The sequence below is a fragment of the Gottfriedia acidiceleris genome (genome assembly GCF_036421055.1).
Classification (GTDB): domain Bacteria; phylum Bacillota; class Bacilli; order Bacillales; family Bacillaceae_G; genus Gottfriedia; species Gottfriedia acidiceleris_C.
Map to the genome: position 1 here is coordinate 346029 of NZ_JAZGQS010000001.1, position 57671 is coordinate 403699.

At 36.4% G+C, this 57671-nt stretch carries 54 protein-coding genes, 1 pseudogene and 2 riboswitches (1 of these 57 only partly in view); of the genes and pseudogenes, 49 read left to right on the forward strand and 6 right to left on the reverse strand.

The window, feature by feature from the left end:
* The 12 genes from RAH41_RS01625 to RAH41_RS01685 form a co-directional block, all read left to right on the forward strand.
* Window positions 1–200: the 3' portion of a DUF2642 domain-containing protein gene (locus RAH41_RS01625; RefSeq protein ID WP_331220144.1), read on the forward strand. 466 nt of this gene lie to the left of the window's left edge; only the last 200 of its 666 coding nucleotides appear in the window; its start codon lies beyond the left edge, outside the window; it ends in the stop codon at window positions 198–200.
* A 415-nt stretch (window positions 201–615) separates the two neighbouring features.
* Complete coding sequence (locus tag RAH41_RS01630) at window positions 616–1971, forward strand: arsenic transporter (RefSeq protein ID WP_331220146.1); 1356 nt, start codon at window positions 616–618, stop codon at window positions 1969–1971.
* A gap of 35 nt (window positions 1972–2006) precedes the next feature.
* Window positions 2007–2669, forward strand: a complete 663-nt coding sequence (locus tag RAH41_RS01635; RefSeq protein WP_331220147.1) for a DUF2642 domain-containing protein — start codon at window positions 2007–2009, stop codon at window positions 2667–2669.
* An 877-nt stretch (window positions 2670–3546) separates the two neighbouring features.
* Window positions 3547–4164: a hypothetical protein gene (locus tag RAH41_RS01640; RefSeq protein ID WP_331220148.1), complete on the forward strand. Its 618-nt coding sequence runs from the start codon at window positions 3547–3549 to the stop codon at window positions 4162–4164.
* Between the two features lie 24 nt (window positions 4165–4188).
* Window positions 4189–5043 carry a sensor histidine kinase gene (locus RAH41_RS01645; RefSeq protein ID WP_331220149.1) on the forward strand — a complete coding sequence of 285 codons (855 nt, stop codon included), beginning with the start codon at window positions 4189–4191 and terminating at the stop codon, window positions 5041–5043.
* On the forward strand, window positions 5040–5666 hold the full coding sequence (locus RAH41_RS01650; RefSeq protein ID WP_331220150.1) for a response regulator transcription factor: 627 nt from the start codon (window positions 5040–5042) through the stop codon (window positions 5664–5666). Before RAH41_RS01645 ends, RAH41_RS01650 begins: the two co-directional genes overlap by 4 nt.
* 399 nt (window positions 5667–6065) lie before the next feature.
* Window positions 6066–9878 (forward strand): S8 family peptidase, encoded by a 3813-nt coding sequence (locus RAH41_RS01655; RefSeq protein WP_331220151.1) that lies wholly within the window; start codon window positions 6066–6068, stop codon window positions 9876–9878.
* 519 nt (window positions 9879–10397) lie between these two features.
* The gene (locus RAH41_RS01660) at window positions 10398–14198 is read left to right on the forward strand and encodes a S8 family serine peptidase (protein ID WP_331220152.1); all 3801 of its coding nucleotides are present in this window, start codon (window positions 10398–10400) and stop codon (window positions 14196–14198) included.
* Window positions 14199–14790: 592 nt separating this feature from the next.
* A complete protein-coding gene (locus RAH41_RS01670; protein ID WP_331220153.1) occupies window positions 14791–15576 on the forward strand; it encodes a 6-carboxyhexanoate--CoA ligase in 786 nt (261 codons plus the stop codon).
* The gene (locus RAH41_RS01675) at window positions 15557–15703 is read left to right on the forward strand and encodes a hypothetical protein (protein WP_331220155.1); all 147 of its coding nucleotides are present in this window, start codon (window positions 15557–15559) and stop codon (window positions 15701–15703) included. The genes RAH41_RS01670 and RAH41_RS01675 overlap by 20 nt, the downstream gene beginning before the upstream one ends.
* Entirely contained in the window at window positions 15693–16865 is a 1173-nt protein-coding gene (gene bioF / locus RAH41_RS01680) for an 8-amino-7-oxononanoate synthase (RefSeq protein ID WP_331220157.1), read from the forward strand. Before RAH41_RS01675 ends, bioF begins: the two co-directional genes overlap by 11 nt.
* A gap of 355 nt (window positions 16866–17220) precedes the next feature.
* Window positions 17221–18417 (forward strand): cytochrome P450, encoded by a 1197-nt coding sequence (locus tag RAH41_RS01685; RefSeq protein WP_331220158.1) that lies wholly within the window; start codon window positions 17221–17223, stop codon window positions 18415–18417.
* Between the two features lie 153 nt (window positions 18418–18570).
* Here RAH41_RS01685 and RAH41_RS01690 read toward each other — a convergent pair whose 3' ends face one another.
* Window positions 18571–19116 (reverse strand): VanZ family protein, encoded by a 546-nt coding sequence (locus RAH41_RS01690; RefSeq protein WP_331220159.1) that lies wholly within the window; start codon window positions 19114–19116, stop codon window positions 18571–18573.
* A gap of 1 nt (window position 19117) precedes the next feature.
* Window positions 19118–19525 (reverse strand): hypothetical protein, encoded by a 408-nt coding sequence (locus RAH41_RS01695; RefSeq protein WP_331220160.1) that lies wholly within the window; start codon window positions 19523–19525, stop codon window positions 19118–19120.
* Window positions 19526–20047: 522 nt separating this feature from the next.
* Between RAH41_RS01695 and RAH41_RS01700 the strand changes: the two genes are divergently transcribed.
* The 8 genes from RAH41_RS01700 (at window position 20048) to RAH41_RS01735 (ending at window position 27310) form a co-directional block, all read left to right on the forward strand.
* Window positions 20048–21304, forward strand: coding sequence for an alkaline phosphatase (locus RAH41_RS01700; protein ID WP_331220162.1), 1257 nt, complete (start codon window positions 20048–20050; stop codon window positions 21302–21304).
* 234 nt (window positions 21305–21538) lie between these two features.
* Window positions 21539–22378, forward strand: a complete 840-nt coding sequence (locus tag RAH41_RS01705) for an alkaline phosphatase family protein (RefSeq protein WP_331220163.1) — start codon at window positions 21539–21541, stop codon at window positions 22376–22378.
* Between the two features lie 235 nt (window positions 22379–22613).
* The gene (locus RAH41_RS01710; protein ID WP_331220166.1) at window positions 22614–23306 is read left to right on the forward strand and encodes a DUF975 family protein; all 693 of its coding nucleotides are present in this window, start codon (window positions 22614–22616) and stop codon (window positions 23304–23306) included.
* A gap of 526 nt (window positions 23307–23832) precedes the next feature.
* Window positions 23833–24552 carry a metallophosphoesterase family protein gene (locus tag RAH41_RS01715; RefSeq protein ID WP_331220167.1) on the forward strand — a complete coding sequence of 240 codons (720 nt, stop codon included), beginning with the start codon at window positions 23833–23835 and terminating at the stop codon, window positions 24550–24552.
* A gap of 220 nt (window positions 24553–24772) precedes the next feature.
* Window positions 24773–25300, forward strand: a complete 528-nt coding sequence (locus RAH41_RS01720; protein ID WP_331220168.1) for a dihydrofolate reductase family protein — start codon at window positions 24773–24775, stop codon at window positions 25298–25300.
* 527 nt (window positions 25301–25827) lie between these two features.
* Window positions 25828–26103, forward strand: coding sequence for a DUF4190 domain-containing protein (locus RAH41_RS01725; RefSeq protein WP_331220170.1), 276 nt, complete (start codon window positions 25828–25830; stop codon window positions 26101–26103).
* 120 nt (window positions 26104–26223) lie between these two features.
* Window positions 26224–26595 (forward strand): iron chaperone, encoded by a 372-nt coding sequence (locus RAH41_RS01730; protein WP_331220171.1) that lies wholly within the window; start codon window positions 26224–26226, stop codon window positions 26593–26595.
* 163 nt (window positions 26596–26758) lie between these two features.
* Window positions 26759–27310, forward strand: coding sequence for an AAA family ATPase (locus RAH41_RS01735; RefSeq protein WP_331220172.1), 552 nt, complete (start codon window positions 26759–26761; stop codon window positions 27308–27310).
* Window positions 27311–27345: 35 nt separating this feature from the next.
* On the opposite strand, the gene RAH41_RS01740 is transcribed toward RAH41_RS01735, so the two are convergent.
* Window positions 27346–28113 carry a divergent polysaccharide deacetylase family protein gene (locus RAH41_RS01740; RefSeq protein ID WP_419471547.1) on the reverse strand — a complete coding sequence of 256 codons (768 nt, stop codon included), beginning with the start codon at window positions 28111–28113 and terminating at the stop codon, window positions 27346–27348.
* 332 nt (window positions 28114–28445) lie between these two features.
* On the opposite strand from RAH41_RS01740, the gene RAH41_RS01745 reads away from it, so the two are divergent.
* The 3 genes and pseudogenes from RAH41_RS01745 to RAH41_RS01755 all read left to right on the forward strand — a co-directional run bounded on the left by RAH41_RS01745 (window position 28446) and on the right by RAH41_RS01755 (window position 29748).
* Entirely contained in the window at window positions 28446–28727 is a 282-nt protein-coding gene (locus tag RAH41_RS01745; protein WP_331220173.1) for a PspC domain-containing protein, read from the forward strand.
* An 84-nt stretch (window positions 28728–28811) separates the two neighbouring features.
* On the forward strand, window positions 28812–29336 hold the full coding sequence (locus tag RAH41_RS01750; protein WP_419471548.1) for a nucleotidyltransferase domain-containing protein: 525 nt from the start codon (window positions 28812–28814) through the stop codon (window positions 29334–29336).
* Between the two features lie 46 nt (window positions 29337–29382).
* Window positions 29383–29748, forward strand: a pseudogene (locus RAH41_RS01755) (glyoxalase superfamily protein).
* A 687-nt stretch (window positions 29749–30435) separates the two neighbouring features.
* On the opposite strand, the gene RAH41_RS01760 reads toward RAH41_RS01755, so the two are convergent.
* Window positions 30436–30771 carry a L,D-transpeptidase gene (locus RAH41_RS01760; RefSeq protein WP_331220176.1) on the reverse strand — a complete coding sequence of 112 codons (336 nt, stop codon included), beginning with the start codon at window positions 30769–30771 and terminating at the stop codon, window positions 30436–30438.
* Between the two features lie 188 nt (window positions 30772–30959).
* On the opposite strand from RAH41_RS01760, the gene RAH41_RS01765 reads away from it, so the two are divergent.
* From RAH41_RS01765 to RAH41_RS01775, 3 genes are all read left to right on the forward strand, one after another.
* The gene (locus RAH41_RS01765) at window positions 30960–31598 is read left to right on the forward strand and encodes a glucosaminidase domain-containing protein (RefSeq protein ID WP_331220178.1); all 639 of its coding nucleotides are present in this window, start codon (window positions 30960–30962) and stop codon (window positions 31596–31598) included.
* A 138-nt stretch (window positions 31599–31736) separates the two neighbouring features.
* A complete protein-coding gene (locus tag RAH41_RS01770) occupies window positions 31737–32153 on the forward strand; it encodes a GNAT family N-acetyltransferase (protein WP_331220180.1) in 417 nt (138 codons plus the stop codon).
* 357 nt (window positions 32154–32510) lie between these two features.
* On the forward strand, window positions 32511–32951 hold the full coding sequence (locus tag RAH41_RS01775) for a hypothetical protein (protein ID WP_331220181.1): 441 nt from the start codon (window positions 32511–32513) through the stop codon (window positions 32949–32951).
* 85 nt (window positions 32952–33036) lie between these two features.
* Here RAH41_RS01775 and RAH41_RS01780 read toward each other — a convergent pair whose 3' ends face one another.
* On the reverse strand, window positions 33037–33660 hold the full coding sequence (locus RAH41_RS01780; RefSeq protein WP_331220183.1) for a GyrI-like domain-containing protein: 624 nt from the start codon (window positions 33658–33660) through the stop codon (window positions 33037–33039).
* A gap of 105 nt (window positions 33661–33765) precedes the next feature.
* On the reverse strand, window positions 33766–34413 hold the full coding sequence (lexA, locus tag RAH41_RS01785) for a transcriptional repressor LexA (RefSeq protein WP_098232921.1): 648 nt from the start codon (window positions 34411–34413) through the stop codon (window positions 33766–33768).
* Between the two features lie 471 nt (window positions 34414–34884).
* Here lexA and RAH41_RS01790 point away from each other — a divergent pair, with 471 nt between their 5' ends.
* From RAH41_RS01790 to RAH41_RS01900, 23 genes are all read left to right on the forward strand, one after another.
* Window positions 34885–35544, forward strand: coding sequence for a YneB family resolvase-like protein (locus tag RAH41_RS01790; RefSeq protein WP_331220186.1), 660 nt, complete (start codon window positions 34885–34887; stop codon window positions 35542–35544).
* Between the two features lie 714 nt (window positions 35545–36258).
* A riboswitch (cobalamin riboswitch) is annotated at window positions 36259–36447 on the forward strand.
* 174 nt (window positions 36448–36621) lie between these two features.
* Window positions 36622–36805, forward strand: a riboswitch (cobalamin riboswitch).
* A gap of 123 nt (window positions 36806–36928) precedes the next feature.
* Entirely contained in the window at window positions 36929–37312 is a 384-nt protein-coding gene (locus tag RAH41_RS01795; protein WP_331220424.1) for a (2Fe-2S) ferredoxin domain-containing protein, read from the forward strand.
* Between the two features lie 53 nt (window positions 37313–37365).
* On the forward strand, window positions 37366–38994 hold the full coding sequence (cobJ, locus tag RAH41_RS01800; protein WP_331220187.1) for a precorrin-3B C(17)-methyltransferase: 1629 nt from the start codon (window positions 37366–37368) through the stop codon (window positions 38992–38994).
* 63 nt (window positions 38995–39057) lie between these two features.
* Window positions 39058–39987, forward strand: a complete 930-nt coding sequence (locus RAH41_RS01805) for a sirohydrochlorin chelatase (RefSeq protein ID WP_331220189.1) — start codon at window positions 39058–39060, stop codon at window positions 39985–39987.
* Window positions 39984–40781 (forward strand): precorrin-6A reductase, encoded by a 798-nt coding sequence (cobK, locus tag RAH41_RS01810; protein WP_331220190.1) that lies wholly within the window; start codon window positions 39984–39986, stop codon window positions 40779–40781. Before RAH41_RS01805 ends, cobK begins: the two co-directional genes overlap by 4 nt.
* A 16-nt stretch (window positions 40782–40797) precedes the next feature.
* Complete coding sequence (locus RAH41_RS01815; RefSeq protein WP_331220191.1) at window positions 40798–41445, forward strand: precorrin-8X methylmutase; 648 nt, start codon at window positions 40798–40800, stop codon at window positions 41443–41445.
* A gap of 3 nt (window positions 41446–41448) precedes the next feature.
* Entirely contained in the window at window positions 41449–42552 is a 1104-nt protein-coding gene (locus tag RAH41_RS01820) for a cobalt-precorrin-5B (C(1))-methyltransferase (protein ID WP_331220193.1), read from the forward strand.
* Window positions 42539–43744, forward strand: coding sequence for a precorrin-6y C5,15-methyltransferase (decarboxylating) subunit CbiE (gene cbiE / locus RAH41_RS01825; protein WP_331220194.1), 1206 nt, complete (start codon window positions 42539–42541; stop codon window positions 43742–43744). The genes RAH41_RS01820 and cbiE overlap by 14 nt, the downstream gene beginning before the upstream one ends.
* Before the next feature lie 2 nt (window positions 43745–43746).
* On the forward strand, window positions 43747–44448 hold the full coding sequence (gene cobI / locus RAH41_RS01830; protein ID WP_331220195.1) for a precorrin-2 C(20)-methyltransferase: 702 nt from the start codon (window positions 43747–43749) through the stop codon (window positions 44446–44448).
* Window positions 44445–45218 (forward strand): precorrin-4 C(11)-methyltransferase, encoded by a 774-nt coding sequence (cobM, locus tag RAH41_RS01835; RefSeq protein WP_331220197.1) that lies wholly within the window; start codon window positions 44445–44447, stop codon window positions 45216–45218. The genes cobI and cobM overlap by 4 nt, the downstream gene beginning before the upstream one ends.
* Window positions 45218–46339 (forward strand): cobalt-precorrin 5A hydrolase, encoded by a 1122-nt coding sequence (locus RAH41_RS01840; protein ID WP_331220199.1) that lies wholly within the window; start codon window positions 45218–45220, stop codon window positions 46337–46339. Before cobM ends, RAH41_RS01840 begins: the two co-directional genes overlap by 1 nt.
* A gap of 17 nt (window positions 46340–46356) precedes the next feature.
* Window positions 46357–47727 carry a cobyrinate a,c-diamide synthase gene (locus RAH41_RS01845; protein WP_331220200.1) on the forward strand — a complete coding sequence of 457 codons (1371 nt, stop codon included), beginning with the start codon at window positions 46357–46359 and terminating at the stop codon, window positions 47725–47727.
* The gene (locus RAH41_RS01850) at window positions 47720–49240 is read left to right on the forward strand and encodes a cobyric acid synthase (protein WP_331220202.1); all 1521 of its coding nucleotides are present in this window, start codon (window positions 47720–47722) and stop codon (window positions 49238–49240) included. The genes RAH41_RS01845 and RAH41_RS01850 overlap by 8 nt, the downstream gene beginning before the upstream one ends.
* The gene (gene cobT, locus RAH41_RS01855) at window positions 49233–50273 is read left to right on the forward strand and encodes a nicotinate-nucleotide--dimethylbenzimidazole phosphoribosyltransferase (protein WP_331220203.1); all 1041 of its coding nucleotides are present in this window, start codon (window positions 49233–49235) and stop codon (window positions 50271–50273) included. Before RAH41_RS01850 ends, cobT begins: the two co-directional genes overlap by 8 nt.
* Before the next feature lie 19 nt (window positions 50274–50292).
* A complete protein-coding gene (gene cobA / locus RAH41_RS01860) occupies window positions 50293–51078 on the forward strand; it encodes a uroporphyrinogen-III C-methyltransferase (RefSeq protein WP_331220205.1) in 786 nt (261 codons plus the stop codon).
* A 1-nt stretch (window position 51079) separates the two neighbouring features.
* Window positions 51080–51649, forward strand: a complete 570-nt coding sequence (locus RAH41_RS01865; protein WP_331220206.1) for a nitroreductase — start codon at window positions 51080–51082, stop codon at window positions 51647–51649.
* Window positions 51650–51664: 15 nt separating this feature from the next.
* A complete protein-coding gene (gene cobO, locus RAH41_RS01870) occupies window positions 51665–52222 on the forward strand; it encodes a cob(I)yrinic acid a,c-diamide adenosyltransferase (protein ID WP_331220207.1) in 558 nt (185 codons plus the stop codon).
* Window positions 52222–53331, forward strand: coding sequence for a threonine-phosphate decarboxylase CobD (cobD, locus tag RAH41_RS01875; RefSeq protein ID WP_331220209.1), 1110 nt, complete (start codon window positions 52222–52224; stop codon window positions 53329–53331). Before cobO ends, cobD begins: the two co-directional genes overlap by 1 nt.
* The gene (gene cobU, locus RAH41_RS01880; RefSeq protein ID WP_331220210.1) at window positions 53322–53858 is read left to right on the forward strand and encodes a bifunctional adenosylcobinamide kinase/adenosylcobinamide-phosphate guanylyltransferase; all 537 of its coding nucleotides are present in this window, start codon (window positions 53322–53324) and stop codon (window positions 53856–53858) included. Before cobD ends, cobU begins: the two co-directional genes overlap by 10 nt.
* 180 nt (window positions 53859–54038) lie before the next feature.
* Window positions 54039–55022, forward strand: coding sequence for an adenosylcobinamide-phosphate synthase CbiB (gene cbiB / locus RAH41_RS01885; RefSeq protein WP_331220211.1), 984 nt, complete (start codon window positions 54039–54041; stop codon window positions 55020–55022).
* Window positions 55023–55190: 168 nt separating this feature from the next.
* Window positions 55191–55889: a hypothetical protein gene (locus tag RAH41_RS01890; RefSeq protein WP_331220425.1), complete on the forward strand. Its 699-nt coding sequence runs from the start codon at window positions 55191–55193 to the stop codon at window positions 55887–55889.
* Window positions 55890–56101: 212 nt separating this feature from the next.
* The gene (locus tag RAH41_RS01895; RefSeq protein WP_331220212.1) at window positions 56102–56902 is read left to right on the forward strand and encodes a sodium:proton antiporter; all 801 of its coding nucleotides are present in this window, start codon (window positions 56102–56104) and stop codon (window positions 56900–56902) included.
* 422 nt (window positions 56903–57324) lie between these two features.
* On the forward strand, window positions 57325–57447 hold the full coding sequence (locus RAH41_RS01900; protein WP_331220213.1) for a hypothetical protein: 123 nt from the start codon (window positions 57325–57327) through the stop codon (window positions 57445–57447).
* Window positions 57448–57671: the final 224 nt, after the last annotated feature.

Genomic DNA, 57671 nt, shown 5'->3' on the forward strand with positions numbered 1-57671 from the left:
CAAATATCTCCCCTGTGCGCTCATTTGAATCTCAATTAAAAAAAGAAGAAGGAAAACTAGTTATTTTTGATGGTGGGAATGATCCAATGAAAATTGGTTTACTCAATTCGATTGAAAATAGTGTAATTGAATTATCTGTCGCAAATGGGGAAGTAGTTTATTTAAGATTAAACCATATTAAGTCTGTTCATTTGCCTTAAATGAATTCCCGTTTTTTATGAAAATTAACGACAGATTTTATTAATTAGGGAAGCTCTTATTAAAGAGCTTCCTTTTTTTATCGTTTTTTTATAGTAGAAATTATTTAAATATAATTAATCTGAATGAAAGATCATTTCTAGTTTATATAATTAGAAAAAATATAAAAAAGGCAGATCATTTAAAATGTATGTTGAATACCTACTAAATAAGATATTCATTGTGATTTCTCTAAAGAAACTATTGGACAATTGCCACTATAGTTATTTATCTTTAGGGGACATTTGTATTAGATAGGTAAAACAACCATCTTCCATAAAATAATGAAATCATCTAAAACATCATTGTTATTTTCGAATAATAATATAACAAATGGACAAGTTTCATTGGAAAATATTTTATAAGAAGGTGAGTTTTATGAATTTCGACATTCTAATGAGTGCTTCTGTTTTTCTATTAACGATGGCGGTCATTTTTTGGAGACCAAAAGGTATAAATGAAGCATGGCCTGCTGCAATTGGAGCAGTAATCATTTTAATAACTGGGATCGTAACGAAAAGTAATTTAATCGATATTGTTCACAAAATTGGTGAAGCGTCTATTACAATTATCGCGACGATTGTCATGGCGATTATTTTAGAAAGTTTTGGATTTTTCCATTGGTCTGCTGCAAGACTCGCACGTTTAGCAAAAGGGTCAGGACGCAGATTATATTGGTATATCCAGCTTTTATGTTTTTTAATGACATTACTCTTTAATAATGATGGCAGTATTTTAATTACAACTCCAATTTTAATTCTCCTATTAAAAAATTTACGTTTAAAACCACATCAACAAATTCCATATCTCCTTAGCGGAGCATTAATTGCCACAGCTTCAAGTGCACCAATCGGTGTAAGCAATATCGTAAACTTAATCGCATTAAAAATTGTTCATATGACTCTTTATATGCACACAGCTATGATGTTTGTCCCTGCAAGTACAGGATTACTATTTATGTCATGGCTAATGTATATGGTATTAAGAAATAAATTACCAAAACAATTGCCGGTGTCTACCGATGATATTGAAGAGTCATTTTTTATGAAAAATTTTCATCCTTTAAAAGGGAAAATGTCAGTAGAAACAAAACAAAAAAGAACAAAATTTATGATGATTGTTTTAGGATTTGTTTTCCTAATGCGCTGCTTATTATTCGTCGCTTCATTTCTTGGAATACCGATTCAATATGTAGCAGTTCTAGGTTCACTCGTCTTATTAACTTGGAGATGGTATCACTTACGGACAAGCCCTGTAGATATCTTAAAAAAGACACCTTGGCATATTTTAGTCTTTGCTTTTTCAATGTATGTGATTATTTATGGTCTCCATAATGCTGGTTTAACTGCTGCTTTAGTGAAATTTTGTGAACCAATCGTAAATCAAGGCTTATTTCAAGCAAGTTTTATCATGGGTGGACTAGTATCAATTCTATCTAATCTGTTTAATAATCATCCAGCATTAATGGTTGGAACGATTACTCTAACAGAAATGGGACTTGATCCAATTACATTAAAGACGATTTATCTAGCTAATATTATCGGTAGTGATATTGGATCGTTATTGCTTCCAGTAGGTACTTTAGCATCCCTAATTTGGATGCACATATTAAAACAAAATAAAATTAAGATTAAATGGAAGGATTATCTAAATGTATCTTTAATTGTCATTCCATTAACAACAATCGTAACGCTGTTTCTACTATATTATTGGGTACAACTGGTTTTCGCCTAATAATAATTTCAGTCTAATAGAAAGAGGAGATGCAAGTGAGTGATTTACAATCATTAGTTGGCGAAAAAATTTATGTACAATTATCGGGTGGTAATTATTTTGAAGGAATACTAACAGACTATGGTAGAGACGTCCTTGTATTATACAATGGACAAAAATACTATTATATACCATGGCTTCACGTTCACAGGGTTAGTCTAAGTGACAACTATAAAGACAAAATAGATAAACCTACTGGACCTTCAATAGCTGAAGATATTGGAACGATCTCTTATCGTAAAATATTATCAAATGCAAAAGGAATATTTGCAGAGATTTATGTTACTGGTAATATCACATTTCATGGAAATATTATAAACGTATTAAGTGACTATATCGTGTTTTATTCACCAGTATTTAAAATGTTGTATATCCCTTTATCACATTTAAAATGGCTAACACCTTACAATTTTAATGCCAATCCCTATAACTCTGAGTTCAATTTATTACCTGAAAATGCAAATATGTCATTTTCACGGTTGTTTGATACACAATTAAAAAAAGAAGAAGGAAAATTTGTCGTATTTGATGGGGGGCTTGATCCAATGAAAATTGGAGTACTCAAAAGTGTGGAAGATGGCGTCATTGAATTAATAGTAGCAAGTGGTGAGGTCACTTTATTGAGGATCAATCATATAAAATCATATCACTTACCGTAGCAAATGAATTTCGAAGATTTATTGTTATCCTATCATTGCAAATAATCTTCCATTTTCCCATATCACCAATTATGAATCTATTCAAAACTAATGATATTTTTCTAGATAAAGATCCTTTTTAGTTAGGATAAACATTAGGAATTAAGAACATTTAATGTGATTTAATTCTTTGTAATCAAAAATCGGGTTATTTTTTTAGTGAACTATGTCGTTTTACGTCGAAATATAAAAGAAAGTTAAAATTGTGTGATAAGTTCAGTGCATCATTAACCCGGTTGCGAAAAATTCTGGTTATTAACATAATGATTATGAGAAGGTAAATTTGTTTTTAGTATTTTAAACATGCCTAAACTCATTAAAAGTTCTACTAATCAAATATTTAGTACTAAAGTTATAGATAGATATAACTTAAGGTCAATTAATAATTCAAATGAATTAAATTATAATTATGTTGTGTTCCTAATATAAGAACGCAACCGACATTGGCTAGTGGAGAAAAATTCTCTATTTTGCTGGTGGCGGTTTTTTCTTTTTTCTCTTTGTTATAGTTGTCGATTGAGGTGAAATCATGTTTACGTATTTAATACGGAGAATAAGCAGAAATTTATATTATTATACAATTATTCTTGCAGGATACATTGTATTTTTCTCATCTATTTTGTCAATCTCAAAAATCACGAATAGTTTTCTTTTTATTTCCTTATGGATTCTTTTTAGCTTAGTAGAGCTGTTTCCTATGAATTTTGGAAAAATCTCTACCACTCTTAGTTGTTCTATCACTTTTACGATGGTTTCTACGTTTGATATTAGTATAACAATGATTAGTTGGTCCATCACTTACTTATTTATACAGACCTATCAACGCAGAAAGGCGCGTATGATTCTTTTTAATACTGCCCAGCTTATGTTAAGTCTATTCATAGCTGATTTCATAACAAATGATTACTTTTATTTTCAAAACATTACACCAAATGATGGCCATATTAATCTTTGGAAAGTTGTTATATTTACTACAGTTTATTTTCTAGTGAACAATATACTCTGTGACTTGCTACTCCTTCTTTATCAAGAGAATTATACAAAAAAAGCATGGATGCAAAAAAACATTCAAGAAGTGAGTGTCTTGTTATTTGAAATGGGTTATCTTATTGTCATCCAGCTTATAGCCATAAAAGGCTTCGATGGTAAAGAACCATTATTATCTTTACTTTTCTTTATGCCATTAGCAGCTCTTTCCATTATTAGCTATTCCTATTCGAAAGTACAAGAAGAAAGAATGAGATTGAAATCTTTGGTGACAATCTCAACAGAGCTGAATAAAATCGTTTCTGCAAGTCATTTAGGCGGGTTAAGAAAAAAAATAAAGCATGTACTCTCATGTACTTCCTTTGGTATTTTTCTAAAAAAGAATAATCAATGGACCTATTTCCTAGGAGACGGGCTACTTGATAAAAAAGTAGATATAAATACAGAATACTTTGATAATATGCTATAAATTCAGACTATTTCGAATATTTCTTTGAAAAGTCATAATGTATCTGTATTCGATGAAAATGTAAATACATGCTTAATATCACCTTTATTATTTGATGGTGTACATTTAGGCATGCTACTTGTTGGAAAAAGCGGTATGGATAGCTTCTTGTTAGAAGAGATTCATTCAATTACTGCTTTTAGTAACCAATTATCAAGTCTATTAAAAAATAAATTACTTATTTCAGAACAGAAAAAAAATCTTATTCTCGAAGAACGAAATCGAATTGCACGTGAAATTCATGATGGGATGGCGCAAACCCTCGCAGGTTTAGTCCTTCAGTTAGAAGTCTCGCAACGAGCTAATCGTCAAATAGATAATAATGAAGACTCATTAATAGAACACACAATTGAACAGCTACGTACTAGTTTAAAAGATTTACGACAATCAATCTTTGAGCTACGTCCTCAGGTGGATGAGAGAGTCGGGGTGATCGAAGCGATACAACAGAAGGTCGATCAACTGGAGAAAATACACAAGATTCCTATTTCTTTTCATAAAAAAGGAGAAACACTTCAATTTTCGTTTTTAGTTGAAAAAGTCCTTTATAACATTTTTCAGGAAAGTGTTCAAAATACGATAAAGCATTCAAATGCAAATAAAATTGATATCCATCTCTCATATGATCTGGACGAAACCATCTTAAAAGTAAAAGATAATGGTGTTGGCTTTTCTTTATATGAAGTAATTATAAAAAGTCAGAATGAACCTCATATGGGTATTTTGCTTATGCAGGAGCAAGCAGAAAAAATTGACGCTACATTAGATATTGAAAGTTCCCCTGGTAATGGGACAATTATTTTACTTAAAATACCGAATCAAAAGGAGGATAAAATGTGATTCATGTACTTTTAGTTGATGATCATCCATTAATGAGGGACGGGATACGTACAATCATTAATCTAGAATCTGATATGAGGGTGGTTGGGGAATCCTTTACAGGTGAAGACATTGTTTCAATGATTAAACAAACGAAAGCAGATGTTGTGTTGATGGATATTAACTTACCAAATCAAAACGGTATTGATATAACGGCTGAAATTAAAGAAAGTAACCCTAATTGTAAAGTATTAATTTTGACAATGTACGACCATAATGAGTATTTCATGTCAGCCCTTCATGCTGGAGCGGACGGGTATCTACTAAAGGATAGTCCAGGTGAAAAGGTAGTAGAAGGAATTCGCGTAGTGTTTCGTGGTGATTCAATCATTCAGCCTTCTCTAACAAAAAAGCTCTTAAATCATCAAAGGGTAAAACAGTTCATTATAGAACTAACTCACCGTGAAAAAGAAGTTTTAACCGCATTAGTCAAAGGAGTAAGCAATAAAGAAATTGCAGAAGAACTATATATTAGCGAACGGACTGTAAAGATCCATATAAACAAGATATTTAAAAAAATGAATGTAAAAAGTCGTTCACAAGCGATAATCGTTGCTGTTAAAAATCAAATTGTTACGCTTTAAGAAAGGCCCTCCTTAAAGATAAAATTACTTATAAAACGATTAGGTGGCTATTTTATGTTTATAACAGTTTAGTAGGGATTGGTGAGAAATTAAGATTTCTCACCTTTTTCTATTTTCTAGGTAAAGAAGTTTTAATAGAACTTTAGTTCAACTAAAATTAGAACTATTTAACATCATTTTATGCCCTTTTGTTTCATAGTTGAAGTGCATTTAATATGTCATACTATTCTTAGATTATAGTAATTTAAGAACTTAAAATAAATTACCTGTACGGTAGTAGATTGCTATAATAATTGTTTTGTGGATGTAAAGAGAGGGGTGTCGAAAAAATTAATCTTTAATAATTCTATGAAAACAACGGTTATACAGTAAGTGGAAAAGTGAGGGGAAACATAAAAAATGAAGAAGAAAAGAGTAAAGATTTCAAAAACGGCAGGATTAACCATTTCTGCTGCTCTGTTGCTATCATCTGTTCCATTCAGCTCCCATGCAGAAACATCACCGGAAACTAAAATTTTAGCTACTGAGGAAGAGAATCAAAACCAACAAGAAACTGTAAAACAAGAACCAAAATCGCAACTAGGTTTTATTACTGAGGGTGAAACCCGTACAATTACTCTTTTGACAGGCGATGTAGTCACTGTCACAGGAGTTGGAGACGGCAAAACAGTTATTGATGTGAGAAATACAAATGGTATAGAAGATCTTTCACGTATTATGACAATCAATAATGAAACGTATGTCATTCCAGAACAAGCAATGGAATATGTAGCGGCTGACGAGATTGATATGGATTTATTTAATCTAACAAAATTGCTTCGCGAAGGATACGATGACGCAAAGGAAAAATCTGTACCGGTTATTTTGCAGTATGACGAGAACAAAACAGAATCGATGACTTCCGTACCAAAAGCACCAGTTGGTTCTGAGCAAGAGCACGTACTAGAAAGTATTAACAGCGTCTCAGTTACAACAAATAAAAAACATGCAAAAGATTTTTGGAAAGCGATCTCAGGAAAATCGCAATCTACTGCATCCAGAACATCTAGTCCATCTTTTCAGTTAGGTGAAGGGATTGAAAAGGTATGGCTAGATGGGAAAGTAGAAGCAACCTTGAGTCAGAGTGTACCACAAGTAGGTGCACCAATCGCTTGGAATGCAGGCTATAACGGAAAAGGCACGACGGTCGCAGTGCTAGATACAGGGATTGATAAAACCCACCCTGACATTTCAGGTCAATTAGATGAAGCGGTCAGCTTTGTACCTGGAGAAGATGTGACTGACTATCATTTTCACGGTACACACGTAGCTTCTACAGTATTAGGAACAGGTGCTGCTTCAAATGGGTTAAATAAAGGAGTTGCACCGGGTGCGCGTTTAATTGTCGGAAAGGTACTAGCAAACAATGGGTCTGGTCTTAATTCCTGGATTATTGACGGGATGGAGTGGGCATCACATAAGGCAAAGATTGTATCAATGAGTATTGGGACAAATGAAGGAAGCGACGGAACAGACCCGATGTCACAGGCTGTCAATCGTTTAAGTGAGCAAACAGGTGCTTTATTCGTTGTCGCAGCGGGTAATAATGGCGGAGAAGGAACAGTTGGAGCTCCAGGTGCAGCTGATGCAGCGTTAACAGTTGGAGCCGTTTCAAAAACAGATCAATTGGCTTCATTCTCTTCCAAGGGACCTCGTTTAAATGACATGGCTATTAAGCCTGACATATCAGCTCCTGGTGTGAACATACTGGCTGCTCGTTCTCAATTTACAACTAGAGGGAGCGGGATGTATATTTCTAGCAATGGTACATCAATGGCGACTCCTCACGTAGCTGGTGCAGCTGCCATTCTTTTACAAGCGCATCCTGATTGGACTGGGCAGCAAATAAAAGATGCATTAATGAGCTCATCTAAGCAGCTACAAGGTCTCACTCCATATGAAGTGGGAACAGGTCGTCTTGATATTCCAGCAGCTCTAAACAATGGCATATACGCAACTGGCTCTGTGTCGTTTGGATTTTTTGACTGGCCACATGAAGAAAAAGAGCCTATAGCACGTACAGTAACGTATAAAAATGATACAAATTCTGATGTTACATTAAATATTTCTTCAACATTCACAGATGCAGCTGGCAAAAAGGCTCCAGAAGGATTGTTAACGCTATCTAAAGATACAGTAACAGTTCCAGCGAAGGGTAGTACTTCAGTGAAGGTAGCAGTTGACGTAAGCAAAGGTATGCTTGGAGCTCGCTATCAAGGGTATCTATCAGCTAGTGTAGGTGGTAAGACTGTTGCTCGTACTTCATTAGCAATGATAAAAGAAGAAGAGCGTCATAACTTGACAATTAAAGCGATTGACAGAGATGGTTCACCTAATTTTGCATATGCTGTTGTTTATAACTTTGAAACAGCCAAACCTCAGTTAGTCAAAGTAAATGGTTCAACTGATTTACGATTGCTTCCAGGTACATATTCTGTGACGTCACTTATGGATGTCGATACAAATACAGATCATCGAGGGGTAGCTTTTGTAGGTAATCCAGAATTTAATTTGACAAAAGATCGCACAATTGAGTTAGACGGACGAAAAGCCCGTGAAATACAAGTAGAAACACCTAAGAAATCTGAAGCTTCATTTAGAAGAATGGAGTACACACGCGTAACAGCAAAAGGTGGAGTAGGTGAGGCTCTTGAATTGTCAAAAACAGTTGACAAAGTGTATGCAGCTCCTACGGATAAGGTAGAAAACGGAAGCCTTGAAGTGGCATCCCGCTGGCGTATGATCAAGCCGATCCTTACAATGAAACTAAAAGGTTATGAATTTGATGACCTTCCACAAGGGGGCAGTACAAATCTAGACGGAACATATCAACTTCCTATGATTTATGCAGGAACCGGTACGGCTTCAGAATATGATGGACTAAATGCTAAAGGAAAAGCAGTTGTTATCCATCGTAATGACAATGTGAAACCATCTGATCGAGCACAAGCAGCGATGGCAGCAGGTGTAAAACTGTTAATCGTAGTCAATGACAAGCCGCAGGAATCAATGACTAGTTATGTTCCAGATGCATACGCAAAAATACCTTTAGCGATCACATCAGTTAGTGGTACTGAAGGAGAGGAACTTGTAGAAGCGGCACGTTCAGGAGATTTGAAATTGAATGTGCAGGGAACAGAAAATTCACCATACTTATATGATTTAATTAAAGTGTTTAATGATACAATACCAGATGAAGAATTAGTCTATGCACCACAACCAGAAGAATTAGCAAAAGTAGATAGCCGTTATTATTCAGATCGACCAGCAATCGGTTCGGAATGGCGTTTTGATTTCCGTCCAAATCGCTCGGTAGATAGAAGACTTGCTTGGGAAGTTATGAACTTACCGGCAGAACGCGAGGAGTGGGTATCAGCTCCTGCGGGATCTTCATGGTTCCAAAAGTCATCGGTAGAGAAGTTTGATAATTTACGTGACTGGTGGGAAATGAGAGCTGAGAAGCAAACATATCATCCAGGCCAACAATTGGAAAGTCATTGGTACAAGCCAGTCGTAGAACCTTCTTTCGGTCCTGGATTTATTTCTCCTTATCGTGAGTCAACGATGCTATATGTGAGTACGCATTCTTGGGGTGATTCACAGATTGGACATGCAGGTTTCTTTGGAAACGGAGGTACACATTCTAAGTTGTATCAAGGATCTTCACTCATTTCTGAAAAGGATAATGAAGCTTTAATTGTGTTTGCTTCAAACTTGATTCCAAAAGAACGTAAGCAATATACCATGATATCTGATTCCAAACGTGATCCGAACAGATGGAGTAAATCTCCTCAAACACATACCGAATGGACATTTTGGTCAGAATACTCGGAGAAAAAAACAACTCTCCCAATGCTTGATTTACATTTTGATGTAAAAACAGACCTAGCAGGAGATGTACCAGCAGCAAGCTCAACCAAACTAAAACTATCAGCAACTCATTTACCAGACGCAGTATTAGCTGGTAAAATTGAAGGTGCAACACTTGAGGTTTCATTTGATGAAGGAAAAACATGGAAACAAACTAATTTAACTCGTGAAGGTGAAGATTGGTTTGCAGATCTTAAACTTCCTAACAACCCTGGTGGTTCCGTATCCCTTCGTGCAAGTGCATGGGATGATGTAGGCAACAGCATTAAACAAGATGTGATAAAAGCATTTGGATTAAAATAAAATTTAGCCCTTTCAAAATCAACTTATGATTTTGAAGGGGCTTTTTTTAAAATAGTAAACTGTTACATTCTTATCTTATAAAAATTGTTTAGTTCTAGAAATTGTTCACATTCACCTGAAAATCATTCTAACTGAACATAGACTTGACTAGTAAGAATCTTTGAATTCCATCTTTCTAGTTAAAATTTACTACCGGGTTATTTCGCTCGTTGATGTGATAAAAATTTGTCGAATTTGTTCTAGAAGCCTTGGGAAACTTGAAAACATTAGGGAAAGATAACCCGTACTGTCTTACTCGATATAGTATTGTTTTAATTCGGAATTAAATGAATAATTAAATAGTGGAAGTGATTCCGTGAGAGATTCATAGAGGCTTTATGGTTATGCTAATCTAAAAAATAATCGGAAGTGATCCAAACTTTCTACTATTGAAAACATAGTTCTAATTTAGGGTCTTTAAGACTCTATGAATCTACGAAAATAGTTAAAATGGTAAAATTAAAAGATTGGGGAAATGGTATGAAAAAGAAACGAAAAATCTCAAAACATGCGGGAATAGCGGTATCTGCTGCACTATTGCTATCATCAGTACCGTTAATGACACAAGCAAAAACATCCTCTGAAACCTCACAAAATAACTCTGTTGAGCAAGTGAAAAACGATGTCGTTGATGAGGGGCTTAATCAGGACCCAGTATTAAGTTCGCTTGAGAATGGAGAAACACGAACTATTACGTTAATTACGGGTGATGTTGTCAAGGTAACAGGCGTTGGGGATGGAAAGTCAATCATTGATATAACAACTCCAAATGGTGAAGAAGATCATTCTCAGATTATGACAATTAATAAAGAAACATTTGTTATTCCAGAACAAGCAATGCCATATTTAGCAGCAGACAAGTTAGACGATAATTTATTTAATATTTCAAAGCTTTTAAAAGATGATTATGATGACACGAGTCAAAATACGTTACCAGTCATTGTACAATACAAAAAAAGTAAAACACGGTCAATCGATGCAGAATCTGTACCTGATGCACCAGAAGGATCTACTCAGACTCATGTTTTAGAGAGTATTAATGCTGTATCGCTATCTACAAAGAAATCAAAAGCAAAGGACTTTTGGAAATCAGTAAATACTGGTATCAATACAAAACCTATTAAAACAAAAATGGCGAATGAGCAAGTGGAAAACGGTATTGAAAAAATTTGGCTCGACGGAAAGGTAGAAGCGACATTAGATAAAAGTGTGCCACAAGTAGGTGCTCCTACTGCATGGTCGGCTGGATATGATGGGACAGGAACAAAAGTAGCTGTCCTTGATACAGGTATTGATAAAGACCACCCAGATATTATAGGACACTTGGATGAAGCCGTAAGCTTTGTACCAGGTGAAGATACAAAGGATTATAATTCTCATGGTACCCACGTTGCTTCCACTGTACTTGGATCAGGTGCCGCTTCAGGCGGGAAATTAAAAGGAGTAGCACCAGGTGCACATTTACTTGTAGGAAAGGTATTATCGAACAATGGTTATGGTCTGAATTCCTGGATTATTGAAGGAATGGAGTGGGCTGCACATCATGCGAAAGTCGTTTCAATGAGTATATCTTCCTCAGAAGCGAGTGATGGAACTGATCCAATGGCTCAAGCCGTCAATCGGCTAAGTAAAGAGACGGGAGCACTGTTTGTAGTTGCTGCAGGAAACAATGGTGGCGAAAGTACAATCGGTTCACCAGGTGCAGCTGATGCAGCCCTTACAATCGGAGCTGTATCGAAAACAGATAAGTTAGCTTCCTTCAGTTCTAAAGGGCCTCGTATTGGGGATTTAGCCTTGAAGCCTGATCTATCTGCACCTGGAGTCGATATTGTTGCAGCCAGGTCTCAATATGCATCGTCAGGAAGTGGCTACTACATGTCCAAAAGCGGGACATCAATGGCAACACCACACGTAGCCGGTGCAGCAGCAATTATTTCACAAAGGCATCCGGATTGGACTGGACAACAGATTAAAGATGCTTTGATGAGCTCAACAGTTCAACTGAAAGGACTAAATCCTACTCAAATTGGAACAGGGCGTTTGGATATTCCGGCAGCTCTTGGGGATATTCATGCAACAGGTTCGATCTCGTTTGGATTTTTTAAATGGCCTCATGATGATAAAACACCAGTCGAACGTGTTGTTACATATTACAACGATAGCGATAAGGACGTCACATTAGATCTTTCTATTTCATTTACAGATGCAAACGGCCAACCTGCACCTAATGGATTGATCAAGCAATCTGCTGACAAGGTAACAATTCCAGCAAAAGGAACAGCGACTGTTCAACTATCACTTGACGTTAGTAAAGGGGCTTTAGGAGCTACTTACCAAGGTCAATTATCTGCAAGTTTAGATGGAAAAGTTGTTACCCATACGTCAATGAATATGACAAAAGAAAGTGAGCGTTATAACCTTACCTTAAATGCAATTGATAGGGATGGATCACCGAACTTGGCTTATTCTTATGTCTATAACTTTGAAACTGGTACCTATCAGAAAGTAGCAGTTGACGGCACCAAAACTTTACGCTTACCACCAGGTACTTACTCTGTTATGTCAATGATGCAAGTAGATACTAAAACAGACCATCTTGGCGTTGCCCTTGTGGGGGATCCAGAATTTGAACTGAAAGAAAATAGTACATTAGATTTCGATGGACGAAAAGCAAATGAAATAAAAGTTAAGACACCAAAAGCATCAGAATCTTCATTCAGGAGAATGGAATATACACGAATCGCTCCAAATGGTGGAATAGGTCAATCTATACAGCTACCGAATACAGTAGACAAAGTGTATGTTGCCCCTATTAAGGGAGTAAAGTTCGGTAGTTTTGAAACAGCAACTCGCTGGCGAATGGTTAAGCCAATTTTAACGATCAAACACAATGGGGTGGAACTAGATGATTTCCCTCAGTTAGGAAGTACGAATCTTGATGGAACGTATCAATTAGATACAGTCTATGCAGGAAAAGGTGCAACTGAAGATTATAATGGGCTAGACGCAAAAGGAAAAGCAGTTATTATTAAACGAAGCGATGAGGTCGATGAATACGACAGAGCAAAAGCAGCAATTGCAGCTGGTGTAAAATTACTGATTGTAGTGAATGACAAACCACAAGAATTAATTGAATCTTATGCAGGAAATGCTTATGCAAAAATTCCTCTTGCTGTTGCGGCAATTAGTGGGACAGAAGGAGAGAAGCTGATCGCTGAAGTACAAGCAAATGATATTAAATTGAATGTAAAAGGGACAGCAAATACACCTTATTTATACGATCTTGTAAAGGCATTTAATGGTTCAATTCCTGATAATGAAATCGAATATGCTCCAGATGAAAGCGAATTAGCTAGAGTAGATAGTCGTTATTACTCAGATCGACCAGCACCCGCAGCAGAATGGCGTTTTGATTTCCGCCCAAATCGTTCAGTTGACACAAGACTTGCTTGGGAACCGATGAGCTTCCCAATCGAACGTGAAGAGTGGGTATCTGCTACAGAGGGCTCAACTTGGTTACAAAAAGCTCTTGTAACTGACAACAAATGGGAAATGCGAGATGGAATTGTTAAATACAATCCTGGTGAACAGTTAGAAAGTAATTGGTTTAAGCCTGTTGTGCGTCCATCATTTAGTAAGGATTTTTTTGCTCCATACCGTGAAGGCAACTTTATCTATTTAAATACACCGGTCTGGGGAGATGGGCAATTCGGACATGCAGGTTTCTTAGTAAACGAATATGCGGATGATACTATTTCAAGTCTATATATAGGTTCTACACTGATTCGTCAAGTGAAAGGCGGATCATTAAACACAAGCAAATTTATTCCAAAAGAACGCACTCAATTTAAACTGATTGAGGACTCACATCGCGATCCAGCACGTTGGCATACGTCTACACAAACACACACTGAATGGACATTCTGGTCGGATTACGAAACAAAACGAGTGACAGTGCCATTACTTGCTTTAAACTATGATATTGATACAAATTTGGCAGGGGATGTAAAGGCTGGAAGCTCGACTAAATTAAAGTTTTTTGCATCACATATAGAAGGTGCAAAAGGAGCGGGACAAATTGAGGGAGCAACTCTAGAAGTTTCGTTTGATCGTGGAAAAACATGGGAAGCTGTAACCTTAACTTCTGAGGAATCTGGTTGGGTAGCAAAATTAAAACTTCCAAAACAACCAGGAGGTTCTGTTTCACTTCGTGCAAGTGCATGGGATGATGCAGGGAATCGCATTAAGCAAGATGTAATTGATGCTTTTGGTTTACACTAATAATATAGTTTTTTAAAAAAGGTCCTATTCAAAACGGAAAAATCTGTTTTGGATAGGACCTTTTTAATATGAAGTTGAAAGGAAAAATGCAGATTTCCAGTTTAAGCATTTTCGAGGTCGATAGTTAATCAGTCTCACTGCTCGAGTTACTTTTGCTAAATGTTCCTTTTGGGAAAAATTCACGTACTACCTCGCTGCCATGAAGAGTAGGGATCGGCAATATAAACGTGTATAGGTAGCTATTTTTCAATCTGTTCAACACGCAAACTCTTTTTCACGATCAACAGTGACGCTAATAAATGTCTGATCTGGATAAAAAAAAATGATGAATTTAAATGCTTAAATGCTTCTCATACTTTGTAAAAAGTTTTACCTTTTGTACATCCACTGTTTGTGTTCTAAGTTTAATAGAACTTATTCACGCAAAGTTCATACTGTTCCATTTACCACAGATTTTTTTAAGAATATTGAATTATAATATTGACAATATATTAAGAGGAATTTAACATAATTAAATGTTAACCTAAAAAAATATTTGGTTAACATTTAAGAACATTTAGTTTATCAAAAAAAGATTAGGAGACTAATTCAGTTGAGTAATGAAAACTTTTTTAGTGTAAGAATGAGAGCTTCAAAGAATGGGGCACATGAAAACGGTGGAACTCATATATCTGGTGGTGAACTTATTTCAACTTACGACAATTTGACAAATGCACTTAATTTTCTAGTAGAAAAAGCCTTATCTCATACAAGAGGGAAACCAGACTTTATGCAAATTCAGTTCGAATTAATTGAAGAACCAATAACCAAGTTGCTACCTTTGAATACAACGACAAATAAGGTTGAATCGGTAGACGAAGGACAAATACTAACAAAATCACTTTTAAAAAAATCAGGAGTTCCAAATAAGAGCATTGAAAAGGCTTTCCAAGAAATATATGAATATCCAAATCTTAGAGGTGCAATTTTGGTCGATATATGGACTGGGGAGCGCATTGATGATCGTCATGAAAAGGGAATAAGAGTTTCTAGAATGGACTGGTTGACGACAAATTTTGAAAAATGGGCTAACTACTACACAATCCCTCGAAGTCAAAGGATTAAAGAGGCGCTTGTTCTTGCAACGAAAGTGAGTAGGCATCCAGCGACTATTGCGGAATTATGCTGGTCAGATGATCCTGAATATACAACAGGTTATGTTGCCAGTAAACACTTAGGATATCAGCGGATCACAAATCTAAAAGAATATGGTGATGAACGTGGATGTCGTATTTTCTTTGTGGATGGAAGAAGCGATATGCAATCATACATAAACTACTTAGAAAAACAGCCAATTATTGTTCAATGGGAGGAAGAAATTGCCACACAAACTAATTGAAAAACTTAATAAGCATTTATGGTCATTGTTCGTACTAATGAATGAAACGATTAAGAAGCAATTTGAAAAAACGACCCATTCTACCTTGTTAGGGATGAGAAATGAGGTGATTACAGTTGAAGCTTGATCAATGGCTAAGTCAACGAAATAGTTCGAGAAAAACAGCAGGCCTATATCGGAAATTACGAGCAATGACAACAGCTCCACTTACTGAAATTTTAATCGATGGCAAAAAGCAAATTGTCTTTTCTTCGAATAATTATTTAGCCCTTGCAAATGATCCGAAAATAGTCCAAGCCACGGAAATGTGTTTGCGAGACTTTGGGGTTGGGAGCAGTGGCTCGAGATTAACGACTGGCCATACGGTTTGGCATCAAAAACTTGAGGAAAAGATTGCCTCATTTAAACAGACAGAGAAAGCTCTCCTTTTTTCGAGTGGATATTTAGCGAATGTGGGGGTGTTATCATCCTTACCTTTAATAGGGGATGTTATATTGAGCGATCAATTAAACCACGCAAGTATCATTGATGGGTGTCGTCTTTCAAAAGCTAAAACGGTAGTCTATAACCATATAGATATGAATGATCTAGAAGGAAAATTAAAAGAAACTGCAGCCTATCAAAGACGATATATCGTAACAGATGGTGTTTTTAGTATGGATGGGACAATAGCCCCACTCGATCAGATTATGACACTTGCTAAACGATATGATGCTTACGTCATAGTTGATGATGCGCACGCAACAGGTGTTTTAGGTGAGAATGGAAGGGGAACAAGTGAATACTTTGGAATACATCCCGATGTTATTATTGGTACCTTAAGCAAAGCTATTGGCACCGAAGGAGGGTTCGTAGCAGGTTCACACGAATTAATTGACTTTCTGATAAACCATGCAAGGACCTTTATTTTTCAAACGGCTATGCCACCTGCGATCTCTGCCGCTTCCTATACTGCAATTGAATTGATTGAAGGTAGTCATACTAAGCGTCAGCAATTATTTTCCAATGTAAAAAAAATAAAAGCTAGATTAAAAGAAATGGGTTACACCGTAAAGGGCGATCTTACGCCAATCATTCCAGTGCTAATAGGAGATTCGAAAGAGGCGGTAATTTTTTCAGAAAAGCTTCTGGAAAATGGGATATACGCCCCTGCGATCCGTCCGCCAACTGTACCAAATGGAGAAAGTCGAATTAGGTTAACGGTTACCTCTGACCATTCCGAGAAAGAAATTAATTATTTATTGGAATGTTTTCAAAGCATAGGAAATGAGTTGAAGATGATAGAATAACTGCAATTTTTATAATTGGACCAGATACAAATCTTGATAAGACGTTTGTATCTATAAGATTTGCAGTTGTATTAATAGAGAAAAAGATTGATGCGTGCTTGTAAAAGCAATTGTAAAGTGGACTATTACATGAAGTTTGTTTTAAAGTTTGAAGGAAGCCAGACAGTAACTCTATTTACAACCAACTTGATTTTCTTTGGTGATTATTTAACAACAGTTAGGCAAGAAGAAAATAAAGATTACAAAATGTTATGTGAGTTAAGATTTAGAAGTGGAGTCAGTAAAAACGAAAACTAGTTTAGCATTAAAAAAAAAAAAGAGTTTATAATTTTAATCGTTTTAAAAGGAGACCTTCATGAAGACGGATTACCAAGCATTTTCATTTACAACCGAGTTTTTTCAAAATCCTTATCTATTTTATGAGAAACTTCGGTCTATGCAATCAATCTATAGGGGAAATTTTATTAAAAATCCTGGCTGGTATGTTACAGGTTATGAAGAAGCAATAACCATTCTGAAAAATAAAGGATTTGAAAGTCGCATCCCACTTCCGGAGGGCTCAAAAAAATATGAGCAACTAAAAAATATCCAAAAAGACATGATGCTTTTTAAAAATAAATCAGACCATAGACGTTTGCGTTTTCTCGTTAGTAACGTATTTGCACCAAGAATGGTGGAGCAACTTCGTCCATATATCGAAGAAACAGTATATGAAGTATTACAACCATTTCAAAATCAGAAATCACTGGATGTAGTTTCGGATTTAGCGTTTCCTCTAGCAAATCTCGTTATTGCAAGAATAATAGGCGTTCCAAAAGAGGACATATTTCAATTTAGAGAATGGTCGGCAAGTTTAATTCAAAGTATTGATTTTACTCGTAGGGGAAAGGTGTTAGAAAACGGGAATACAATTACTATAAAATTAATGGATTACTTTAACAAACTGATTAGAATAAGAAAACTTAACCCGAAAGAGGACCTTATTAGCAAGCTAATTATGGAGGAACAGCAAGGTGACAAGTTAACAGACGATGAATTATTAGCAAACTGCATACTACTTGTTATTGCTGGTCATGAGACAACCGCTAATCTTATCAGCAATTCAGTTCTTACTTTATTATCAAATCCTAATCAACTAATGAAACTTAAGGAAAATTCATTATTGATTGAACAGGCTGTTGAAGAGTGTTTACGATATGAGAGCCCAACTCAGATGATCGCTCGGGTAGCAGCAGAGGATATTGAGATACATAATACACCTATAAAAAAAGGGGACCAGATATATCTACTATTAGGAGCGGCTAATCGAGATCCACATAAATTTCATAATCCTCATATATTCGATATTACGAGGAATCCTAATCCACATCTTGCATTTGGAAATGGGACACATTTTTGTTTAGGTGCCCCGTTGGCACGCCTAGAAGCACAAATTGCGATTAAAACTCTCTTAGATTGGAAAGAAAACATACAGCTAGCTTCTTCAAACTTAAAATGGCAAAAACTAATTGGATTTCGATCTTTAAAAGAGCTCCCAATTATATTTGATTAAGTAAAAATAAAATATCGACTTCTTAATAGAGACTGCTAGAGTCCGAACCTTTCTTTCAGTCTCTATTTTACGAATTGTTTTCAAAGAAAGAGTTAGATAGGGAATGGAAGCTTTTAATATACCCCATAGGGCTAGTGTTAATCTCCAGTTTGACTAGTTTAGATACCAACGCGAATAGACTCTCGAAATAATCCACCCTAGTAATATACCACTCACGTTTAAAATTAAATCATCGATATCCATAACTTTATTAGGATATTCGGTTAAATAATTGATACCAAGTTGGATAAATTCAATTGACAAAGACAGTAAAAAGCCAAATAAAAAGCTTTTATGAAACTGCAGATTTTTTCTTTTTAGTACTACATAGAGAATTGGTATTGGAAGCAACAAGAGAATATTACCTATTATTTGAATCCATAAACCATGTTCAATCGAATTAAGAATTGTATTAAATGGTGAAAATTGGTAATAGAGTTTACTAGTTATTTCAGGATTTTTTTTATAGAAATACGTAATTGGAAAGAAAACAACTTTTACTAAAGATAAGTAGTAAAAAAACCAAATTGTAAAATGATAAAATCTTTGAATTGTAAATGTTTTACTCATCCATTTTATCTTCATAAAAAATGCTATTAATCCTAACAAAAATACAAATAAAAATTCAATGGTGTCTAACGTAACTGAAAAGCCAATCATATTAGTATTTCCAAGATATAGTTGTTTTTCCTTCCATAAGAAGGCCAGTGTAGTTACGGTAATAAATAGAATAATTTCCCTTTGTTTTGTTAGTTAGTGTTTTGTTTCCACCAGTTACTGATGGTACAATTGATACATCTTTGATAGGATCTAGACCAAAAACATCCATTTTTAATTGTAGTTCAATATTTGCTTGCTTTGTTTTTTTAGTATCTACCCAAATACCCTTAGTAGGATTAACTGCAACAGTAAAGGTAGGATTACTACCTACATCAAGTCTTTTACTTTCGACTCCACCAGTCATGCTATATGTCGTTGAGTATTTACCATTTGCTGCAAAAACTGTTCCGCATGTTAGTAACATTAAAGATACTGTACAAATAGCTAAAGCTTTTTTAATTCTAATCATTGTAATCCTCCTTAAATTTAGTAATTGGAAAGTCCCTCAACTAATAAAACGGAGGAATATAAAATTAAATAAAGTATTCTATGTGAACAAATATTGAATTAAAACATCTAGTGTATTAGAAGCGAGGTCAATTCTTACTAAAGAACATAATAAGGACTTTTGTAACGAAATAATATAAAACACTACCTGAAAGGTTGGTCTATAATGCTTAATTTCGTTTTTCCTGGTTTAGTCTTAATTATTCTAGTAGCAGTTTTTGTACTATTTAACCGAATCGTTAAGAAATCTAAAAGATCATAGCTTGATAAAGAAAAGAATCTTATATTTGATTCTTTTTATTTGGCCTTGATAATAATATTTAGATCAATTCAGATATTAAAAAGGATCAAATTAAAATTCGACTTCAACAAAGATTACAAAATGTTCATACAAATTTATACCTTTTTTACAGTATCTATACAGTTCCTAAATACTCTTTCGTTATATTGAAAGTAAGAAAATTTTCAATGGGGAGTGTTTTTTATGGGGAAAAAGAAAACGATTATTAGTGCTGCTTTAACAATAGCAACAGCAACAACTTTTGGATTTACTCATTTTGTAGATGCAAAAGGATCCGATGATAGTCACGAAAAAGGAAAGGCGAAAAATGTGATTGTTTTTGTTGGAGATGGAATGGGAGCTGCACACCGAGAGGCAATCCGACTGGCTACTGTTGGACAAACTGGTAAACTAGCAATGGATGATATGCCTTTTGCTGGATTGGTACATACAAGCTCAACTACTGCTATAACTGATTCGGCTGCTGCTGCTACTGCTATGGCGTCAGGGGTAAAAACTTATAATGGGGCAATTGGTGTTGATGCAAATAAGAAGTCAGTTAAAACAGTTTTGGAAATGGCAAAAGAAGCTGGGAAATCAACTGGTTTAGTCACAACTAGTCAGATTACGGATGCAACTCCAGCAGCATTCGGTGCCCATGTGACTGATCGTTCAAAACAAAGTTACATTGCTAAACAGTATATTGAAAACAGTAAAGTCGATGTATTATTAGGTGGAGGCGAGGACTTTTGGTATCCTGCTGGAAATGCTGGAAGTTATGAAGATCACCCGGCAAAAGACACGTCTGAACAAAGTAAAGGAACACAAGGAAATCTTGTTGAAGAAGCGAAAAAGCTTGGCTACAATTATGTAACGAATGCAAATGAGCTTCAAAAAGCCAAAAATGGTAAGTTGTTAGGTCTTTTTGCAAATGAAGAAATGTTTGAACAAAGAGAAGAGGGTAAAGGTGATCTTTATGATCCTGTAGTATCACTTCCTGACATGACAAAAAAAGCAATTGATACTTTATCGGATAATAAAAAAGGTTTCTTCTTAATGGTAGAAGAAGAAGGTACAGACGAAATGTCTCATGAAAACAATGCCGAAAAAATGATTAAATCTGGTCAAGAACTAGATAAATCTGTATCGGTAGCTAAGGAATACGCAAAGGATCACCCTGACACACTTGTTCTAGTAGTTGCAGACCATGAATGTGGTGGTTTATCAATTGAAGATGTGGATAGCAAAGATGAGTCTGGCGATGGAATTTCTAAAGAAGACGGACCATTTAATGTGGCAAATAGTAGCAATCAATTCATGATTGATTGGACAACAAGTGGTCACGGTGGCGTATCTGTTCCTTTAACAGCAATTGGTGCTGGAGCTGAGCTATTATCAGGAACATATGAAAACACTTATATCTATGAGGCTATTAAACAAGCAATGGGTTTGAAAGAATAATTTTTGTTGAAAGACATTCCATTTTATCTAATGGGATGTTTTTTTTAACGCCCTGTAATGTAAGTCTAGCTTCACGAAGGGCAGTATTAGTATTTGCTACATAAATGAGATAAATCCAAGAAGGGTAATTAGATAAACTCGGAGAATTAGTTTCTTAAGGAAAAATACGGAAAAAAGATTACACTAAACTTTTTTTACTTTGAAACAATAAAATAATTAAATAAAGGTAGTGTTATGTTGAGAAAAAGGGTTATAGTACTAATTTTAATCTGCTTTGTATTAATTGCTTGTATACTTTTTAAATCGCAAACAGAATCGGATATTCCAAAAATTGATCATATTGTAATCGTCATTGAGGAGAATCATGCGAAACAGCAAATTATTGGGAATCATTCTGCACCTTATATTAATTCACTAATGAACCAAGGTGCCAACTTAATTAACTATCATGCAATTGAACATCCTAGCCAGCCGAATTATTTAGACTTGTTCTCTGGATCAAATCAAGGTGTCACTGACGATTCTTTACCAGAAACAAAATTCTCAACAGATAATTTAGCAAGTGAGCTTAATGAAAAAAAACTAACATTTGCCGGTTATTCTGAAGATTTGCCTTCAATTGGTTTTAATGGAGAATCCAACAAAGATTATGCACGCAAACACAATCCATGGGTCAATTTTACAAATGTCTCAAAAAAAGCAAATCAACCACTTGAAAAATTCCCAACAAATTTTAGTAAGCTGCCAACTGTTTCTTTTATAATCCCTAATCTCCAAAATGACATGCACGATGGAACAATTAAGCAAGGAGATCAGTGGTTAAAAAAACATATTAGTGCTTATGTCAAATGGGCAAAAACGAATAATAGTTTGTTAATTGTAACGTGGGACGAAGATGACTCTTCACATAATAATAAAATTCCCACCTTTTTTGTCGGACCCATGGTAAAAAAGGGACAATTTAACGATCATTTAAACCATTTTAATCTTTTACATACAATAGAGGATATTTACGGATTAAAACATGCAGGGACTAATAAATCTGTTAAAACGATAAAAAATATATGGAGATAATTGGTTGCTTTATAAAAAATGATGTAGATAACAACGATGAGTAAATCCACCACTTAACGTGAGCAAACAATTCTGGATTGAATAGACAACAAGTGGTGATTTCAAGAAACATTCCATTGATTATGGAATGTTTTTTGAGTGGATAAATTAATTGTAAAAAAGTTGACAAACTTAAAAAAGGAATTTGTAGAAAAATGTAGAATTTTATATTCATAATTAGTTAGGAGGTGTTTTCATGTACTTAGAAGAAATACGCTCAAGAGCACGAGGTACCTTGAGAGGAAATTGGAAAAAATTTATTGGATATACGATCATAGTACTTTTATTAACTTCATTAGTTGAAAATAGACTTTCAGTATACTTCCCAAATCCCATTAAAAATGAATTGACGAAATACATATCCTTTGTAATTAGTTGGGATGACTATGTAACGTTAATTTATAGTCTATTTATTTCAGCAATCATTACGATTGGGAGTACACGGCTGTTTACATTTGCGACAAAGGAAGTTGAGCAACCTTATTCCTTACAAACAATATTTTATTATTTTACAAACTTGAACCTTTATTTAAATGCTTTTTTACTAAATTTCTTAACTTATTTATATTCTACGCTTTGGACATTGCTTTTGATTGTTCCTGGCATTATAAAATCATATTCATATAGAATGGCCCCATACATATTTATTGAAGAACCGAATTTGACTCCAAATGATGCCATTACAAAGAGTAGAAGAATGATGGATGGATATAAGTGGAATTTATTTTGTTTAGACATTTCTTTTATTGGTTGGATTATTTTATCCATTTTAACGGTTGGGATTGGGTTTTTATGGTTGTTTCCCTATATGAATGCAAGTGAGGCACATTTTTATCACGAATTAAAAGGAAATTCAAAAAATGATAATGAAGCTAAAGTTTTAGTTTAAATTTTTAACAGAAAGATATTAATTTGTTGAAGAATTTTTTAAAAAAATAAACGGTTTTCCATTTAACTGATTAAGGACAGCCATTTTTTTACTCGATCCCGACACCACCAAAATGGAACAGTATCATTCCAACTACTTTGATCATTACTTAGATTATTTTTAGAGATAAATAGAAATGATTCCTAAAAATTGATGTAATAACTAGGTAGGAGTGGTGATCATTCAAAAAAGACTGAAATATACCCTAGTAAAATTGGTACTAAATACATATTAATAAAAGCTATACTATTTCACCTTGTAAAAAATAGTTTGGAATGTGAATCAAAATGGGGCTAAATATAGCTCCTTTTTTCTTTTATGGTAACATAATAAGGAAGGATTAATATTCTTTTAAATTGAATAGTTTAATGGGTAACAAAGAAGTTTTTTAAAAATTTCAATACAATAAATATTTGCTAATTTATAAGGCATAGTTAGATTGGTCTATCATGTAAAATGCAAATGTTTGGGAACAGGAGGAAGCATCATGACAAAAATAGCAATTATTTCAGATATCCACGGAAATAAAACTGCGTTAGAAGCAGTTTTAAAAGACATTCGCTCTAGAGAAATTGAGAGGATTTTTTGCTTAGGTGATCTAATTGGTAAAGGGCCTCAAGGCTCTGAGTGTATAGAGCTCGTTCAAAAAAATTGTGAAAAAGTAGTTCGAGGTAATTGGGATGTATTTATTCAATCACCTGCAGAAAATGATTTTATACAATGGTTTAGAGACCGATTAACAGATAAAGACTATCAATTTCTAGCTTCATTACCATTTCATATTGACATTGAATTAAATAAACAATTAATCAGGTTCTTTCACGCTTCACCTAGGAGTGAATTTGAGAGAGTTTTACCTTTCCATCCAATTGAAAAACGGTTAAGTATGTTTGACAATAGTGAGATGACAAATTCAATTAAAGACGATAAAACTCCTGATATCATCTTTTATGGAGATATACATACTACCTTTTTGGAAACTTTTAAAAACGGAATTTTATGCAATGTAGGAAGTGTCGGAAATTCCCTTGATTTAACTTCTGCGTCATATGCGATTCTTGATGGTTCTTATTCAACAAATTCAATCCAATTTGTAAGGGTGGAATATGATAGAGAGGCTGAACTGAAAATTGCTGAAGAGTTAAAATTACCGGATTTAGATAAATATCATGACGAAATAATGTTTGCTAAGTACAGAAATTCATAATTTAAAATTTATAACAGTGGGAAACCGTACCTTCCTACTGAACTGTTTTTTTTTATTGTTCTGAGAGTCTCGATTAATTTACTATTGTCATTTTTTTTGTATATTAAGGCATTTTTATTCGCTTTATTTCTAAGAGTATATTATTGTTACATTCAATTATACTAGATTTATGATTATGTAATGGGCAAGAACAAACTTCAAAAAAAATAGGAGATTTAATATGGAAAAACAACGTAAAATTATATTATACATTGCTACTTCTATAGATGGTTATATAGCAAACGATGATGGTACATTAGAATGGTTAGAAACAACAGAAGTAGAAGGAGACTCTGGCTATAATAGACTTTTAGAAAGAATTGACACTGTTGTGATGGGAAAAACAACATATGACGTCGTTCGTGGATTTGATATGGAGTATCCATATAGTACATATAAAAACTATGTGTTTTCAAAATCTACAACCGGATCAGATGAATATGCTACTTTTCTAAATGAAGATATTAAAACTTTTATACATGATTTAAAACAACAACCTGGTAAAGATATATGGTTAGTTGGTGGAGGTAACTTAGCACGAGAATTTTTTAAAGAAAATTTGATTGATGAATTTCAACTAGCGATCGCTCCGATCGTTTTAGGAAAAGGAATCAATCTTTACACTGGTGATGACATTACCCAAAAATACACTTTAACGAAAGTAGAAAAATTAGGTCAACTTGCTATGCTTCATTATGTAAAGGAATAAAAAAAGATATTAGTAAAACAATTAAATGAAAGTTAAATAGCAGCAAAATTAGCAGCAAATTTACACTAAAATTGTACAAAAAAGAGTATTGAAATAGATCAATGCTCTTTTTACTAATCCTTTAATCTAAAAGATATGGCTTACTAGTTGTCACTTTGGGAAATATATCAATTTTGGATCTAACATTTATTATCCCTTTTAAGATTCTTAAGCAAAAGGGAATTAGTAGAAAATAGTGGTACTTTGTCTGTTTCCGAATATAGAAATAATTTTTAAAAAGGAGTACATAATTTAATCACAAAAATACTAGAAAATAAAAAAAGTTAACATTCAAAATACTAATTTCTGTAAGCCCATTAGGTTGGAAATTATTTTAATCCTTTTTTTATTGTGAACTCTTTAAATGGTTCTTACTTTTTAAAATAAAATGCTGAAATTAACCCAAATTACAAATAAGAGTTGTTAGTGTACTATTATAATAGAATTATATATAAAATTGTAATTATACTTTCATGGGGGAATTAGTAGTGGAAACAACAAATAGTAAATCGATCTCTTCATTAACTTTAGGCGTTTTATCGATCATCATTCCTTATATTGGCTTTATACTTGGTATAATAGGTCTATTTATTTCTCGAAAAAGTATTGCCGAAATTAATCACACGAATGAAAAAGGGAAAGGTTTAGCAATTTCCGGAAGGGTTTGCAGTATTGTTGGTATATGCATACAGTCAATTTTGATTATCATTTTAGTTTTAGGTATTATTACATTTTTTTCAATGAATGATAATATGACTTTTTAATGGGAACATAGTTTCGAATGAAAATACTTTGAAGCGACTTTGACTGTTTCGATTTAAATGTATATAGTTTAGATGAAAGTCTTACATATCTACCTAATTTTTGATTGAGGAGGGATTGACATGGAAGTTTTTGCAGAATATTTAGCAGGCATTGATCATCCAGACCACCGGGAGCGGACTGCTGAAATATTGGATTGGATCTCGAATAAATTTCCTAGCCTAGAGCCACAAATTAAGTGGAATACGCCGATGTTTTCTAATCATGGGACATTCATCATTGGTATTTCGACCGCGAAGCAACATATGAGCATATCACCTGAAGAAAAAGGTATTGTTCAATTTACTGATGAAATTGCAAAGGCTGGATATAGTGCTACAAAAGGTTTGTTTCGTATTCCTTGGAAAGTACCAGTTAATTATCAATTACTTGAGAAAATGATTGAGTTCAATATTCAAGATAAAGCTGAATTGACGACATTTTGGCGTAAATAATTTTACTTATTTCATTAACTAGCATGGGGATTTAATCTTAGTAGGAACTGACTAGATCAGTTCTATTTTTTTATTCAGAAAGATTTTAAAAGTAACAAAGTCATTTTAATTAAGAAATCGAATAATAATAAAAACAATGTTTTTAAGATAGGTTGTGATTTAAATGAAATTTAGCCTACCTAGGAAAATACATATCATTGGATCAGTGGGAAGTGGTAAGACAACACTAGCAAAGCAGATATCCAAAAAGCTAAACATACCGTATTATGAGTTAGATAATGTTGTATGGAAAAGGAAAAAGGATCATAAAGATATCAGGCGTTCCGAACAAGAAAGAGAATGCTATTTAGATACACTCATTCGTTCGGATACATGGATTATGGAAGGTGTTCATCATGAAGAATGGGTACGTAATAGTTTTCAAGATGCAGAGTTAATTATTTTTTTAAACACCAGCTATTCTGTAAGAACCTACCGAATCATTAAAAGATATTTCTTACAAAGACTTAAATTAGAGAAGTCAAATTATAAACCGACACTTAAAATATTCTTCAAAATGTTTAAATGGAATAAGTATTTTGAAGAGGTGGGGAAACCTACATTTTTTAAAAAGTTTAAAGATTATAATGAAAAAATATTGGTCGTTAATAATATAAATGAAGTTGAAGATTATTTTACCGAATACAGTTCGAAAAATATAGGAATCGCAAAATAGCGCTTCCTATATTTTTTGAACATTTTAGCAAGTTCTTAATGTAATGGGATTGGAAGGTTTTCTACTAATTCTGATAAAAATACAAATTTAGCTTCTTCCTTAATTTTAGGTATGTATTCCTTTATTACATTGGAGGTAATTTCGCCCGGTTCTCCTACATGTCCAATCGCAATCATTGTTGGTTCGACTTTTACTTTTTCTAATAGTAATCGAGTTTGCTTTTCTATATGTTTATAGGTGTATACATCATCAAAAAATAACTTGTTTTCAATGACCGGCACGCCTATCTCATCTGCAATTTTAGTAACTACGCTTCGATAATTTGTTTTACTATCTAAAAAAAATAGGCCCCTTTCTTTACAAGCAGTTAAGACAATGCGCATTACTCTCTCATCGGAAGTTGCTTTTGAGCCCATATGATTATTTATTCCTATTGCGTATGGGACGTCATCAATAGCGGCTAGAACTCTTCTTCGAATTTCGTCATCACTTAAATTGGTCTTAATCGCATTTGGACCTAACCAACTTGCTTTCCCTTTCCTTGGTTCCATTGGTAAATGAACGATTACCTCATAACCTTTAGAATGAGCGACAGTTGCATCCTTTTTAGTAGAAGGTAAAAAAGGCATCACTGCAACTGTTAATGGGATTGGTAGTGAAAGCATTTGGTCCGTTCCTTTCATGTTATTACCAAAATCATCAATTACTATCGCAAGCTTATGATTAGGCTCAGCAAATACTGAAGAGCAGGTAGTAGATAGCGCTACAAATATAGAGAAAATAGAAGTAATCCAAAGCTTCATCGGTAAATCTCCTTTTTTATTAATTACTATGCTCTACTATTTTCTGTGATTATGAAGAAAATAACCAAAAAAATTGAAAAGAAACTAAATTCAACAAGTAAATGTGATTTTTTGCTCAATTATTTAATAAAAATTCCATTAAAATTAAAAGGTAAAAGTAGTATGAATAGCAAATTGCTGATCACTTTTTTTTTATTCCAGATTTGCTTTATAAAAAAGGAGCTTTACTTCATTAGGAGAATGTTAAAGCTTTATTTTCTAGCTAGAAGTTTATATGAAGGATTAGGGGAATATGGGTCAATAGACTCATGAACAAAAAGAAGGAAGATAATATGAATAGAAATAAGTTATATAAATCAAATACAGATTATGTATTCTTAGGTGTATGTGGAGGAATTGCAGAAGCTTTATTAATCCCATCAATTTTTGTAAGATTGGTATTCGTATTTTTGCCAGTATCACTTTTAGTCTATCTAGTTTTAGGAGCCCTGATGGGAAATGATGATTTTTATTATGTTGAAAATGTAAGGAAGAAGAGTAGGTTTAAAACTGTGATACTAGCTTTTGTATTTACTGTAATTGTAATGGTAATTTTATCTAACTTGGGTCTTTAGAAGCGACTTCAATTAAATAAATAATAGATGGCCCAAAATGTTTGTGATAGAAACTTAACATTATAAGTAAAAGGTGTGGTTCATTTGGCAAACAATAAAGCCATTTTAGTAGAGAAACAATTAATGATCCTCAATGAAATAAACTCAATTTGTTTAAATTTAAAATTTCAGCTATGGCTACGTGGAGGGTGGGCAATTGATTTTCTGCTTGGAAAAATTACTCGCGAACACTCGGATATTGATTTAGTCACTTTCATTCAATATCGGGAAGAGTTAGAACAAGCAATGGTCAATGCTGGTTTTAAGAAAATACCGATCAGTATACTTCAAACGGATTTTATAAAAGATGAGGTCGATGTGAGTTTTGTATTTGTTAGAATATCAGAAGAAGGTAAAATCATAGCGAATGGTTTTCCAGACTGGGAATGGAGAAAAGATGCTTTGCCAATTCAAAAATATAATTTTAAAGGTATATCAATTAATGTATTAAACCCATACCAGTTACTGGAGGAAAAAAAGATATATGAAAAAGGTACAGGACGTAAGCTTCGACCAAAGGACATTGAGAGTATGAAAGTAATTCACGCAATTATTGATGAATTAAGCTAAATGAATTTATAGGTAGTAGTTTTAAAAGAAAATGAGAGAAAAAGAAATGAGCACATCGAATAGTTCGATGAAAAGTCCAGTACCTATTTTACGTATGCTTGATGAAGAGAAGGCAAAAGAATTTACATAACATTTTTAGAATTTGAGATTGATTTGGAGCACCGATTTGAAGATGAATTTCCTTTATACAACTGTATAATTCATCTTTCTAGAGCACCATGGAGATTGTAGTCCAGGTGGAGCTATTGGAATTGAGGTAGAAGATTTAGACTTACTTCATTCAAAGCTTCTTTCAAAGAAATATAAATATGCTCGACCTGGCATCGAAGAAACTCTTTGGAAAACACGAGAGGTCCGAGTTGGAGATCCATTTGGTAATAGAATTGTCTTTTATGAAAACATGAACGACTAAATGATTTCCAATAATGTGAAGAACAACCAGATGATTTAATTAGGGATCATTCTAACTAATCCTCTTAAAAATTGAAAAATATGTTTTGTACTATATCATTCCTTTTTTCTTAATATTAATGAAGACCAAACGAACAATTAAGATTAAAAAAATCAGCGCACCCAAAATTTCATTCAGAGCCCTAGAATATTGGAATAAAGCTTATTCAAAGAGAAGATGAGCAATATTATTACATTAATTTATTTATTAAATATAGAAGTAGAAAAGAATATGAAGAACGCACGAGGTTTGAAAGAAGTCAAGTCGAATGGAATGAAACTTGGTTTAGTAATGATATAACTTATGAACTAATATCAGTAACAATCTGGAAAGATTTTAGTCCAATGTCCTAGCATCTTCAGTGAAATGTGATTCTTATATTTTTATAAAAAAGGCAAAAATTTCTATAAATGATGAAATCAAAGAACTTGCTAAAAGTATTATTTTATTGAGGTTTCTCGTACTAAAAGTACATTTTCACAATTGGCCATTCTATATTTCAACACTCTAAAAACCCTTACAGTAGAGTAAGGGTTTTTAAATATCTTAGTGCTAATCTTCAATCTATAAAGCAGCTTTTTTAAAAATGTAATTTAAATTAACACAGAAGTATTATTCTATGAAAATCCATTTTGTGGGTTTTTACATTTATTGGTGAATAACGACACCCGTACCAATTGAAACCTTCGAAGATAATTCAAGTACATCTTTATTGTACATTCGAATACAACCATGTGAAACAAATTGACCAATTGTTGCAGGATTATCAGTTCCATGAATTCCGTAGTGTGGAGCTGAAAGTCCCATCCATAGTACTCCAAAAGGTCCACCAGGATTTGGATGTTTATTAATAATTGTATAGGTTCCTGTAGGTGTAGGAGTAAGCATTTTTCCTACTCCGATTGGATAAGTTTTAAGCAAATTGTTGCCATCGAAAAGTTTTAGCTGGCGGTTTGATGTAGAAATGTAGATCCAATTAGTCATTTTATCAGCTCCAGTTTTTAACACCATAGTATGAAGAAAGTTTAATAGATGTTAAATACAAGGGGAGTATAGAAAAATGAATTTAGTATAGAAATTTTCTATTACTTTTCTACTATTTCCTTAGTACCAAGATTGGAGCATATGAATATTCTATAGGACAAGCATTTTAAGGAGAGGATTAGTCTATAGTGTCTAATACAATTAAATATTTTCAATATGCTCAAGAAGTTTCAAAAAAGATTGGCTGGTTAACCGAAGTAATTTATACGCAATGGCAAGTAGAAACAGCACATTTTACGTCTAAAAATTTTAAGAGAAATAATAATATAGCAGGTCAAACTTGGTATCCAGGTTTACCGCTTAGTAGTAGAGGAACAGCTAGACCTAAAAACGAAGGTGGTTATTATATAAAATATAATGATCCAATTCAGGGCTATGTTGATTTTATTTTAAATAATCCAAGGTACAGTAAAGTTAAAACATACAAAACTGCTAATGAACAATTTCAAGCGATCGCTGCGGCAGGATGGGCAGCAGATCCAAATTATGCAGATGTGCTTATCTCGGTTAATAATGCAAATATTAAAAATGGGTTATATAAAAGGATTATTCAAGAGTTATATCCTTATAAAGGAATCTTAAAAAAAGGTTCAAGGGGAGTACAAGTAAAGAAAATCCAAGAAAAATTAGGTGTTAAAGTCGATGGCATATTCGGGATTCTAACCGAAAATGCAGTGAAAGAATTTCAAAGAAAAAATGATTTAGTAGTTGATGGAATTGTTGGGGTAAATACATGGGGGAAACTTTTCAATCCAACAGATCTATAAGTTATAGAATCATTTATAAAATGACCTGTATGATTTTAAATACAGGTTTTTTAATTTAAACCAGCTACATTAGAGGGTTTGAAAGGATTTTATAGAAAAGTTAACAATAATGATTTAAGAAAAGGAGAACGAAAGAAAGTGGAAATTAGAAATGCGGTAATGAATGATTGTGAATCAATTGTAAATTTGGATTCTCAAATTATTGAAAGTCGAATTAGGGAAAATCAAATTAAACGATCAATTGAAGAAAATCGATGTATTGTTTGTGAAATGAATAAAAGGATTGTAGGTTTTATGATTTATCATAACTATTTCTTTGGTCATTTATTTATTGATTTAATAATTGTTTCGCCAAACACGAGGAGGCTTGGTATAGCAAAAAATCTCATGAAATTTGTTGAAGTTTTTTCAGAAAAGAAATTATTTTCTTCTACTAACAAATCAAATATTCTAATGCAAAAAGTATTTCAATCGCTAGGATATATTGAAAGTGGATTTATCGATCATTTGGATGAAGGAGATCCTGAAATTATTTATGTTAAATTAATAGATTAAACGATATTTTTGGTCATTTATTTTTTGAAGAAGAATAAAAATATTTTTATTACCCCAATTATCATTAGCCACGTCTAAATACCCATCTAAAATACTATATAAATTTAATTTCAACAGTTTCTCTAACTTAATTCGAAATAATCATATGTTAATAGTTAAATTTAAATATTTACTATTATTCACAATCATTACGAAAAAGTGTGTAAAAAGTCCAATGGATTGATTAATTTGTTACTTTAGGGCTAATCAGTATAAAAAAATTTTAAATACATTCTTCCTGTTATTCTATTTTTCCATGCATGATGAATAGTAATAATATATAAATGCTCCAATTATATCACTACAAGGAGTGGAAATATGGATTTTAAAAGGGAATTCATCTTAAAAACAAAAGCTATATATAAAGAAACTGTTACAGAAAATATGGCATACAGTAAGATGTGTGAGAAGTTCGAATCCTATTTTGTTGATTTAAGGGAGTCTTTAAAAAAGGAAATTGAAGTTTCGAATGGTGAATTTGAAATTATGATTGATAAAGATAATGTTATTGAGGTCTTATTAAATCAAAGAGAGTTAATAATTACGATTGATGATGCGGGAGTAGTGGTTAGTATTAAATATTTTGATGAGGTGCAAAATGAACAGGTTGAAAATAAGATTGATATAATTGAATATGATGGTGGGGCATATAAGAGTCAAGTATTTCAATCACCTATTACTAGAAATATAATCGATAATTATTTAGCAATTGCGTTTAGAGATGATTTGGAGAAGAGTTTTGAAAGTTATAGTGAATGATAAGGGGAATTCATTTTAAAATCATATGTTCTAGGTAACAAATAGTGTGTTAGAGCTTGGGATTTCCAAGCTCTTTTATTTTGGTTCATTCTTTGACTTGGAATCTTAAAACAGTTCTCAATTTATCAGGTTGTGTTTTTCTCGCATCAGAAATATAGATTTCTTTGTGTGTTTTTTGAACTCTTTGTAGTTTATTCTCCATACAGAACTCTTCCATTAATTTAAAAGTTCTTGGTTCGTCATCATAACTCCCGATGTGCATGGTTTGAACACATAAGCCTTCAGTAATCGATTCTAGTTTTATATTTGCTAACAGTGGATTTTTCTTTTTTTGTTTAAGTTGATCTAAAATGATGTATGTTAAATCTTCTGTAATAAAGTCGGGTTGTCTAATCATTAATTTATATAGTAGATGATCTTTATTTAAATAATCTAGTTTTCGACCTTCTTCATCTAAATCCCAGACACCTTCAAGAGGGAAGACTGTGTAATCAAAGTACCCTTCTGGAATAATGCCTTTTTTGGGCAACATTTTTATGGCATATGCTAACGAATAAAGTGATTCGACATTTTGTTTAAATAGTTCATTATTTGGATTGCCTTTGCCTTCAATCGTTATGTATTTAAATGGTGGTATTTTAATTTTATTAGGCTTACTTTTCGGTAAATAGATTTCTTTTAAACTTTTTCTCCACTCAAATTTACTCACTAAAAAAACTCCCTTTATAATATGTCAGTTTCATTTATTTTGTTATGAATATACTTAAAAAAAACAAAAAGCAATCACATAAATATGTCATTGCTTTTAAAAGGTTTAATGATATGTACGATAAACTCCGATTACTTTTCCTAAAATTGATACTTGTTTTAATAAAATAGGAAACAGGGCATCATTTTCAGGTTGAAGTCTAAAATGATCGCTTTCTTTATAAAAGCGCTTTACAGTAGCTTCACTATCCTCAGTCATGGCAACAACAATTTCTCCATTTTCAGCAGTGAACTGTTTTTTAACGATTACAAGATCGCCATTTAAAATACCAGCATTGATCATGCTATCTCCTTCTACTCGTAACATAAAAACTTGTTCGTTAGATGGAGCGACAGATGTCGGTAAAGGGAAATATTCTTCTACGTTTTCGACTGCAGTAATTGGAATACCTGCAGTTACTTTACCAATTACAGGAATGTTAATAATATCGTTATAGATTTCACTGTAAGATGCTTGTACTTCATTCACAACCGTAGCTGTATCGCCAAGAATCTCGATTGCACGCGGTTTCGTTGGGTCTCTTCGAATATAACCTTTTTGTTCAAGTCTCTCTAAATGACCATGTACTGTAGAACTTGAAGCTAAACCAACTGCCTCAGCAATCTCTCGAACTGAAGGTGGATAACCTTTAATTTTTACTTCATCTTTAATATAAGCTAAAATTTCTGCTTGCCTTTTCGATAGTTTGTTCATTCGAATTTCCCCCTTGCCTATAAAGTAGATAATACGTTCCTCTTTATTTTTTTCATTATATCATGATAGGATATGATATACAAACGTTAGTTCTATTTTTTGTTAAAGTAGTTTTCCTGTTCGTAAGGGGGGAACAGTTTATGATTGAAATTATTTATGCGAGAGTAAGCACAGCAATGGATTCAAAAGAAATATCATTAAATAGAACGATCCGAATTAGATGAACAGATGGGAATGTGTATTCTAGAAACAATAGGCGAACAGGTTAGTGGGTAAGAAGTAAAACAGTCAGTTTCAATTAAGGGAAGAGTACCCAAATGGTATTAGATATTTAAATTACTGTCTAGGATATTTACGAATAATTCATAGGATGAAGAGAATCGTGCGGATAGAAAACTTAACTATTTGTAGAAAATCTATTAAATACAATAAGAATAACGTTGTAGTGGTGTTTTAAGAGGAGTAGATAAAATGAAAGCAGTTATTTATTGCCGAGTTAGTACAGAAAAAAATACACAAGATACTTCATTAAAAAGACAAAGGGAAGAACTAGAAAAATTAGCAAATAGTAATAAACTTGATGTGATTAAGATAATTGAAGAAAGACATAGTGGCTTTGATATAGAACGTGAAGGAATTATTGAAGCTTTAGCAATATTTAAGGATAAGCAAGCTGAGATCTTACTTATACAAGATGATACCCGATTAGGAAGGGGACATTCGAAAATTGCACTTATCCATGAATTACGCAAAATGGCAATAAAAGTTTATACAATACAAGATCATGGGGAGATATCTTTATCAGATGCAGACTTAATGGTCTTGGAAATACTAAGTACAGTTGAAGAGTTTCAACGAAGAATTGCTAATTATAAAATAAGCAGGGGGATGCGTAGAGCTGTCGAGAATGGTTTTCAACCTCATAAGAATATATCAAATAATCATTTAGGAGGTAGGGAAAAAAAAGAATTGCCGGTTGAAGAAATAATAAATCTGAGAAATAAGAAACTAACTTTTCATGAAATAGCAGCTACATTACGAGGTTTAGGTTATGAAGTTAGTAGGGCAACTGTTCATAGAAGGTATAAAGAATATTTTGATGAACTAAATCAGCAATCTATTAAGAATTAAAGAAAATTAGAGATTGTCATTTAATAGTTTATCAGTTAGCTTTTTCTAATTATCAAAAAGAAATACATAATATAATTTAAATAGATTATTGGGTTGACCCATTAACCCAATCTATTTAATAATTAAATTTTAAAGTAAACACAAAGGGCATTAAAAATAATAAAAATACAACGAAGAGCTAAATTGATTGATTATAGCTGTCTTTCCATTCTTTCATTTGGATCTACAAAGATTTGTAGAAGCTAATGTTCTTGTGTTGATCCCGTTTAAATGCTTAAATTCCGGTAATATAGGTTTAATAGTTTATCATGAAATTGAGAGTTATAAACAGGCTTTTAAAACGAATTTTAGAGGTAATTTATAATATTAATTGGAAAAATAATATTATTTTAAGAATTTTATTTTATTATACTTACCAATACAATTAGTGCAGTATTTAATAAATTGATCGTCTTGTCATCACACAAAAGCGAGCTTAATCAATTTGAGACAAGGTTTCGCCCGTTTAGTAAATGGAATATTTCTTGAAAAATTGCAACAAATTTAGTTGCCATGGCCACCCAAAATAGAATTGTCATATTAAATTTCTGCTATTTCTATATTACATTTATGAAGTTAATGAAGGGTAGCGTTTTCAAAAAGTAGTTTAATAGACTCTTGAAATATTAAAACTGATAGACTAGTATATTAATATCTAATAAATTAAATATTAATTTGTTAACAATTAGTTAAGATGCCTTAGGGCTTAATTGGGAATCTGGTGCAATACCAGAACTGTCCCCGCAACTGTAAGTGTGGACGAAATAGACAAACCACTAAAAACGTTTATATGGACGTTACGGGAAGGGTCTAAAGTAGGAAGATACACAAGTCAGGAGACCTGTCTTAGCTTTTAAGTTTCGATTTCTTCGGGGGTTGAGAAGATGAAACGTTTGGACAAAAAAGATTGTTTATTAACTTTTTTTGTGCTGACGTTTTATCCGTTCAACTTATGTTGAACGGATTTTTTCGTTTATATGATTCTAATCATTTTAAATCCTTAAAGTATGTCACTAGAAGAAACAAGTCTTTTTAAAAATTGAATAAATTAGGATTGGTGCACTTTGAAAATTAGTGCTTAAAAGGGAAGTACGGTTTAAATCCGTCACGGTACCCGCCACTGTAAGGGGAGTTCTTTGCAGATGTCACTGAAGTAATTCGGGAAGACGCAATAGAATGATGAACCTAAGTCAGGAGACCTGCCTATACCTAATAGCTTTAATCAACCTACGGGAACATAGGTAGAAGTGCTGAACTTACATTGCTATTTTTTGTGTGTATTTAATTCTGCATCCCTATGTCCATAGGGGTGCTTTTTTTTGAAAAAATAAAAGGAGTGTGTGATATGACTACTTGGAATTTACAAGGGACGAAACACCATGTTTTGATTTGTAACGGTAGCAGCTGTATGAGAAAGGGTGGGGAGGAAGCAACACAAGCGATCCGGAATGAAATCACCAATTTAAGCTTAGATTCAATCATACATACAACAAGAACGAGATGTAATGGAAGATGCAAGGATGCTCCTGTTGCCATCGTCTACCCGTCAGGGACTTGGTATAAAAACGTAACCCCAGAAGTAGGAGCTACGATTGTTAAACGTCATCTGGCGGAAGGTCAATGCCTTCAAGAGCATTCAATCTATCAATATTCCGAAGATGGGTTCATACATCCAGAAGGGACGGAATGCATCGAAGGAGTACAAAAAGCGGTAAAAGAGAAGATTTAACAGTGGATAGTAATTGGATTCTAGTTTGAAATTGTGGAAGGTGGCGTAATAGTGTGAAAGGTAAATTATTGGTTATTGGTTTTGGCCCTGGTGATGAAAAACATATTACCAGACGGGCAAAGGAAGCAATCCAAGAAAGTGATATCATCATCGGCTACAAAACCTACGTTGATTTAATCAAGGGATTAATAGCTGGAAAACAAATCATCAGCACAGGAATGACTGAAGAAGTGAGCCGTGCCCAGGAGGCTGTAAAACAAGCTGAGCTCGGATACACGGTAGCTGTCATTTCGAGCGGTGATGCCGGTGTGTATGGAATGGCAGGACTTGTTTACGAAGTCCTAATTGAAAAAGGCTGGAAAAAAGACTCAGGAGTAAAAGTGGAGGTAATCCCTGGCATTTCTGCCATCAACTCCTGTGCTGCTTTACTAGGTGCGCCGGTCATGCATGATGCCTGTACGATCAGTTTAAGTGACCATTTAACACCTTGGAGCTTGATTGAGAGACGAATCGAAGCAGCCGCTCAAGCTGATTTTGTGATTGCCCTATACAATCCAAAAAGCGGGAGAAGAACACGGCAGATCGTGGAAGCTCAAAAAATTCTATTAAAATATCGCTCGCCAGACACCCCTGTAGGATTGGTAAAGAGTGCATACCGTGATAGTCAAAAAATCGTCTTAACCAATTTACAAGGGATGCTAGAACACGAAATTGGCATGTTAACCACTGTTTTAATTGGGAACTCTTCAACATTTTTCTACGATAATTTGATGATTACTCCACGCGGTTATCAGCGAAAGTACACATTAAATCAGGCAATTCAGCCGTTGAAACCGCATCAGCGTCTGCAAAAGGAAGCCGAACCATGGGCACTGGAGCAAATGGAAGATGTAACACTCGTAAACAAGAAACTAGTCAACCCCACCTCAGTGAAAGAGTCGTCAAGAGAGGTGGCTGAGGAAGCCTTGGAAATGATCCTTGGTGAGAAGACCTATGGACGAACCCAAGATCCAATTGTGAAGCAAGACTTTCAATCTATTTTTGAGGTAGCGGTAAGCCCTGGTGTCGCCAATAAAAAATTTACATCAGTTCAGATGGTCATTCTTTCCGAAATTGTCGGGGAAGAAGGAGTCATGGAATATACACAAGACCATTTTATGAAGCTGCAAATTGTAACCTCTAATCCTGATGAGATTATTGAAAAACTAACGGCAGCCAACTTTTTGATTGCTCCTGTTGGCGACGTATTAACCGTAAAAGCTTGCGATTTTTGTGACGGAGAAAAAAAGGATTCCATCTCTTATGCCGAGGAGCTTCAAGAAAGGCTTGGCGGCATGGAACTCCCAAAAGAATTGAAACTTGGTGTGAATGGCTGCGGCATGGCCTGTTATGGAGCCGTAAAAGAAGATATTGGCATTGTCTATCGTAAGGGAGCGTTTGATTTATTTATAGGAGCCAAGACAGCTGGACGAACTGCTCATCCTGGCCAAATGGTAGCTGAAGGAATCGCACCAGACATAATTGTCGGGGTCATAGAGGGGATTGTTCAAGAGTACAAACAAAAAGCTTATCCAAATGAACGTTTCTATAAATTTTTTAAACGGGTCAAAGAGGTTCAAGGTTTTGTGTACCAGGATATCACACCAAATCTTCAAATCGAAGCTGCTGTATGCGGGGAATAAAGGTGAGAAGACTAGCGGTTAATTGAATGGTAAGGAATTTACAAACAAAGGGGAGGAAATATTTTGAAAGCAATTTTATTTGTGGGGCATGGAAGTAAAGATCAAGAGGGAAATCAGCAGGTTCGCGAGTTCATCGGTGAGATGAGAAAGACTTGGGAAGGTTCTTTTCTAGTCGAGACGAGTTTTTTAGAATTTGAACGACCAACAGTGAATCAAGGCATCGATCTTTGTGTGGAGAAAGGAGCCGACCATATTGTCGTGATTCCGATTATGCTCTTACAGGCAGGACACTCCAAAATTCATATTCCAGCAGCTATTGATGAGGCAAAGAATAAATATCCGCTTGTTCAATTTACTTATGGCCGACCAATTGGTGTTCATGAGGAAACATTTGAAATTCTAAAAACTAGACTAATAGAAATTGGCGAGAATTTAGAATCCATTGAAGAAGATACGGCTGTCCTTTTGTTAGGGCGGGGCGGAAGTGATCCCGATGCGAATAGTGATTTATATAAAATTGCTAGATTACTATGGGAAAAAACAAACTATAAAATCGTCGAACCTGCTTTTATGGGGGTGACCAATCCTTTAGTGAATGAAGGGATTGAGCGCTGTATTAAGCTTGGAGCAAAAAAAGTAGTAATACTGCCTTACTTTTTATTCACTGGCATCCTGATTAAACGGTTAGAAGATATGATGCTTCCTATTCAAAATCAATATTCAACTGTAGAAATTCAGTTGGCTGACTATTTTGGTTATCATCCAAAACTACAGGCGATTTTAATCGGTCGTGTGGAAGAAGCCTTACGTGACGAGGTGAAGATGAACTGCGATACTTGCCAATACCGTATTAATGTCATGGAACATATCGATCATCACCACCACCATGATCATGACCACGATCATCATCACGGTCATGAACATCACCATCATGACGATGACAATCACCATGATCACGAACATGTAGTACTAAAGGCTGGAGATAGAGGATGATCTTCGTGTTAGCCGGAACAAGTGATGCAAGAGCCCTTGCTTTAGAAATAAAAAAGGAGGGGTTCGATCTCCTGGCCTCAGTTGTCACAGAAAATGCAGCAGTTGAATTAAGGGAGTCAGGTATTTGTGTTCAAGTAGGAAGATTAACGGATGTAGACATGGTGGAGTTGATTAACACAAAAGGGATCCGAGCACTTGTCGATGCCAGTCATCCGTTTGCGGAAGAAGCTTCCAAAAACGCAATCAAGGCGGCCGAAACGGCGGGAATCCCCTATGTTAGATATGAACGGGAGTCACAAAAATTCCAATATGACAAAATGAAAGTCGTCGAAAGCTATGAGAAAGCTGCCGAACTTGCTTTGACCAATAAAGGCGTGGTGATGTTGACGACAGGTAGCAAGACGCTTCAAATTTTCACAGAAAAGCTATTAGGAAACCCGGACATTCGTTTAATCGCCAGAATGCTGCCTCGTGTGGATAATATGGAAAAATGTGAGCAACTAGGGCTGCCACAGAAAAATATTATTGCGATCCAGGGTCCATTTTCAAAAGAGTTCGACAAAGCTCTATATAAGCAATATGGTGTGTCATTAATGGTGACTAAAGAGAGCGGGAAAGTCGGATCTGTCGATGAAAAGGTGGAAGCCGCCAAGGAATTGGGGATTGAGGTTATTCTAATTGGCCGCCCGAAACTGAATTATGGCACCGTCTATGCTAATTTTATCGATGTCATCGCAGAATTACATAAAAAGATTGGTTCCATACCAATTGTCACAACTAAACAATCATTTTAATACAGGAGTGAGAGAAATGGATTTTCGTACCGAATTTAAACCGTTAACCGTCCAACCGGAACAGATTGAAGGCAGAAGTTTTGAAATGATAAATGAAGAAATTGGGGAGCACCCTTTTACTGAGGAGCAGTATCCAGTTGTTCAGCGTATCATTCATGCATCTGCTGATTTTGAACTTGGGCAAAGTGTCCTTTTCCATCCTGACGCTATCCAGTCCGGTATTCAAGCGATTCGGAGCGGGAAAATGGTAGTTGCAGATGTTCAAATGATTCAAAGCGGAGCAAATAAAGCACGAATTCAAAAATTTGGAGGAGAAATTAAAGTCTATATTTCTGATCCGGATGTCATCCAGGAAGCCAAAAGGCTGAATACAACAAGGGCGATTATTTCGATGCGCAAGGCCATCAAAGAAGCAGATGGCGGTATTTTTGCCATTGGGAATGCTCCAACCGCCTTACTCGAACTTATCCGCCTGATTAAAGAGGGAGAAGCAAAACCTGGTCTTGTCATTGGATTGCCTGTTGGGTTTGTTTCTGCGGCAGAGTCAAAAGAAGAACTAGCTAAGCTCGATATCCCATTCATCACCAATATAGGCAGGAAAGGTGGCAGTACCGTAACGGTTGCTGCATTAAATGCCATTTCCATTATGGCTGAACGGGGATAACCCATGCAGGAAGTACCAAAAGGAAAGCTGCGGGAAGGATATACAACTGGGGCCTGTGCAACAGCAACCACTAAAGCAGCGCTGACGGCATTAATTACGAGTGAACCACAAACAGAATCAACGATTTACTTGCCCGTCAAGCGGTTTGCAACCTTCCAGATAGAAAGTTGTGATGTAACGGACCAATCGGCTACCGCTAGTACGATTAAAGATGCGGGAGATGACCCAGATGCCACCCACGGGGCTTTGATTGTTTCTACTGTGTCATGGCTCGATGAACCAGGCATCGTGCTTGATGGGGGAATTGGGGTTGGCCGCGTCACAAAGGACGGCTTGCCCGTTCCTGTCGGAGAGGCAGCGATTAATCCTGTTCCTGCTAAGATGATTCGAGAGACGGCCCAAGGGGTATTAAATGAATTCGGAATTACAAGAGGCATTAAAATCGTTATTTCCGTACCAGCCGGTGAAGAAATTGCTAAAAAAACACTCAATGGACGTTTAGGAATCATTGGTGGGATTTCTATTCTCGGAACTCGCGGGATTGTCGTTCCTTTTTCCACAGCCGCATATAAGGCCAGTATCATCCAGGCTATTAGTGTTGCTCGAGCTGGTGGCTGCGAGCACGTTGTCATTACAACAGGTGGGCGGAGCGAGAAAAATGCCATGAAAAAATTCCCCGAGCTGGCAGAGGAAGCTTTTATTGAAATGGGTGACTTTGTTGGGTTTACCCTTAAACAATGTAAGAAGCAAGGGGTAAAGAGAGTTTCGATGGTTGGTATGATGGGGAAATTCTCAAAAGTGGCAATGGGGATCATGATGGTCCATTCGAAAAGTGCCCCGATCGATTTTAATTTTTTAGCAGAGGTGGCAAGCCGTACCGGTGCTGATGCTACCCTAGTCGAGGAAATTCGAACTGCTAATACGGCATCACAGGTTGGTGATTTGATGACAGCACAGGGTCATCTATCCTTTTTCGAAATGCTTAGCGACCTTTGCTGCCTCGCTGCGTTAAAGGAAGTCAATGGCGGGATGGACATTGATACGACCCTATATACCATGAAGGGACAATTGTTAGGAGAGGCGGTGCGAAAGAGTGACATCAATTAAAATAATCGGCATTGGGGACGAAGGGAAACTCAGCCTGCTTCCGATGTACGAAAAGTGGATTAATGAAAGTGAACTATTAATAGGAGGAAAGAGACAGCTTTCTTTTTTTCCTGAATTCGCTGGAGAAAAAATGGCGATTGAAGGCGGACTTAATTCTCTAGTGGAACAGTTGCAAACGGAGACAAGAAACGTAGTAATTCTAGCATCCGGAGACCCGTTGTTTTATGGAATTGGAAGCTATTTATCTTCTAAAATCGATTTGGCTATTTATCCATATTTAAGTTCAATCCAGCTTGCTTTTGCCAGAATGAAAGAAAGATGGCAGGATGCTTATTTTACTAGTGTGCATGGCAGGAGTATAAAAGGTCTGGCACAGCGAGTCGATGGGAAAAAAACAGTCGCAATCTTAACCGACACAGAAAATTCTCCAAATAAAATCGCTCAGTATTTGCTTTCTTTTGGAATGACTGAATATGAGGCATTTGTGGGCGAGAACCTTGGCAGTGACAAGGAACGATGCCGCTGGTTTACTCTTGCTGAAATGAAGGATGAAGAGTTTTCACCGCTCAATGTAGTAATTCTTAAGAAAAAGGGTGTAAGCCCGCATTGGCCGATTGGCATTGACGATTCGGAATTTTTACAGCGTAAACCAGATAAGGGCTTAATTACTAAAAAGGAAATTCGCACACTTAGCGTAAGTGCCCTAAGGTTAAAAGAAGATAGCACAGTTTGGGATATTGGAACATGCACTGGTTCTGTTGCGATTGAGGCAGCGAAATGCGCCAGGGAAGGACAAGTTTTTGCTATCGAAAAGAACGAGGGTGACCTAGAAAACTGTAAGCAAAATTTAGCCAAGTTCCGTGTAGATGCAACACTCGTCCATGGAAAAGCACCAGAGGGATTAGAAACCTTCCCCGATCCTGATGCGGTTTTTATTGGCGGGACTGCAGGCGGGATGGAAGACATTTTGGATATTTGCTGTAGCCGCTTGAAAGCGTGTGGGCGTATTGTCTTAAATGCTGTTACTATTGAAAATCTTTCAGAAGCGATGCTTTTGTTTAAAGAGCGGGGCTATGATACGAACATTACTCTTGCTCAAATAGCCAGAAGTAAGCCCATTTTGAATCTGACAAGATTTGATGCATTAAATCCGATTTACATAATTGAAGCTTGGCGCAAGGAAGGGGAGTAAACATGTTAGGTACATTATACGGCCTTGGGGTAGGCCCAGGGGATCCAGAGCTCATTACCGTGAAGGCGTTTCGTAAATTAAAGGAATCACCAGTGATTGCGTATCCAAAGAAGCAAAAGGGAAGCAAAAGTTATGCCCATCGAATCATTGATGTTTATTTTCAGCCGAATGAAAAAGAAATGCTGGGACTTGTCTTTCCTATGACAAAGGATCCAGCCACATTAGAAAGAAAATGGACGGAAACCGTTGAAAATGTATGGGAGAAGCTGCAGGAGGGAAAGGATGTCGCTTTTGTAACTGAAGGGGACCCTCTTTTATACAGTACGTTTATTCATATGATGCGTTTAATGCAGGAGAAGTATCCGCAAGTTCCGATTGAAGTTGTTCCGGGGATTTCATCCATTAATGGGGCGGCTTCTAGGCTTGGAATTCCATTGGCAGATGGGGATGAACATGTGGCGATTGTTCCTGCACGGGATGACTACGAAACGATGAAAAAAGTCATTCAAGACAATGATTGTGTCATTTTTATTAAAGTAGCAAAAGTGATTAATTTAATGCTAGAAGTATTACGTGATTTAGATTTGCTTGATAAGGCTTCTGTCGTCACAAAGGTAACATCTAATGAAGAAATTATTTGGAGGGCAGATGAGCTAAAAGGAGCGGAGCTTGAATATTTAACATTAATGGTGGTGAGAAAATGAAGCTTTATATCATTGGCGCAGGACCGGGCGATCCTGATTTAATTACGGTAAAAGGTCTGCAGCATCTTCAGGAGGCAGATGTCATTCTATATGCGGATTCTCTTGTAAACGAAGACTTAATTGCTAAAGCAAAACCTTCTGCAGAAATATTGAAAACCGCCGGGATGCACTTAGAAGAAATGGTTGACGTCATGGCCGAGAGAATCCTGCAAGGGAAAAAGGTCGTTCGTGTACACACGGGCGATCCGGCTGTCTATGGGGCGATTATGGAACAAATCGTTTTGTTAAAGAAGAGAGGTATCGAAATAGAGATTGTTCCAGGTGTGAGCTCTGTGTTTGCTGCCGCCGCGGCCGCTCAAGCTGAACTGACGATTCCTGATTTAACGCAAACCGTGATCCTGACAAGAGCCGAGGGTAGGACACCTGTACCAGAATTTGAAAAGCTGGCGGATTTAGCAAAACATCATTGCACGATTTCGCTTTTCTTAAGTGCGACGTTAACGAAGAAACTTGTAAAGGAATTGACCGGGGCAGGCTGGAGCAAGGATACTCCTGTTGCGGTTGTTTATAAAGCGTCGTGGCCGGATCAAAAAATTGTCCGGACCACTCTGGAACACTTGGATGAGGATATGCGGGTAAACGGGATTCGTAAACAGGCAATGATTTTAGCCGGATGGGCGCTAGATGAAAACATCCACGAACAAGATTATCGTTCCAAGTTGTATGACAAAACATTTACACACGGATTCCGCAGGGGGGTAGAATCGTAATGATCGAGCTCCAAGAAGCGCAAAGGGCGGTCATAAAGCAGAAGGGGGACTATGCGGTTGTCGCCATTACAAAGCATGGGGTCGAACTGGCCCGCAAGCTGGGACATTCGTTTCAAAATGCCGATGTGTACTATATGGCGAAGTTTGAACGAGGAGATGAGAAGAACAAGGATATCCAGTTATTTACCGGAAGCGTTCGTCTTCTTCTACCCTCTCTTTTCGAGGCCTATAAAGGGCTGATTATCATTATTTCCCTTGGAGCCGTGGTACGAATGATTGCCCCTATTTTAAAGGATAAAAAAACAGATCCTGCGGTTGTCGTTATCGACGATAAGGGCGAACATGTGATCAGCGTACTATCAGGCCATATCGGCGGTGCTAATGAACTAACAAAAGAAGTGGCGGCCACTCTACAGGCCCGTCCCATTATTACGACAGCTTCAGATGTACAGGAAACGATTGCGGTTGATTTGTTCGGAAAACGATTTGGTTGGATTTGGGACTCTGCTGATAAGCTGACACCCGTTAGCGCTTCAGTTGTAAACGAAGAAAAAATCGCCGTGGTTCAGGAGTCAGGCGAAAAAGACTGGTGGCCATATGAACGGCCGCTACCAGAAAATATTCAGCCCTATTCATCGATCAAAGAAGCGCTGGCACAAAAGCCAGATGCTGCCTTAGTAGTAACCCATCGGAATTTATCAGAAGACGAAACGGACATCTTACATAATGGTGTTTTATATCGACCAAAGGTGATCGTCCTTGGGGTGGGCTGCAACCGCGGTACCACTGCAGCGGAAATCGAAGCAGTAATCGACGAAACGCTTGAGGAATTAAGGTTTTCAAAAAAAAGTGTTAAAGCGGTTTGCACAATTGATTTAAAAAAGGACGAAGTGGGACTGCTCGAGGTGGTGAATAAAAACTTCTGGGAGTTTATTTATTACACACCAGCTGAATTGAATTCCATTAAACTTCAGAACCCTTCTGAAACGGTCTTTAAATTTACCGGTGCATACGGCGTCAGTGAGCCGGCTGCTTTATTGTACAGCAAAGCGGAACATCTAACGTTGATGAAGAAGAAATCAGGTAATGTCACCATATCCGTAGCGGTGATTCCCTATTGAGAGAGGAGGGAAATAAAATGTCTACTCGTAGACTTGTGATTGCAGGGACAGGCAGCGGTGTCGGAAAAACAACGCTGACAATCGGGCTGATGTCTGCTTTAAGGAAAAAGGGCTATACTGTCCAGGGCTTTAAATGCGGTCCAGATTATATCGACCCGACCTATCATACAGCCGTCACGGGGAGAACGTCAAGAAACATTGACAGCTGGATGCTCAACCACGAGATGGTTAAAGAAATTGTCAACCGTTCAAGTAATGGGGCAGATATTTCCGTCATCGAAGGAGTAATGGGATTCTTTGATGGGAAAAATCCTCTAACTAATACAGGATCAACTGCCGAAATTAGTCTCGTCACCGAAAGTCCGGTCATTTTGGTCGTGAATTGTGCCAGCATGGCCCGTAGTGCGGCGGCCATTGTGAAGGGATTTCAAACGTTTCTTAAGGAAGCCAATATAGTCGGGGTGATCGCCAATAGGGTAGGTAGCGAACGGCACTTTCAAATCGTTAAAACCGCGATTGAGCAAGAATGTGGTATTCCCGTCCTTGGCTATCTGAAAAGAAACGAGGAACTCTCGATTCCGGAACGGCATTTAGGATTAATACCATCTGTTGAACGGGGAGAATTGAATCCATTTTTTGATCAACTAGGTGATTTAGTCCTTGAAACCGTTGATATAGATTCTATATATGACTTGGCACAAGCCCCCCTTTTAAAGATAAAAGAATCTCAGTTTAAAAGAGCAGAGCAGTCAATTGTAAAAATTGCAATCGCACGAGATGCCGCTTTTAATTTTTACTATCAGGAAAACCTCGACATGTTAGCAGCTTCTGGAGCCGAGCTAATCGAGTTCTCTCCATTAAAAGGTGAATGCCTGCCGGAACAAGTCGATGGCTTGTATATCGGTGGCGGTTTCCCAGAAGAATTTGCCGAGGAGTTGACAAAACAGACAGAGGTAAAAAACTCGATTCGAACTGCAATTGAAAAAGGATTACCAACCTTGGCGGAATGCGGCGGGTTTATGTACTTAACTGAATCGTTGGAAACAACTGATGAAACGAGTTACAAAATGGTCGGAATCATTCCTGGAAAGGTGAAAATGCAGACAAAACTAGCTGCTTTAGGATACCGGGAAATCACTGCAGTAGAAGAAAATTTCTTGTTAGCGGGAAACCTGAGTGCAAGAGGTCATGAATTTCACTATTCCACCTTTCATTCGAGAACGGTTTTTGAACCGGCCTACCAAACGAAAGGAATGCGCGGGTTTAAGCAGGAGGGATATCGGAAAGGTAATTTAATTGCAGGTTATACACATTTTCATTTTGGTTCTTGCCCTGAGATGGTGGAAAATTGGGTGAAGAAATGTAAGGAGTTTAAACAAAATGACTAAAGCTCTTCCAATTATGTTTCAAGGTACCAATTCGGATGTCGGCAAAAGTGTTGTCGTGACCGCCTTTTGCCGGATTTTCGCCCAAGACGGATATAAAACGGTCCCGTTTAAATCACAAAATATGGCGTTAAATTCCTATATCACAGTGGATGGAAAAGAAATCGGCAGAGCACAGGGAGTTCAGGCCGAAGCAGCACGTATTCAGGCAACCACCGATATGAACCCCATTCTACTAAAGCCGAACCGGGATAACCAATCCCAAATTGTCGTCCATGGTAAACCATTTAAAAATATGGAAGCAGGAAGGTACCGCCAGGAATTCTTTCAAACGGGATTGGAACTTATTCAACAATCACTGTCCACCCTTTCCCAAAATTATGAACGAATTGTCATTGAAGGGGCTGGTAGTCCGGCTGAGATTAATCTAAATGACCGAGAAATGGTTAATATGAGGGTCGCCAAAATGGCGGATGCCCCTGTGATTTTAATTGGGGATATCGAAAAAGGCGGAGTGTTTGCTAGTTTAGTAGGAACTCTTCAGCTGATGGAACAAGAGGACCGCGATCGTGTAATTGGTGTAATTATCAATAAATTCCGCGGTGATCTCAGCCTGCTAGAATCTGGATTAACGTGGTTTGAGGAGTATACAGGAAAACCCGTTCTAGGCGTGATTCCTTATATAGAAAATCTAAATATTGATGCCGAGGATTCCGTGATTTTAAATCAATATACATCTACTCAAAATACTGAAAAAGAATTGGATATCGCGGTGATTCAGTATCCGAAAATCTCCAATTTCACAGATGTTGACCCGTTTTTTGTTGAGCCAGATTGTCATGTCCGTTTTATAACGAGAGCGGATCAATTACATCAACCAGATTTAGTCATACTCCCAGGTAGCAAGAATACAATAGAAGATTTGATTTTTTTACGAAAGAGTGGTATCGCTCAAAAAATAGCAGATTTACTTAAAAGGAAACACACTGTTCTTTTTGGAATCTGCGGCGGCTATCAAATGCTCGGTGATAGAATCGATGATCCGCTTGCGATTGAGTCTCTCCATAAAGAAATCGAAGGTCTTCAGTTACTGCCAATTGAAACTACCATTACGAAAGAAAAGACAACAATTCTATCAAATGGGAAGTTGCATCTATTCGGAAAAAACTTTCATGTGACAGGTTACGAGATTCATATGGGTGAAACCGTGTCCACAGGAGCGTCCCAAAGTCTTATTTTTACAAATGAAAAATGGGATGGTTGCCATTCCCCAGACGAAACCATTATTGGCACTTATTTTCATGGGATATTCCATAATGATGAATTTCGTGGGGAATTACTCAATCAGCTCCGCTGTAAAAAGGGATTAGAGCCCATCTATATGCGCCCATCTTTTAACCAATTGAGGGAAGAAGCATTTGACCGGCTGGCAGAACATGTAAGGAGACACACTAAACTGGATGTTATTGAACAATTAATGAAGGATTATCAAGAAAGGAAAACCCCAAATGAATAGTATAATAACAGGAATTCAGCCTATTGACAGAGAAATGGGAAGGCAAGTTCGACAGTATATCAATACGTTAACTAAACCTGCGGGTAGTTTGGGGAGATTAGAGGAATTAGCCATTCATCTGTCGGAAATAACATCTGAAGCATTCCCGGTCGTGTCACCACCCGGTGTAATAGTTTTTGCCGCTGATCATGGTGTAGTCGAAGAAGGGGTGTCCGCTTTCCCGCAAGAAGTTACCGTGCAAATGGTCAAAAACTTTTTAAACAGCGGTGCCGCCATCAATGTTTTTAGCCGGCAAATCGGAGCCATGTTTGAAGTCGTCGATATTGGTGTGGCAGCAGATATTGAAGCCGACGGGTTTGTGAATCGAAAAATTCGCTATGGAACCAACAATTTTTGCCAACAGGATGCTTTAACAAGAGCAGAGGCTGAACAAGCCATCGCCGTTGGCTATGAACGGGCAGAACAGATGATTCAGCAGGGAATCAAATGCCTAATTGTTGGTGAAATGGGAATCGGTAATACGTCGTCAAGCAGCGCGATTGCAGCGGTTTTAAGTGGGGAGAAAATCGATTTACTAGTCGGCCAAGGTACAGGGATTGCACAAGAAAAAATTCGTCATAAACAAGAGGTTATCACGAGGGCGCTAAAGGAAAGAAACCCTGACAGGAAGGATCCCATCGATATCTTAGCAAAAATTGGCGGTTTGGAAATAGCTGGAATGACAGGTGCAATGCTCTCCGCTGCACAAAACCGGATTCCGATATTGGTAGATGGGTTTATTTGCACAATTGCAGCTCTTTTGGCAAGGGAAATCTGTGAGACAGCAGCTGAGTATATGATTGTCGGCCATCGTTCTGTCGAGCCTGGACATGAAGTTGCGCTACAGTTATTAGGCAAGAAGCCACTACTTGATTTAGATTTACGGTTAGGAGAAGGAAGTGGGGCAACAGTGGCTTTTCCAATCTTACACTCAGCAACACTAATGCTGAAAGAAATGGCCACCTTTGCATCGGCGGGAATTTCAAATGAGTAATTTAGGATGGAGCGAGAAGATGACAAATGGAAAAGTGTATCTAGTTGGTGCTGGACCAGGTGACCCTAAGCTGATTACGGTTTACGGGATGGAGTGTATCCAAAAGGCGGATGTGATTTTATATGACCGCTTAGTAAATGAGGAACTGTTGAAGTATGCAAAGACTGAGGCAGAGTTAATATTTTGTGGAAAACAGCCAGGAAAACATCAGCTCATTCAAGATCAAATTCACGAGCTGTTAGTTGAAAAAGCTAGTCAAGGTAAGACTGTTACAAGATTAAAAGGAGGCGATCCTTGCGTTTTCGGCCGTGTCGGTGAAGAAGCGGAAATTCTTGCAGAACATGGGATTCACTATGAAATAGTACCGGGTATTACAGCTGGTATTGCAGCGCCTGCTTATGCCGGAATTCCGGTGACCCACCGCGATTATGCTTCCACATTTGCGATTGTCACTGGCCACGGTCGTGCGGAAAAGGATGAGGATCAAATAAATTGGTCAGCTCTCGCTCAAGGAATCGATACAATTGCCTTTTATATGGGAATTGGGAATTTACCTTATATCGTTTCGCAATTAATAGAGAACGGAAAAAGTCCCGATACGAAAGCAGCCATTATCCAATGGGGGACCACCTCCAAGCAGAAAACTGTGACTGGAAGTTTAAAGGATATCGAAGTCCGGGTCCAAGAAGCCGGGATTACTCATCCAGCGATTGTTCTTGTGGGTGATGTGGTCGGTCTTCGCGAGAAAATAAGCTGGTTTCAAGAAGCAGAAGAAAAACAATTAGTTGGAATAGGGAGGGTCTAAGATGTCAATTTTAGCGGAAATCAAAAACCGAAGAGCGATCCGTGATTATGCGGCTCGAGAGGTCGAGGACCAAAAGATTCACACTTTATTAGACGCAGCGACATGGGCACCGAATGACCGCATGCGTGAACCATGGAGCTTTTATGTGATTAAAGGCGAAGCAAAAAAACGATATGAAGCGTTGGCCTATGAATATCTACTCGAACGCTTTCCAACCAAACCAAATTTAATCGAAAGCTCCTTAAAGGTACTAAAAACAACACCGGTCCATATTGTCGTTACCGCTGACATCGTTCCAGACGACAAAGAGGCATCTGCCGATAATGAATATGCCGTATGCTGTGCGATCCATTCGATGTGGCTTACTGCCAAAGAATTGGGATTAGGTCTGGTCTGGAGGACAAGGGGAGTGGGACTTGTTCGTGACCAACGAATGTACGAGTTTATTGGCTCACCCGATAATAAGAAAATCATCGGAAATTTGTTTATCGGTTATCCCGATCCAGAAGTATTAAAAAAAGCGAAGGTGCCGGCTCGGACATCCTTTAAAGAAAAGACAGTCTGGCTGTAATGAGGAGTGAAGCGGATGGAAGAGCTAATTGAAAACAAAGCTAAGCGCGGTCTGACATTAGTATACACAGGTGATGGAAAAGGAAAAACGACGGCAGCACTTGGGCTTGCAGTTCGTGCCGCTGGCCGGGGAAAACGTGTGCTCATGATTCAATTTATTAAATCGCCTGAACGAACGTACGGGGAAAAAATTACGTTTGAAAAAATAGGGATTGAAATCGTGCAGACAGGAATCGGCTTTACGTGGACGAAAACACCAGACGAACACAGAGAAGCTCTAAAAACCGCGTGGTCATTTACGAAAGAAAAGGTCCAATTTGGAGGGTATGATGTTGTCATTTTAGATGAACTAAATAATGCTCTTGCGATTGATAAATTCATGATTGACGATGTCCTTCCTTTAACAGAAGTAATTGAATTGATCCAGCAGCGCCCAAAGGGGATGCATTTGGTGATTACCGGACGATCAGCCAAAGAGGAAATCATCACTTGTGCGGATTTAGTTACCGAAATGAAACCTATAAAGCATTATTATAATGAAGGAATTCCTGCCGTGAAGGGAATTGAGTTTTAATGGTCTATCTTGAAAAATTTGGACATGGTGGGGATTTACTGACAGCCAAACAATTGTTTGGTAAAAATTTATTGCAGCTACTAGATTTTAGTGCCAATATCAATCCACTCGGTCCACCTATTAGTGTAATTAAGTTGATAAAGGAGCAACTGGAATCGATCGTCCATTATCCCGATCCCGCCCATCGTGTTCTCAAACAAAAATTGGCGGAAAAACACTCCGTTTCACCAACACAGATTTTGATAGGAAATGGAGCAGCAGAGTGTATCGGCCTTGCGATTTTAGGCTTGCAGCATGAAACAGTGGGAGTCGTATATCCTTGCTTTTCAGAATACGAACAGCTTGCTAGAGCATATGGTGCTACCATCAAGTCATTGGTCGGCAGGGAAGAAAATAATTATAAGCCTGATCAATCGGATTTCCTTCAATTAATAGCAGAAACCGATCTTGTATTTGTTGGACATCCCAACAATCCTACTGGTGTCATATATTCGAGGGATGAACTTGTCGAGATGGCAGAACAGGCAAAGAGGAAAAATACATATTTGATAATAGACGAGGCTTTTATTGACTTTCTTCCAATTGAAACACGAATCACGCTTCTTTCAGATTTACAACGTTGGAAACAGGTAATCCTAGTTCGCTCGATGACAAAGTTTTATGCGATCCCTGGTCTTAGGCTTGGGTATTTGGTGGCCGATCCAACCCTGATATTAAAGCTACAGGCGAAACAAGTAACCTGGAGTGTCAACCAAATGGCCCTATTGGCAGGAGAAGCGGTACTAAACGAAAAGGTATACGAAGAAGCAACGATTAGCCTAATTCAGGAGCAAAGAAGCTATGTCAAACTAGCCATTGAAGAGAAGCTTGGGTGGAAGGTTTTTCCAGGTCAAGCGAATTTTCTGTTAGTTAGAATAACATCTGACATCACGGCAACTGAATTACAGTGGCGCATGGGTCATAAAGGAATCTTAATACGTTCCTGTAACATGTATCCGGGGCTAACGGATCAAGATTTCCGGATTGCGATTCGAACGGAAGAAGAAAATCAATGCTTGATTCGAGCCTTAATTGAAGTAAGCATAGAGGTGAATTTATCATGCCCCTAACCTATGTCACTGGAGGAATTCGCTCCGGAAAGAGTGAATTTGCGGAACGCTTGGCATTCAGTCATGAAGACCGAGTCCTTTATGTTGCCTTCGGAGTTCAAACCGATCAAGAAATGGAAAAAAGAATAGATAGCCATAAGAAGCGTCGCCCAGCTGAATGGGGCGTATTAGAAGAGCCGAACGAACTTACTTCCGTTCAATCGGTCTATCAAGACTACGATGTTATTTTAGTTGATTGTATTTCTTCGTGGCTGTCCAATCAATGCATGTGGTTAACAGATCAGGAACTGAAGGAAGAAAACAAGAAAAGTAGTTTAATAGAGGAAGTGGAACTTTGGATTAAGGTGATAAAAGAAAATCATCAGCATGTCATTGTCGTTTCAAATGAGGTAGGTCTTGGTGGTGTCGCCTTATCGCCGTTGGGGCGTTTTTTCCAGGATGTTCTAGGGAAAATCAATCAATTATTGGCAGCCGAAGCAGATGAAGCTTACACCGTCTTTTCCGGTCTGCCATTAAGGCTGAAATAATGAATGCTTCCCTAGCAACCCTGATGTTACTCACTAGCATTTTCTTTTTCGAAGATAGAGGTTTCAACAATCGATTGGAAAATAAGCCCTGTTTATTTTCATTGATGGGATTGTTAATTGGCTGCTTTGTTATGTGGCCACATGTGAAGTAGTAAGGAATCAGGAGGGCTTTAAAATTCGATGTTTGTTCATGCCATTTATATTATTATTGCTTATCTTATTGATCGAATCATTGGTGACCCCAAAAAGCTACTACATCCGGTGGTCATCATTGGAAAGTCGATTAGTCGTTTGGAAAAAGCGATTCGTTTTTTCACTAGAAATGAAAAGTATTGTAAACTGGCAGGACTCTTATTTCCTATTTTGATTGGTGGCGGTAGCTATATAATCGTAGTTTTGCTACTTTACGGCCTCAATCAGTTTAATCATATTTTTGCCGTCATTACAGAAATTTGGTTAATTTCTACGACGATTGCGACAAAAGGATTGGCTGATGCAGGGTTGGAAGTATTCCAACACTTGAAAAATCAGGATATAAGGGCTGCAAGAAAAAGTCTGGGAATGATAGTCGGACGAGATACAGAAAAACTAGGGGAAAGTGAAATTTCGAGGGGAGCAGTGGAAACGGTAGCCGAAAACATTGTCGATGCCATTATATCACCGTTATTCTTTGCCCTTATTGGGGGTGCCCCACTTGCAATGTTGTACCGAGCGGTAAATACGTTAGATTCGATGGTAGGATATAAGAATGAAAAATATAGAAACCTAGGCTGGGCCTCGGCCCGACTAGATGATCTATTAAACTATTTGCCTGCCCGGTTGACATTTGGAATGATGCTGCTTGCTTGTTCGATTAATCGTCTCGATGTACTAGGTGCTTGGAAAATGATGAAACGCGATGCTAAACTTCATCCGAGTCCAAATAGCGGTTACCCAGAGGCGACAATCGCAGGAGCGCTTCAGATACAACTTGGAGGAACGAATTATTATTTCGGTAAAGTCTCAAAACGGGCAAAGATGGGGGACCCATTACGGAAGATTGAAGCAGATGATATTTTACTTACAGTAAGAGTTATGAAAACAACCTCCATTATTTGTGTCGTGTTATTTATGTTACTTTCGATAATAGTGGAGCTATGCATGAAGTACGGGATAGGAGCCTGAACAATGAAACTAGGAAGAGGAAGCTGCAATGGCACATTTGGAGAATTGGTCCAAGGTGTTATGGAAGAGCGTCCATTTTTAATCACATTGCCCATCAGGAGTTTACGAAGTGAGGCTAGATTTGTTCCAGACTCAGACATTTCCCACATAAAGGTCGTAAATTCCAAAATGAAAGCGAAGAAAGCGGGGGAAAACCTACTCCAACTTTTTGGAATAAAAGGGGGCGGGTATCTCGAAATAAATTCCAATATCCCTTGCGGCAAGGGGATGGCGAGTAGCTCGGCGGATATTGTTGCATCATTAAGAGCGATTGCTGACAGCTATCGTATTACTCTTACAAATGAAATGATCTCGATGATTGCCACAAAGGTGGAACCTACTGATGGAGTAATGTATGAGGGAGTCGTGGTCTATGAATATATTCACGGTCAACTGATTACTAGCTTTGGGTCCATACCCCCATTCATTCTCGTTGGTTTCGATTTTGGGGGTATGATCAACACAATAGAATTTAATGAAGTTCCGAAAGTGTACAGTCAGGACGATCAACAGCAATTTATTAAAGCTTTTGATCTGGCTAGAAAAGGGTTTAAGGAAAAAAATATAACGTATATTGGAGAGGCAGCAACCATCAGTGCCCGGGTGAATCAAAAAATATTGCCAAAACCTGTTTTTCCTCTATTAGAACAGTTGGCCGATCGCTATCATGGCGGAATCGTTGTCGCCCACAGTGGAACAGTTGCGGGTATTATACTAGATGGAAATCTTCCAAACCGTGAATTTGTAGTTTCACTCTTAATGAAGGAAATGTCACTCGCATACAAGGGTGTATCTATAAATTTATTTCATTATGAAAGTAAGGAATAGATAATAAATTGAATAATTCACACACTTTAATTTCAAAGTGGGGGAACGTGTATAGTCAAGAGGCTTGTATTAAAGATCACCTTTAAACTTTGGGTGGTTATTTCAGACACCCTTGTTTATCGACTATTTGCATGTACTCTAAAAACCTCAATCTGTCAGTTCGGATTGATTTTTTTATGTTGCAACTGTTTAAAATTGGGAGGAATTTTTTAATGGAAACTGTATCATTGTTTTTACTTGTTTTTGTATTAGGGCTTAGGCATGGGTTAGATGCTGACCATCTTGCCTTTATTGATGGACAAACACGGTATAATTGGAGAATGGGCAGTTCGTTTGCTCGTTGGGTTGGGACATTATTTTCGTTGGGACACGGAGGAATGGTAGCATTAACAGCAGGTATTTTAGGAATGGTAATTGATAATTTTTCATTCCCAGCTTATTTTGATAATATTGCAACATGGGTGTCAATTTCTTCTTTATTTCTTATTGGAACGTTAAATACATATAATCTTTTACGGACTAGAAACAATCAAGAAGAGTTTCAACTTAGCGGACTAAAAGGAAAGTTTATTCCAAAAATTGCGAAGGGGACTACAAATCCTTTTCTTATTATTTTAGTAGGGGCTTTGTTTGCCTTAGCTGCCGAGACAGTAAGTCAAACCGCTGTCTGGTCTTTGGCGGCAGGAAATGTAAGTAAGTATACCCCTATATTTTTAGGACTAGTTTTTATGTTTGGGATGATGATTACAGATACAATTGATTCGATGATAATCTATAAAATGGTGAACCAATCTAGCAAAATCGGTCAAGCTGCGTCAAGACTAATGGGTTGGGTGATTGTCGTCTTGGCATATGGAGTTTCCTTCTATCTAGCATTTACATTTTTTAACCCTTGGGCAGAACTAGATTTCGAAATCGTGGGAGTCATTCTTTTCATTTTCTTAGTCGCATCATTTATCTTTATAACCGTTTATTCCAATAAGCAGAAAAACGAATTAAATACTACGAATTAATTAGATAAGCTCTGGCAATTTTATAGTGTCAGAGCTCTTTTGTAAGGCCGACAAAACGAACGGATCGTATGGTATTGTTTTAACGAATTTGAGCGCTATTTTGCGAGCTAATTTTATCCCTAATGTCCTTGAACTCTCGGTCTGTGGTGTTCTATCCTTACAAGGCTTTGTCCCCTTAAATAAAAGGTACCTTCTTCCTTACAATGTTTACTTAGAATATTTAAGTTAGTCTATAAAAATAAAGTGGTCTTATTTTATTTATTAACTAGTAAATATATTTTTAAATAGTGACTTTAATCAATTAAATGAGAAATTGAAATAAGATTGTTCCTAATAATAGGTTAAGGTTTTTGTTAATTAACAACGGATATAAACCCTAATGAAACTTAGAAGGTAGTGAAAACGCAGGTGGTAGAAATCAGTTGGCATTACCGATTTTAGAAATTGTCAGATTACGTCAATACAGTCTACCATATGTAGAAATTGCAGCTACCTTATATGGATCCCAATATAACGTTTTAAAGGCAACTATCAATAGTAGGTAAATTGAACAGATAAAGGAAATCTCCAATATTGAAAGCTAAGGCAATTTATTGTAAGATGAGATACATTGAATAGAATATCAGACTCTGACTAACGATCGCTGTCTTCTTTTCATAGCTAAAAGCGCGGTGCTCTTAACACCTAGGACTTTCTCGCAATGAAAGAACATACTTAATCGTCTGATTATCAAAGTAATGGAACTAACAATGAATAGATATGATAAAAA

Excerpts from the sequence above, each read along its gene's own strand:
- RAH41_RS01745 (WP_331220173.1), top strand. The coding sequence starts at position 28,446 with ATGAATAGAAATAAGTTATATAAATCAAATACAGATTATGTATTCTTA.
- RAH41_RS01890 (WP_331220425.1), top strand. The coding sequence starts at position 55,191 with ATGAAAGCGAAGAAAGCGGGGGAAAACCTACTCCAACTTTTTGGAATA.
- RAH41_RS01790 (WP_331220186.1), top strand. The coding sequence starts at position 34,885 with ATGAAAGCAGTTATTTATTGCCGAGTTAGTACAGAAAAAAATACACAA.
- RAH41_RS01820 (WP_331220193.1), top strand. The coding sequence starts at position 41,449 with ATGCAGGAAGTACCAAAAGGAAAGCTGCGGGAAGGATATACAACTGGG.
- cobM (WP_331220197.1), top strand. The coding sequence starts at position 44,445 with ATGAAGCTTTATATCATTGGCGCAGGACCGGGCGATCCTGATTTAATT.
- RAH41_RS01700 (WP_331220162.1), top strand. The coding sequence starts at position 20,048 with ATGGGGAAAAAGAAAACGATTATTAGTGCTGCTTTAACAATAGCAACA.
- RAH41_RS01865 (WP_331220206.1), top strand. The coding sequence starts at position 51,080 with ATGTCAATTTTAGCGGAAATCAAAAACCGAAGAGCGATCCGTGATTAT.
- RAH41_RS01740 (WP_419471547.1), bottom strand. The coding sequence starts at position 28,113 with ATGAAGCTTTGGATTACTTCTATTTTCTCTATATTTGTAGCGCTATCT.
- RAH41_RS01730 (WP_331220171.1), top strand. The coding sequence starts at position 26,224 with ATGGAAGTTTTTGCAGAATATTTAGCAGGCATTGATCATCCAGACCAC.
- RAH41_RS01840 (WP_331220199.1), top strand. The coding sequence starts at position 45,218 with ATGATCGAGCTCCAAGAAGCGCAAAGGGCGGTCATAAAGCAGAAGGGG.
- RAH41_RS01690 (WP_331220159.1), bottom strand. The coding sequence starts at position 19,116 with ATGATTGGCTTTTCAGTTACGTTAGACACCATTGAATTTTTATTTGTA.
- RAH41_RS01895 (WP_331220212.1), top strand. The coding sequence starts at position 56,102 with ATGGAAACTGTATCATTGTTTTTACTTGTTTTTGTATTAGGGCTTAGG.
- RAH41_RS01715 (WP_331220167.1), top strand. The coding sequence starts at position 23,833 with ATGACAAAAATAGCAATTATTTCAGATATCCACGGAAATAAAACTGCG.
- RAH41_RS01815 (WP_331220191.1), top strand. The coding sequence starts at position 40,798 with ATGGATTTTCGTACCGAATTTAAACCGTTAACCGTCCAACCGGAACAG.
- cobU (WP_331220210.1), top strand. The coding sequence starts at position 53,322 with ATGCCCCTAACCTATGTCACTGGAGGAATTCGCTCCGGAAAGAGTGAA.
- cobA (WP_331220205.1), top strand. The coding sequence starts at position 50,293 with ATGACAAATGGAAAAGTGTATCTAGTTGGTGCTGGACCAGGTGACCCT.
- RAH41_RS01660 (WP_331220152.1), top strand. The coding sequence starts at position 10,398 with ATGAAAAAGAAACGAAAAATCTCAAAACATGCGGGAATAGCGGTATCT.
- RAH41_RS01705 (WP_331220163.1), top strand. The coding sequence starts at position 21,539 with ATGTTGAGAAAAAGGGTTATAGTACTAATTTTAATCTGCTTTGTATTA.
- RAH41_RS01850 (WP_331220202.1), top strand. The coding sequence starts at position 47,720 with ATGACTAAAGCTCTTCCAATTATGTTTCAAGGTACCAATTCGGATGTC.
- lexA (WP_098232921.1), bottom strand. The coding sequence starts at position 34,413 with ATGAACAAACTATCGAAAAGGCAAGCAGAAATTTTAGCTTATATTAAA.
- RAH41_RS01795 (WP_331220424.1), top strand. The coding sequence starts at position 36,929 with ATGACTACTTGGAATTTACAAGGGACGAAACACCATGTTTTGATTTGT.
- RAH41_RS01640 (WP_331220148.1), top strand. The coding sequence starts at position 3,547 with ATGATTCTTTTTAATACTGCCCAGCTTATGTTAAGTCTATTCATAGCT.
- cobK (WP_331220190.1), top strand. The coding sequence starts at position 39,984 with ATGATCTTCGTGTTAGCCGGAACAAGTGATGCAAGAGCCCTTGCTTTA.
- RAH41_RS01735 (WP_331220172.1), top strand. The coding sequence starts at position 26,759 with ATGAAATTTAGCCTACCTAGGAAAATACATATCATTGGATCAGTGGGA.
- RAH41_RS01720 (WP_331220168.1), top strand. The coding sequence starts at position 24,773 with ATGGAAAAACAACGTAAAATTATATTATACATTGCTACTTCTATAGAT.
- cobO (WP_331220207.1), top strand. The coding sequence starts at position 51,665 with ATGGAAGAGCTAATTGAAAACAAAGCTAAGCGCGGTCTGACATTAGTA.
- RAH41_RS01710 (WP_331220166.1), top strand. The coding sequence starts at position 22,614 with ATGTACTTAGAAGAAATACGCTCAAGAGCACGAGGTACCTTGAGAGGA.
- RAH41_RS01685 (WP_331220158.1), top strand. The coding sequence starts at position 17,221 with ATGAAGACGGATTACCAAGCATTTTCATTTACAACCGAGTTTTTTCAA.
- cbiB (WP_331220211.1), top strand. The coding sequence starts at position 54,039 with ATGTTTGTTCATGCCATTTATATTATTATTGCTTATCTTATTGATCGA.
- RAH41_RS01695 (WP_331220160.1), bottom strand. The coding sequence starts at position 19,525 with ATGATTAGAATTAAAAAAGCTTTAGCTATTTGTACAGTATCTTTAATG.
- RAH41_RS01630 (WP_331220146.1), top strand. The coding sequence starts at position 616 with ATGAATTTCGACATTCTAATGAGTGCTTCTGTTTTTCTATTAACGATG.
- RAH41_RS01845 (WP_331220200.1), top strand. The coding sequence starts at position 46,357 with ATGTCTACTCGTAGACTTGTGATTGCAGGGACAGGCAGCGGTGTCGGA.
- RAH41_RS01775 (WP_331220181.1), top strand. The coding sequence starts at position 32,511 with ATGGATTTTAAAAGGGAATTCATCTTAAAAACAAAAGCTATATATAAA.
- RAH41_RS01760 (WP_331220176.1), bottom strand. The coding sequence starts at position 30,771 with ATGACTAATTGGATCTACATTTCTACATCAAACCGCCAGCTAAAACTT.
- cobT (WP_331220203.1), top strand. The coding sequence starts at position 49,233 with ATGAATAGTATAATAACAGGAATTCAGCCTATTGACAGAGAAATGGGA.
- RAH41_RS01655 (WP_331220151.1), top strand. The coding sequence starts at position 6,066 with ATGAAGAAGAAAAGAGTAAAGATTTCAAAAACGGCAGGATTAACCATT.
- cobI (WP_331220195.1), top strand. The coding sequence starts at position 43,747 with ATGTTAGGTACATTATACGGCCTTGGGGTAGGCCCAGGGGATCCAGAG.
- cobD (WP_331220209.1), top strand. The coding sequence starts at position 52,222 with ATGGTCTATCTTGAAAAATTTGGACATGGTGGGGATTTACTGACAGCC.